The sequence below is a fragment of the Skermanella sp. TT6 genome, from assembly GCF_016653635.2.
Classification (GTDB): domain Bacteria; phylum Pseudomonadota; class Alphaproteobacteria; order Azospirillales; family Azospirillaceae; genus Skermanella; species Skermanella cutis.
The window spans coordinates 3523426-3579677 of the sequence record NZ_CP067420.1 but is presented as its reverse complement, the minus strand read 5'-3'; the positions used below and the strand labels follow the sequence as shown (position 1 = coordinate 3579677).

53 protein-coding genes and 1 tRNA gene (2 of these 54 only partly in view) are annotated in these 56252 nt (G+C 68.7%); 27 read left to right on the top strand and 27 right to left on the bottom strand.

Annotated features, from left to right (window positions below):
* On the bottom strand, positions 1–763 hold the beginning of the coding sequence (locus IGS68_RS16860; RefSeq protein WP_201071500.1) for an AMP-binding protein. Its footprint begins 950 nt before the window's first position; the window shows 763 of its 1713 coding nt (coding positions 1–763); the start codon lies at positions 761–763; its stop codon lies beyond the left edge, outside the window.
* Between the two features lie 206 nt (positions 764–969).
* Positions 970–1092, bottom strand: a complete 123-nt coding sequence (locus IGS68_RS36005; protein WP_256445682.1) for a hypothetical protein — start codon at positions 1090–1092, stop codon at positions 970–972.
* A 36-nt stretch (positions 1093–1128) separates the two neighbouring features.
* Here IGS68_RS36005 and IGS68_RS36000 point away from each other — a divergent pair, with 36 nt between their 5' ends.
* The gene (locus IGS68_RS36000) at positions 1129–1260 is read left to right on the top strand and encodes a hypothetical protein (protein ID WP_256445681.1); all 132 of its coding nucleotides are present in this window, start codon (positions 1129–1131) and stop codon (positions 1258–1260) included.
* 120 nt (positions 1261–1380) lie between these two features.
* On the opposite strand, the gene IGS68_RS16855 is transcribed toward IGS68_RS36000, so the two are convergent.
* Positions 1381–1743 carry an RpnC/YadD family protein gene (locus tag IGS68_RS16855; RefSeq protein WP_201071491.1) on the bottom strand — a complete coding sequence of 121 codons (363 nt, stop codon included), beginning with the start codon at positions 1741–1743 and terminating at the stop codon, positions 1381–1383.
* A 152-nt stretch (positions 1744–1895) separates the two neighbouring features.
* The gene (locus IGS68_RS16850) at positions 1896–2885 is read right to left on the bottom strand and encodes an Rpn family recombination-promoting nuclease/putative transposase (RefSeq protein ID WP_201071488.1); all 990 of its coding nucleotides are present in this window, start codon (positions 2883–2885) and stop codon (positions 1896–1898) included.
* Positions 2886–3732: 847 nt separating this feature from the next.
* Between IGS68_RS16850 and recO the strand changes: the two genes are divergently transcribed.
* From recO to IGS68_RS16820, 6 genes are all read left to right on the top strand, one after another.
* Positions 3733–4482, top strand: coding sequence for a DNA repair protein RecO (gene recO / locus IGS68_RS16845; protein ID WP_201071485.1), 750 nt, complete (start codon positions 3733–3735; stop codon positions 4480–4482).
* A gap of 3 nt (positions 4483–4485) precedes the next feature.
* Complete coding sequence (parC, locus tag IGS68_RS16840; protein WP_201071482.1) at positions 4486–6702, top strand: DNA topoisomerase IV subunit A; 2217 nt, start codon at positions 4486–4488, stop codon at positions 6700–6702.
* 111 nt (positions 6703–6813) lie between these two features.
* Positions 6814–7692, top strand: coding sequence for a PRC-barrel domain-containing protein (locus IGS68_RS16835; protein WP_201071479.1), 879 nt, complete (start codon positions 6814–6816; stop codon positions 7690–7692).
* Positions 7693–7719: 27 nt separating this feature from the next.
* Entirely contained in the window at positions 7720–8280 is a 561-nt protein-coding gene (locus tag IGS68_RS16830) for a PRC-barrel domain-containing protein (RefSeq protein ID WP_201071476.1), read from the top strand.
* A 68-nt stretch (positions 8281–8348) separates the two neighbouring features.
* Entirely contained in the window at positions 8349–9455 is a 1107-nt protein-coding gene (locus tag IGS68_RS16825) for an ABC transporter substrate-binding protein (protein WP_201071474.1), read from the top strand.
* Positions 9456–9562: 107 nt separating this feature from the next.
* Positions 9563–10528 (top strand): SDR family oxidoreductase, encoded by a 966-nt coding sequence (locus IGS68_RS16820; RefSeq protein ID WP_201071472.1) that lies wholly within the window; start codon positions 9563–9565, stop codon positions 10526–10528.
* Positions 10529–10536: 8 nt separating this feature from the next.
* Here the strand turns inward: IGS68_RS16820 and IGS68_RS16815 are convergent, their stop codons facing one another.
* On the bottom strand, positions 10537–11694 hold the full coding sequence (locus IGS68_RS16815; RefSeq protein ID WP_201071470.1) for a glycosyltransferase family 4 protein: 1158 nt from the start codon (positions 11692–11694) through the stop codon (positions 10537–10539).
* Positions 11691–12872 (bottom strand): glycosyltransferase, encoded by a 1182-nt coding sequence (locus IGS68_RS16810; protein ID WP_201071468.1) that lies wholly within the window; start codon positions 12870–12872, stop codon positions 11691–11693. The genes IGS68_RS16815 and IGS68_RS16810 overlap by 4 nt, the downstream gene beginning before the upstream one ends.
* A 303-nt stretch (positions 12873–13175) precedes the next feature.
* Between IGS68_RS16810 and galE the strand changes: the two genes are divergently transcribed.
* The 3 genes from galE to IGS68_RS16795 are packed head-to-tail and all read left to right on the top strand — an operon-like array spanning position 13176 to position 15823.
* Entirely contained in the window at positions 13176–14189 is a 1014-nt protein-coding gene (galE, locus tag IGS68_RS16805) for a UDP-glucose 4-epimerase GalE (protein ID WP_201071466.1), read from the top strand.
* 1 nt (position 14190) lies between these two features.
* Positions 14191–14775 carry a methyltransferase domain-containing protein gene (locus IGS68_RS16800; RefSeq protein ID WP_201071464.1) on the top strand — a complete coding sequence of 195 codons (585 nt, stop codon included), beginning with the start codon at positions 14191–14193 and terminating at the stop codon, positions 14773–14775.
* Positions 14776–14782: 7 nt separating this feature from the next.
* Positions 14783–15823 carry a GNAT family N-acetyltransferase gene (locus tag IGS68_RS16795; RefSeq protein ID WP_201071461.1) on the top strand — a complete coding sequence of 347 codons (1041 nt, stop codon included), beginning with the start codon at positions 14783–14785 and terminating at the stop codon, positions 15821–15823.
* Between the two features lie 16 nt (positions 15824–15839).
* Here the strand turns inward: IGS68_RS16795 and IGS68_RS16790 are convergent.
* Both IGS68_RS16790 and IGS68_RS16785 read right to left on the bottom strand, forming a co-directional pair.
* Positions 15840–15914 (bottom strand) — tRNA-OTHER (locus IGS68_RS16790).
* A 13-nt stretch (positions 15915–15927) separates the two neighbouring features.
* Positions 15928–16284, bottom strand: a complete 357-nt coding sequence (locus IGS68_RS16785) for a hypothetical protein (protein WP_201071453.1) — start codon at positions 16282–16284, stop codon at positions 15928–15930.
* Between the two features lie 164 nt (positions 16285–16448).
* On the opposite strand from IGS68_RS16785, the gene IGS68_RS16780 reads away from it, so the two are divergent.
* Together IGS68_RS16780 and IGS68_RS16775 are read left to right on the top strand one after the other, a co-directional pair.
* A complete protein-coding gene (locus tag IGS68_RS16780) occupies positions 16449–17531 on the top strand; it encodes a glycosyltransferase family 4 protein (RefSeq protein ID WP_201071451.1) in 1083 nt (360 codons plus the stop codon).
* Between the two features lie 46 nt (positions 17532–17577).
* Positions 17578–18387, top strand: a complete 810-nt coding sequence (locus tag IGS68_RS16775) for an HpcH/HpaI aldolase family protein (RefSeq protein WP_201071449.1) — start codon at positions 17578–17580, stop codon at positions 18385–18387.
* An 87-nt stretch (positions 18388–18474) separates the two neighbouring features.
* Here the strand turns inward: IGS68_RS16775 and IGS68_RS16770 are convergent, their stop codons facing one another.
* From IGS68_RS16770 to IGS68_RS16760, 3 genes are all read right to left on the bottom strand, one after another.
* On the bottom strand, positions 18475–19272 hold the full coding sequence (locus IGS68_RS16770) for a hypothetical protein (RefSeq protein WP_201071446.1): 798 nt from the start codon (positions 19270–19272) through the stop codon (positions 18475–18477).
* Between the two features lie 101 nt (positions 19273–19373).
* The gene (locus IGS68_RS16765) at positions 19374–19811 is read right to left on the bottom strand and encodes a phage holin family protein (protein WP_201071443.1); all 438 of its coding nucleotides are present in this window, start codon (positions 19809–19811) and stop codon (positions 19374–19376) included.
* Positions 19808–20788, bottom strand: coding sequence for a hypothetical protein (locus tag IGS68_RS16760; RefSeq protein WP_201071440.1), 981 nt, complete (start codon positions 20786–20788; stop codon positions 19808–19810). Before IGS68_RS16760 ends, IGS68_RS16765 begins: the two co-directional genes overlap by 4 nt.
* An 801-nt stretch (positions 20789–21589) precedes the next feature.
* Between IGS68_RS16760 and IGS68_RS16755 the strand changes: the two genes are divergently transcribed.
* The 4 genes from IGS68_RS16755 to IGS68_RS16740 all read left to right on the top strand — a co-directional run bounded on the left by IGS68_RS16755 (position 21590) and on the right by IGS68_RS16740 (position 25341).
* On the top strand, positions 21590–22243 hold the full coding sequence (locus IGS68_RS16755; protein WP_201071438.1) for a hypothetical protein: 654 nt from the start codon (positions 21590–21592) through the stop codon (positions 22241–22243).
* Complete coding sequence (locus IGS68_RS16750; protein ID WP_247880928.1) at positions 22224–23087, top strand: response regulator transcription factor; 864 nt, start codon at positions 22224–22226, stop codon at positions 23085–23087. The genes IGS68_RS16755 and IGS68_RS16750 overlap by 20 nt, the downstream gene beginning before the upstream one ends.
* A 37-nt stretch (positions 23088–23124) precedes the next feature.
* Positions 23125–24720 carry a sensor histidine kinase gene (locus IGS68_RS16745; protein ID WP_201071434.1) on the top strand — a complete coding sequence of 532 codons (1596 nt, stop codon included), beginning with the start codon at positions 23125–23127 and terminating at the stop codon, positions 24718–24720.
* 129 nt (positions 24721–24849) lie between these two features.
* Positions 24850–25341 carry a hypothetical protein gene (locus IGS68_RS16740; protein ID WP_201071432.1) on the top strand — a complete coding sequence of 164 codons (492 nt, stop codon included), beginning with the start codon at positions 24850–24852 and terminating at the stop codon, positions 25339–25341.
* Between the two features lie 17 nt (positions 25342–25358).
* Here the strand turns inward: IGS68_RS16740 and IGS68_RS16735 are convergent, their stop codons facing one another.
* On the bottom strand, positions 25359–26252 hold the full coding sequence (locus IGS68_RS16735) for a DMT family transporter (protein WP_201071430.1): 894 nt from the start codon (positions 26250–26252) through the stop codon (positions 25359–25361).
* Positions 26253–26366: 114 nt separating this feature from the next.
* Positions 26367–28508, bottom strand: a complete 2142-nt coding sequence (amt, locus tag IGS68_RS16730; protein WP_201071428.1) for an ammonium transporter — start codon at positions 28506–28508, stop codon at positions 26367–26369.
* A 347-nt stretch (positions 28509–28855) separates the two neighbouring features.
* Between amt and IGS68_RS16725 the strand changes: the two genes are divergently transcribed.
* A complete protein-coding gene (locus IGS68_RS16725; protein WP_247880927.1) occupies positions 28856–29287 on the top strand; it encodes a thermonuclease family protein in 432 nt (143 codons plus the stop codon).
* Between the two features lie 85 nt (positions 29288–29372).
* Positions 29373–30155 (top strand): response regulator, encoded by a 783-nt coding sequence (locus IGS68_RS16720; RefSeq protein WP_201071421.1) that lies wholly within the window; start codon positions 29373–29375, stop codon positions 30153–30155.
* A gap of 80 nt (positions 30156–30235) precedes the next feature.
* Here IGS68_RS16720 and IGS68_RS16715 read toward each other — a convergent pair whose 3' ends face one another.
* From IGS68_RS16715 to IGS68_RS16705, 3 genes are all read right to left on the bottom strand, one after another.
* A complete protein-coding gene (locus IGS68_RS16715) occupies positions 30236–30493 on the bottom strand; it encodes a GlsB/YeaQ/YmgE family stress response membrane protein (RefSeq protein WP_201071418.1) in 258 nt (85 codons plus the stop codon).
* A 91-nt stretch (positions 30494–30584) separates the two neighbouring features.
* Positions 30585–30749: a DUF2256 domain-containing protein gene (locus IGS68_RS16710; protein ID WP_201071416.1), complete on the bottom strand. Its 165-nt coding sequence runs from the start codon at positions 30747–30749 to the stop codon at positions 30585–30587.
* A 32-nt stretch (positions 30750–30781) separates the two neighbouring features.
* On the bottom strand, positions 30782–32182 hold the full coding sequence (locus IGS68_RS16705; RefSeq protein WP_201071414.1) for an amidase: 1401 nt from the start codon (positions 32180–32182) through the stop codon (positions 30782–30784).
* A gap of 164 nt (positions 32183–32346) precedes the next feature.
* Here IGS68_RS16705 and fabI point away from each other — a divergent pair, with 164 nt between their 5' ends.
* Complete coding sequence (fabI, locus tag IGS68_RS16700; protein WP_201071412.1) at positions 32347–33117, top strand: enoyl-ACP reductase FabI; 771 nt, start codon at positions 32347–32349, stop codon at positions 33115–33117.
* Between the two features lie 57 nt (positions 33118–33174).
* Positions 33175–33816, top strand: a complete 642-nt coding sequence (locus IGS68_RS16695) for an HD domain-containing protein (protein WP_201071410.1) — start codon at positions 33175–33177, stop codon at positions 33814–33816.
* A 184-nt stretch (positions 33817–34000) separates the two neighbouring features.
* On the opposite strand, the gene IGS68_RS16690 is transcribed toward IGS68_RS16695, so the two are convergent.
* The 6 genes from IGS68_RS16690 to IGS68_RS16665 all read right to left on the bottom strand — a co-directional run bounded on the left by IGS68_RS16690 (position 34001) and on the right by IGS68_RS16665 (position 42005).
* Positions 34001–34825 (bottom strand): N-formylglutamate amidohydrolase, encoded by an 825-nt coding sequence (locus IGS68_RS16690; RefSeq protein ID WP_201071407.1) that lies wholly within the window; start codon positions 34823–34825, stop codon positions 34001–34003.
* A gap of 196 nt (positions 34826–35021) precedes the next feature.
* Positions 35022–35369 (bottom strand): ArsR/SmtB family transcription factor, encoded by a 348-nt coding sequence (locus IGS68_RS16685; protein WP_201071404.1) that lies wholly within the window; start codon positions 35367–35369, stop codon positions 35022–35024.
* Between the two features lie 78 nt (positions 35370–35447).
* The gene (locus IGS68_RS16680) at positions 35448–36590 is read right to left on the bottom strand and encodes a succinylglutamate desuccinylase/aspartoacylase family protein (RefSeq protein WP_201071402.1); all 1143 of its coding nucleotides are present in this window, start codon (positions 36588–36590) and stop codon (positions 35448–35450) included.
* 89 nt (positions 36591–36679) lie between these two features.
* Positions 36680–40243 carry a response regulator gene (locus IGS68_RS16675; RefSeq protein WP_201071400.1) on the bottom strand — a complete coding sequence of 1188 codons (3564 nt, stop codon included), beginning with the start codon at positions 40241–40243 and terminating at the stop codon, positions 36680–36682.
* A 22-nt stretch (positions 40244–40265) separates the two neighbouring features.
* Complete coding sequence (locus IGS68_RS16670) at positions 40266–41333, bottom strand: sugar ABC transporter substrate-binding protein (RefSeq protein WP_201071397.1); 1068 nt, start codon at positions 41331–41333, stop codon at positions 40266–40268.
* A 180-nt stretch (positions 41334–41513) separates the two neighbouring features.
* Positions 41514–42005, bottom strand: coding sequence for a response regulator (locus IGS68_RS16665; protein WP_201071392.1), 492 nt, complete (start codon positions 42003–42005; stop codon positions 41514–41516).
* Positions 42006–42179: 174 nt separating this feature from the next.
* Between IGS68_RS16665 and IGS68_RS16660 the strand changes: the two genes are divergently transcribed.
* The 4 genes from IGS68_RS16660 to IGS68_RS16645 all read left to right on the top strand — a co-directional run bounded on the left by IGS68_RS16660 (position 42180) and on the right by IGS68_RS16645 (position 46558).
* On the top strand, positions 42180–43460 hold the full coding sequence (locus IGS68_RS16660) for a hypothetical protein (protein WP_201071389.1): 1281 nt from the start codon (positions 42180–42182) through the stop codon (positions 43458–43460).
* Positions 43461–43561: 101 nt separating this feature from the next.
* Entirely contained in the window at positions 43562–44773 is a 1212-nt protein-coding gene (locus IGS68_RS16655) for a glycosyltransferase family 4 protein (protein WP_201071386.1), read from the top strand.
* A 1-nt stretch (position 44774) separates the two neighbouring features.
* Positions 44775–45728: a GumC domain-containing protein gene (locus tag IGS68_RS16650; RefSeq protein WP_201071383.1), complete on the top strand. Its 954-nt coding sequence runs from the start codon at positions 44775–44777 to the stop codon at positions 45726–45728.
* Positions 45725–46558 carry a glycosyltransferase family 2 protein gene (locus IGS68_RS16645; protein WP_201071380.1) on the top strand — a complete coding sequence of 278 codons (834 nt, stop codon included), beginning with the start codon at positions 45725–45727 and terminating at the stop codon, positions 46556–46558. Before IGS68_RS16650 ends, IGS68_RS16645 begins: the two co-directional genes overlap by 4 nt.
* A gap of 8 nt (positions 46559–46566) precedes the next feature.
* Here IGS68_RS16645 and IGS68_RS16640 read toward each other — a convergent pair whose 3' ends face one another.
* From IGS68_RS16640 to aguB, 4 genes are all read right to left on the bottom strand, one after another.
* Entirely contained in the window at positions 46567–47043 is a 477-nt protein-coding gene (locus IGS68_RS16640; protein ID WP_201071377.1) for a helix-turn-helix domain-containing protein, read from the bottom strand.
* 208 nt (positions 47044–47251) lie between these two features.
* Positions 47252–48046 carry a glycosyltransferase family 2 protein gene (locus IGS68_RS16635; protein ID WP_201071374.1) on the bottom strand — a complete coding sequence of 265 codons (795 nt, stop codon included), beginning with the start codon at positions 48044–48046 and terminating at the stop codon, positions 47252–47254.
* The gene (locus IGS68_RS16630; protein ID WP_201071371.1) at positions 48043–50967 is read right to left on the bottom strand and encodes an SLBB domain-containing protein; all 2925 of its coding nucleotides are present in this window, start codon (positions 50965–50967) and stop codon (positions 48043–48045) included. Before IGS68_RS16630 ends, IGS68_RS16635 begins: the two co-directional genes overlap by 4 nt.
* A gap of 344 nt (positions 50968–51311) precedes the next feature.
* Positions 51312–52193 carry an N-carbamoylputrescine amidase gene (gene aguB / locus IGS68_RS16625; protein ID WP_201071369.1) on the bottom strand — a complete coding sequence of 294 codons (882 nt, stop codon included), beginning with the start codon at positions 52191–52193 and terminating at the stop codon, positions 51312–51314.
* A 575-nt stretch (positions 52194–52768) separates the two neighbouring features.
* On the opposite strand from aguB, the gene IGS68_RS16620 reads away from it, so the two are divergent.
* A complete protein-coding gene (locus tag IGS68_RS16620) occupies positions 52769–53278 on the top strand; it encodes a MarR family winged helix-turn-helix transcriptional regulator (RefSeq protein ID WP_201071365.1) in 510 nt (169 codons plus the stop codon).
* A gap of 34 nt (positions 53279–53312) precedes the next feature.
* Here the strand turns inward: IGS68_RS16620 and IGS68_RS16615 are convergent, their stop codons facing one another.
* Complete coding sequence (locus tag IGS68_RS16615) at positions 53313–54611, bottom strand: pentapeptide repeat-containing protein (protein ID WP_201071363.1); 1299 nt, start codon at positions 54609–54611, stop codon at positions 53313–53315.
* Positions 54612–54896: 285 nt separating this feature from the next.
* Here IGS68_RS16615 and phoU point away from each other — a divergent pair, with 285 nt between their 5' ends.
* Together phoU and IGS68_RS16605 are read left to right on the top strand one after the other, a co-directional pair.
* The gene (phoU, locus tag IGS68_RS16610) at positions 54897–55619 is read left to right on the top strand and encodes a phosphate signaling complex protein PhoU (RefSeq protein WP_201071361.1); all 723 of its coding nucleotides are present in this window, start codon (positions 54897–54899) and stop codon (positions 55617–55619) included.
* A gap of 180 nt (positions 55620–55799) precedes the next feature.
* Positions 55800–56252, top strand: the 5' portion of a protein-coding gene (locus IGS68_RS16605) for an urease accessory protein UreD (protein ID WP_201071359.1). Its footprint extends 444 nt past the window's final position; the window shows 453 of its 897 coding nt (coding positions 1–453); it begins with the start codon at positions 55800–55802; its stop codon lies beyond the right edge, outside the window.

Here is a 56252-nt window from a genome sequence, read left to right as displayed (position 1 = left end):
TGCACAGCCGGTCCCGCTCGGTCAGGCGCATCGCCTCGCCGATGAAGAAGCCGTTGTTCAGAATGTTGTGGTGGGTCAGCGTGGCGCCCTTGGGATTACCCGTGGTGCCGCTGGTGAACTGGATGTTGATCGCCTCGTCGAACTGGAGCGCGTCGCGCAGCCGCTCCAGCTCCGCGAAATGCTCGTCCCGGGCACCCGCGGCGATGTCGGCGAAGTTGAGCATGCCGGCGCTCATCTCGTCCCCCAGCCGGATCACCGTCCGCAGGGCCGGCAGCTTGTGCGAGTCCAGGTGCCCGGGCGCGCAGCGGTCGAGCTCGGGGGCGACCTGCCGCAGCATGCCGAGATAGTCGCTGCTCTTGAAGGAAGCCGCCAGGATCAGCGCCTTGCAGCCGACCTTGTTCAGCGCGTATTCCAGCTCGTGGGTGCGGTAGGCCGGGTTGATGTTGACCAGCACCAGCCCGGCCTTGGCCGTGGCGAACTGGGTCAGCACCCATTCGGAATTGTTCTGCGACCAGATTCCGATGCGGTCGCCCGGCTTCAGTCCCAGCGCGATCAGGCCGGCGGCCAGCCGGTCGGTCTCCGCCCTGAACTGCGCGTAGGTCATCCGGACGCCCTGATGCCGGACAACCAGGGCGTCGGCCTCCGGCGATAGGGCCGCCATGCGGTCCAGGTGGACGCCGATGGTGTCGCCGATCAGCGGCGTAGGCGACGCGCCGTGGACATAGCTGCGGGTCAGCAGGGGTGTCTGGGTGGGTTCGGCCATCGTTTCCTCCGCGCGGCACCGTTGGCCACGGTGCCTTCTTCGTCTTGGTCCTTCTCCCGCGCACTTGGCGCGCGGGCGGATGACTACAACGATCAAGGAGGAGGATGAAACGGCGCAAACGAAGGCGCCGGGATTCGAACAACGTTTGATCTGGTGGCGAAAGTCAAACGCCGAGATGAAAGGACACGGTCCTCACACCCTGTAAATCAGATGACGTGGATGACCGCTTGGCTCGCGGCGCCGACCGTGGCGGCAAGGAAAACAATACGGGCTACGAAGCGTTCTGCCGGCGACCAACGCGCCCAGTCCTTGGAAAAGCTGTTCCACATGACAGCACCATCTTGGAGGTTTCACGAGCTTGGCTGATGACCTCCACCCTGAACGATCCCGGTTATTATCCGGTTAACATCATGGTTAACGGCAGCCCTCGAGTTTTGTTCCGTGACGATGTCACAGATGCCCGGCATTTGGTTGTTCCAAGGCCGGAAAAAGCATGATCGCCAGGGCCGTTCGGCGAGGACCTCGCGGGATGCGCCGCCCCGGTATGCGAACCCGGCCCGCGTGACTCACCGCAGAAGATGAAGCGGGGGATCGTCCGTTCCGGCCGGAGAACCGAATCACTCGCCGGGGCGGAGGAGGTCGGGGAAAACGTCGCCCGGCGCCTGGGCGTCCATCAGGCGGTCCATGTAGGCGTCGTGCTGATCCGGCGTCGCGGCGTCGATCAACCGTTCCACATCAGCCGGCAATGCGCCGAAGCGGCGGGTGAACTGGCGCTTGAGCATGGCGGCCCTGCCCCTGGCCTCGCCCTGGGCGACGCCCCTGGCCTCGCCCCTGACTTCCCCCTCGGCGACGCCCTTGGCGATGAGTTCCTGTTCCCACTTCTTGATGCGTTCCGCTAGCATGCCCTGAACCTCCTCGATATCCATCGGCACCGTCGCGGCCGGCGCGGCGCCGACCAGGCCCGCGACCGAGTGCGCCACCACATCGCCGAACGCCGGCCATGGCGTGGCCCGGATGGACGGCGAACGGTTCCGGTTCCGGCCTTGGACATTTAATTCCGGTCGTTGGGCCACGGCCCAACGCACCGCCGAAGATGAAGCGGGGGATCGTCCGTTCCGGCCGGAGAACCGAATCACTCGCCGGGGCGGAGGAGGTCGGGGAAAACGTCGCCCGGCGCCTGGGCGTCCATCAGGCGGTCCATGTAGGCGTCGTGCTGATCCGGCGTCGCGGCGTCGATCAACCGTTCCACATCAGCCGGCAATGCGCCGAAGCGGCGGGTGAACTGGCGCTTGCGCATGGCGGCCCTGCCCCTGGCCTCGCCCCTGACTTCCCCCTCGGCGACGCCCTTGGCGATGAGTTCCTGTTCCCACTTCTTGATGCGTTCCGCCAGCATGCCCTGAACCTCCTCGATATCCATCGGCACCGTCGCGGCCGGCGCGGCGCCGACCAGGCCCGCGACCGAGTGCGCCACCACATCGCCGAACGCCAGCCGCAGCGTCGCATGGCCCGGATGCTCGGCGAACCAGGCCACCGCCTGGGCGACCAGGCCGGGCAGGTCCTCGGGCCGGTCGCAGATCTCGATCCGGAACAGCAGCGCCACCAGGCTGTCGTGCCGGGCCAGGTCCTCGGCGCGCAGCCGCTTCTCGTCGATCAGATGATAGCGGACCTGCGGCTGCCAAGGCCAGAGCGGCGAGTCCTCGGGCAGCGCCACCAGGTCGGTCGTGTCGGCGGGGCTGTTCCAGCGGGCCTCGCCGGCGTAGAGCACGATCGGCAGCAGGGGCGGCAGCCGGCCGCCCGGGGCGAGGGCGCGGACGTCGATGATCTGTTGCCAGAGCAGGCCGGAATAGACCTGCACCCGCACCGGCATGAACCGCTCCGGGGTCGCCTGAAACTCCAGCATCAGGTAGATGTGGACCATCTCGCCGGCCAGCGTCGGCACGCGCCAGATCACGTCGCCCTCGCGCCGCTGGCCGCGGGCGGCGTGGAACTTGGCGTTGACCCGTTCGAGCCGGGTGAAGTCCAGCAGGGCGGCGATCCCGGCGGGCAGGAAGCCGCGCACGAGCTGCTCGATCATCACCGGGTCGGAGAACAGGCGGTGGTACAGGGAGTCGGAGGCTTGCATCGTCGCGGGCGCCGGTCAGGTGATAATCACGCGAACAGCAGCACACTCCCGCAACCATCGGCAAGGGCCGGACGGCCGCCGCGACCTTCTGACCCGACGCGATCCATCAGAAGGGGTCTGACCGCCTCGGGTCCGGCCACGCGACCGCGACCCTGATGATTTCAGCCAGGAAGTGGTCGATACGGGCTTGGTTGCGCGCGTCGGTCAGGGCCAGCCCGCGAAGCGCAGGCGCTCCTCGCCTACGCGGAACAGTGGCAGGCCGCTGGTCGAGGACAGCACCTCGCCGTCAAAACGGACATCCTCAGGCTTGGAACCGACCGATGACAGGCCGGCAAGTTTAGGAGCAGGGTCAACCTTGACGGGTGATTGTCAAACTCAGGTCAGGTTTTCGTTTAGCGATTAAACCCACGAGAATTCAAGCGGTTACGCTACACTCAGCAACGGCCGAGCATAAAATTGGGCAAAGTGTCGTCGCCGGACTGAAATTCCTACTGTCGCCCGATTCATATTGACATTATGCGATAGAATAGGACAATTATCCGAATCAGCTCACTGCCAGCAAAAGGCAAGCCGTCATGACCGCTCCCGCTCCCCGTCCAGCCGTCCGGCAGGATTTTTCCAGCGAGGAGATCGCCGCCGGTGCGTCGGCGGCGGAGGCCGTGCGGCGGGCGGGGTACTCGCCCCTCGGCGTCAGGCAGCGCGGCCATTTCCTGCATGACCTTTCGGCGGTTCCCGGCAGTGACCCCGCCCCCGCAGTGACCGATGATGACCTTTCCGCGATCCCCGGCAGTGACCCCATCCGGCGCCCCCCATGGCGTCTACTCCCCCAGGCTGCTAGAACATCCCCATGGAATGGACCGACGAGGCGATCGTGCTGTCCGCCCGGCCGCACGGCGAGGCGGCCGTGGTGGCGACCCTGCTGACCCGCACCCACGGCCGGCATTCCGGCCTGGTGCAGGGCGGCCGTTCGTCCAAGCAGCGGGGCAACCTGCAAGCCGGCAACCGGGTCAGCGCGCGCTGGCGCGCCCGGCTGGCCGACCATCTCGGGACCTTCACGATCGAGCCGATCCACAACAATGCCGCCGGCATGCTGGACGACCCGCTGCGCCTCGCGGCGCTGGTGTCGGCCTGCACGGTGACCGAAGTGGTCCTGCCCGACCGGGAGCCGCACGAGCCGGTCTTCCACGGGCTGGCGGCCCTGCTGGAGGCGTTCGAGACGCCGCTGTGGGCGCCGGCCTATGTCCGGTGGGAACTGGGGCTGTTGCAGGAGCTGGGCTTCGGCCTCGACCTCGCGTCCTGCGCCGCCACCGGAAGCAACGACGCGCTGGCCTATGTCAGTCCACGCACCGGCCGGGCGGTGTCCCTGTCCGCCGGCGAGCCCTACCGCGACAGGCTGCTGCCCCTGCCGGGCTTCCTGGCCGGACAGCCCGGCTGGAGCGAGGCGGACGTGCTTGCCGGCCTCGAACTGACGGGGCATTTCCTCGAACGCGACGCGCTCGCCCATGCGTCCGCCCAGGCGGTCGCGGCCCTGCCTGCCGCCCGTACCCGTTTCATAGAACGCTATCGCAAAATGGCTACCCTTCCTGGTAGTAGATAAGACATGACCGACCCTGCACTCGATATCCACGACAAGCCGCTCTCCGAGGCGCTCGGCGAGCGGTACCTCTCCTACGCGCTGTCCACCATCATGGCGCGCTCGCTGCCCGACGTGCGCGACGGGCTGAAGCCGGTCCACCGCCGGCTGCTCTATGCCATGAGCCAGCTCAAGCTGGACCCGGACACCCCACCGAAGAAATGCGCCCGCGTCGTCGGCGACGTGATCGGCAAGTTCCACCCGCACGGCGACACCGCGGTCTACGACGCGCTGGTCCGGCTGGCGCAGGACTTCGCGGTCCGCTACCCCCTGATCGACGGGCAGGGCAACTTCGGCAATATCGACGGCGACAACGCCGCCGCCATGCGGTACACCGAGGCCCGCCTGACAGACGTGGCCCGCGCCCTGCTCGAAGGGATCGACGAGGACACCGTCGATTTCCGCGGCACCTACGACGGCGAGGGCGAGGAGCCGATCGTGCTTCCCGCCGCCTTCCCGAACCTGCTGGCCAACGGCTCGCAAGGCATCGCGGTCGGCATGGCGACCTCGATCCCGCCGCACAACGCGGAAGAGCTGTGCGACGCCCTGAGCCACCTGATCAAGAAGCCCGACGCCACGGTCGAGGACCTGGTCCGGTTCATTCCCGGCCCCGATTTCCCGACCGGCGGCGTCCTGGTCGAGTCGCAGGCCGCCATCGCCGAGGCCTACCGCACCGGGCGCGGCAGCTTCCGGGTGCGCGCCAAATGGGAGGTCGAGAAGCTGGGGCAGGGCACCTGGCAGATCGTCGTCACCGAGATCCCCTATCAGGTCCAGAAGAGCCGGCTGATCGAGAAGATCGCCGAGCTGCTGGCGGCGCGGAAGCTGTTCCTGCTCGACGACGTGCGCGACGAATCGGCGGAGGACATCCGCCTCGTCCTGGTGCCGAAGAACCGCAACGTCGATCCCGACGTGCTGATGGAATCGCTGTTCAAGACCACCGACCTGGAAACCCGGTTCGGCCTGAACATGAACGTGCTGGACAAGGACAACGTCCCGCGCGTCATGAACCTGCGCGAGGTCCTGCAAGCCTTCCTGGCGCACCGGATCGAGGTGCTGGAGCGGCGCTCGCGCCACCGGCTGGGCAAGATCGACCACCGGCTGGAAGTGCTGGGCGGCTACCTGATCGCCTACCTGAACCTGGACGAGGTGATCCGGATCATCCGCGAGGAGGACGAGCCCAAGCGCTCGCTGATCAAGGCCTTCTCGCTGACGGAGGTGCAGGCCGAGGCGATCCTGAACATGCGTCTGCGCTCGCTCCGCAAGCTGGAGGAGTTCGAGATCCGCAAGGAGCACGACAGCCTGTCGGCGGAGCGCGCCGACCTGCTCGACCTGCTGGAGAACGAGCCCCGGCGCTGGAAGGCGATCGCCAGGCAGGTCGCGGAGACCCGCAAGCGGTTCGGCAAGGCGACCAAGCTGGGCGCCCGCCGGACGGTGGTGGCCGACGCCCCGTCCGCCGTGATCATCCCGCTGGAGGCGATGGTCGAGCGCGAGCCCGTCACCGTCTTCTGCTCCGAGAAGGGCTGGATCCGCACGGTCAAGGGCCATCAGGCCGATACGTCCGACATCAAGTACAAGGACGGCGACCGGGAGCGCTTCGTGCTCCGGGTGGAGACCACGGACAAGCTGATCGTGCTGGGGACCAACGGCCGGTTCTATACGCTCGGGGTGGACAAGCTGCCGCGCGGCCGGGGATTCGGCGAGCCGCTGAGGCTGATGATCGATCTTGCCAACGACGCCGATCTGGTCACCCTGTTCAAGCACCGGCCGGGGCGCCGGCTGCTGGTCGCGGCCTCCAACGGCCGGGGCTTCCAGGTGGAGGAGGACGAGGTGATCGCCCAGACCCGCGGCGGCAAGCAGGTCATGACGCTCGGCGACGGCGTCGAGGCCAGGTTCTGCATCCCGGCGGAGGGCGACTCGGTCGCGGCGATCGGCAACAACCGCAAGCTCCTGGTATTCCCGCTGGAAGAGGTGCCGGTGATGGCGCGGGGCCGCGGCGTCATGATCCAGAAATACACCGACGGCAGCCTCGCCGACCTGACGACCTTCAAATTCTCGGAGGGGCTGTCGTGGAAGAGCGGGGAGCGCACCCGGCTGGAGGCCGACATGACCCCCTGGAAGGGCAACCGGGGCACGTCCGGGCGCCTGCCGCCCAACGGGTTCCCGAAGAACAACCGCTTCACCTGATCCCGATAAAGCTGTCCCGCCGAGGAACACTCCGACCGTCGTTTCGTTCTTCGTCGCACGAAGCCCCGGCATCACGGATGCCGGGGCATGTGACGACTGTCGGAGAGTGGGATGCGCAGAAGCCTGATGATGACGACCGCCGCGCTGGCCGCCTGGTCCTGGGTCCCGGGCGCCGGTGCGCAGCAGCCGGCACCCGTGACGGCGCCCCCGGGGCCGGAGATCAACGTCCAGCAGCCCCCGGCCTCGGTCGATGTCCAGCAGCCGGCCCCGGAGGTGACGGTCGAACAGCGGCCGCCGGAGATCATCATCGAGCAGCAGGCGCCGCAGATCATCGTCCGGCAGGCGCCGCCCCGGATCATCGTGCGCCAGCCGCCGCCCGAGATCACGGTCCGACAGTTCCAGCCCCAGGTGATCGTCCGGCAGCGCGAGCCCGAGGTGATCATCGAGCAGGCGGATCCCGAGATCCAGGTCGAGCAGCCGGAGCCCCGGGTGACCGTGCAGCAGGCGCAACCCCGGATCGACGTTCAGCAGGCCCAGCCGCAGGTGGTCATCGAGCAGCCAGAGCCGCGGGTCGATGTCCAGCCGGTCGTGCCGGCTCCCGCGCCGGCCGTTCCGCCCGCCCCGGCACCCATGGCCGAGGCGCCCGCCCCGATACCCGAGCCGGCGCCCGAGGCGGCGCCGGCCGACGGTCCCGTGGCGGGCGTGGCCCCGGAACGGATGATCGGCCGCCCCGTGGTCAATGCCCAGGGCGAACCGCTCGGCCAGATCCGGGACCTCCTGCTCGGGCCGGCCGGAACCGTGGAGACAGCCATCGTCGACGTGGGCGGCTATCTCGGCGCGCCGAAGGAGGTCGCGGTGCCGTGGGGGCAGGTGAACGCCGAACCGCAGGAGGGGCCGGTCACCCTGCCGATGGACCGGCAGCAGCTCGAAGCAGCACCCGACCACGACTATGCCGAGGGCGCCAACGCCGTCGTCGGCCCCGCCCGCTGACCCGCGCCGCAAACAGGAGCAAACCCCATGAAGAGACACCTTCTCCTGGCGCCGGCCCTGGCGCTCTGCCTGGCCGCTCCGGCCCTCGCCGCCGCCCTTGCCCAGGACCAGCCGGCCCCGGCGCCGCGGCAGGAGCCGGCGGGAGCCGTCGTCCAGGGCCAGGGCACGGTCGAGGTCCGGCCGGCCGACCCGCAGATCCGGATCGAATCGGCACCCGCGGAGGTGCAGGTCGAGACGACGGGCGAGCCGCAGATCCGCGTCGTCGAGGTGCCGACCATCGCCGGCCGCATGCCCGAGGATGTGGTCGGCTGGAACGTCCGCAACAGCGCTGGCGAGGACATCGGCGAGGTGCGCGATTTCGTGACCGAGCCGGACAGCCCGGCGATAACCAGCCTGGTCATGTCACGGTCCCGCCTGCTCGGGCTGGGCGAGCGGCTGGTCACGCTGCCGTGGGACAGCGTCCGGGTCGATCCGCAGGGGAACGCGCTGGTCACGACCCTGGGCCAGGAGGAACTGGATAACGCGCCGGAGTTCGAGTACGGCGCCGAAGCCAGCACGATCATCGGTCCGGAGCGGAACGACCAGTGACGGCCGGCAATCCCAAGAGAAGCGTAAATCCAAGAGAAGCGTGGAAGTACGGGTAGGAGCCATCAGAGATGTACAGGACATCCGTTTCCCTCGCGGCGCTGGCGATGCTCGCCTCGACCGCGGGCGCCGCGCAGGCGGAGATCCAGGTCGGCGTCGTGACTGCCGTGACGGGTTCCATGGCATCGTTCGGCGAGCAGATGCGCAGCGGCGTCGAGGCCGCCGCGAAGGAGATCAACGCCAAGGGCGGGATCAACGGAGAGGAGATCGGCGTCAAGGTCTATGACGACGCCTGCGACCCCAAGCAGGGCGTCTCCGCCGCCAACCAGATCGTCAACGACGGCATCCGGTTCGTCATCGGCCACATGTGCACGGGACCGTCGGTGCCGGCCTCCGACGTCTATTCGGAGGAGGGGATCGTCATGATCTCGCCGACCGCGACCGCGCCGGTGCTGACCGAGCGCGGCCTGGACAACGTCTTCCGGGTGGCGGGGCGCGACGACCAGCAGGGGCAGGTGGCCGCCGACCACATCGCGGCGCAGATCCAGAACCCCAAGGTCGCGATCATCCACGACAAGCAGGCCTACGGCAGCGGGCTGGCCGACGCCACGGCCAAGCGGCTCGCCGAGAAGGGCATCCAGCCGGTCATGACCGGCTCGGTCAATCCGGGCGAGAGCGATTTTTCCGCCCTGGTCACCAAGATGAAGTCGGAAGGCGTGAACACGGTCTATTTCGGCGGCTACCACGCGGAAGCCGGCCAGATCGTCCGCCAGATGGGCAACGCCGGCATGGACGCCGTGCTGGTCGCGGGCGACGGCCTGTCCAACCCGGACTTCTGGGCCATCACCGGGGAGAGCGGGGCCGGGACCCTGTTCACCTTCAGCCCGGACCCGACCGCCAATCCGACCGCCGCCCCCGTGATCGAGCAACTCCGCGCGGACGGCATCGACCCGGCCTTCTTCACGCTCTACAGCTACGCGGCCCTGCAGGTGCTGGCCCAGGGCATCGAGGCGGCCGGCGAACCGGAGCCGGATGCCGTCGCCGACGCGCTCCGCGAGGGGACCTTCGACACGGTGATCGGTCCGCTGGACTTCGACGACAAGGGCGACCTGACCGAGCCGGCCTACGTCATGTATTCCTGGCAGGACGGGAAGTACGGCCAAGTGTCGGCGCGATAAAGCTGTCGCCCGGGGGAGGGTGCGCGTCCCGCGCACCTCGGGCGGCGGGACGCCGCCCCTCCTCCGCTGTTGTCATGGGAATCCTATCCAAGACAGAAAGGCATCCCATGCGCAGCCTGCGAAATTCCACGGTCGTCATCACCGGCGCTTCGAGCGGCATCGGCCGGGCGACAGCCGTCGCCTTCGCCCGGCAGGGCGCCAACCTGGCCCTTGCCGCCCGCCGCGACGAGGCGCTGGACGAGGTTGCCGCCGAATGCCGGAGCCACGGCGCCGACGTGATCGCCATTCCGTCCGACGTGACCGAACTGGACGACATGCGCCTTCTGGCGGAGGAGGCGGCCGAGCGGTTCGGCGAGATCGACGTCTGGATCAACAATGCCGGCATCGGCCTGGTCGGGCCGTTCGCCGACGTGCCCATGGCCTCCCACCGGCAGGTGATCGAGACCAACCTGTTCGGCAGCATGAACGGCACCCATGCCGTGCTGCCCTATTTCCTGGAGCAGGGCCACGGCACGCTGATCACCAACATCTCGTTCGGCGCCTGGATCGCGCCGCCCTTCGCCGCCGCCTACGCCGCGAGCAAGTTCGGCCTGGAAGGCTTCACCCAGAGCCTGCGGCTGGAACTGGAGGAGTGGCCCGACATCCATGTCTGCAACGTGTTCCCCGCAGTGATCGACACGCCGGGGTACCAGCACGGCGGCAATTACATGGGCAAGGAGCTGAAGCCCGGATCGCCGCTGGTCCCGCCCGAGCGGGTGGCCGACGCGATGGTCGGGCTGGCGCTGCGCCCCCGGCGCGGCGTCAGCGTCGGCGCGCTGGCGCCGCTGACCAAGCTGGCCCACACCCTGGCGCCGGCCCTGACGGAGGAGGTGATGGCGCGCGGCCTGAGGCGTTATTTCCGGCGGGCGGCGCCGTCGCCCTATACCCACGGCTCGCTGTTCAGGCCGGTGCCCCAGGGGACCGGCGCCTCCGGCGGCTACCGGCAACAGACGAGCGGATCGCAATCCCTGATGCTCGCAGGGCTCGCCGCGGCCGGGGTGATCGCCGCCGGGGTGTTCGCCGCGCGCCGCTGAAACGGGTCTCACCAGAGCAGGCCGTAGACCTCGGCCATGCGGTCCATGCGGCGGCGGAAGCCGAATTCGGACTCGATCCGCCGCCGGGCCGCCCGGGCGAGCCGGCGCCGCGTTTCCGGGTCGCCGGCCAGGCGGCGCAGGCCGCCGGCCAGGGCTTCGGCCGACCCGGCGTCGACCGTCAGCATGTCGGTGCCGTCGCGGGCGAAGCTGTCGATGCCGCCGCACCGGGTCGCCAGCACCGGCACCTCCATCGCCATCGCTTCCAGAACCACGTTGGGCAAGCCCTCGCGGAGGCTGGACAGGCAGAACAGGTCGAAGCACTCGAACAGCCCGACCGTGTCGGCCCGGAAGCCCAGCAGCCGGATGCGGTCGCCATGCCCCGTCGCGGCGGCCTGGGCCTCAAGCGCCGCCTTCTCCTCGCCCTCGCCGGCGATCCACAGTTCCAGGTCCAGGCCCTCGCCGATCAGTTGCGCGACCGCCCGGATCAGCAGGTCGAACCCCTTCTCGGGGGACAGCCGCCCGACGGCGCCGACCAGCAGGCGGCCGGGGGGCAGGTGGCCGCGCTCCGAAGCCAGGACGGCGGGGCCGGTCCGGCGGAAATCCTCCGTGTCGATGGCGTTCTCGATCAGGTGCAGCCGGTCCTCCGGAACGCCGCCGGCGCGGCAGCGCTCGTACAGGTCGGACGACACGACGATCACCTGGTCATGGCGCGGCAGCGTCCAGCGATCGATCGCGTAATAGAGCGGCGTCTTGGAGGTATGCTTGACCCAGCCGTGGACCGTCGTCACCAGCTTGAAGCCGAGCAGCGGCTTCAGCAGCACGCCGAACAGGTTCGTCTTGTAGTCGTGGCCGTGCCAGATCCTGACATCGTTCTCCCGGCAGACCGCCGCCAGGCGACGCAGGCTCGCCGGGCTGAAGGCGGAGGCATCGTCCACCTCGATCAGCGGGCAGTCCTTGGCGGACGCCCGCCTTCGCAGCACCTCGAATCCCGGATCGCCCGGCGGGCGCAGATAGCAGGCCAGTTCGCGGTAGCCGGTGCCGCGCATGTAGCGGGGCGAATTGAAGATGGTCTTTTCCGGCCCGCCGCCGGTTCCGGTTACGATCCGGGTATGCAGCACCGTGACGGCATCGACGGCGCCGCCGCCGGGAGGGACGATGACGTTCATGACGATGCCGTGATCCAGCGTTCGAACTGCGCCGCCTTGGCGTCCCAGCCTTCCCCGGAGAGGCGGGCGCGGGCCCGCGCCTGGGCCTCCGGCAGGGAGCGGCGCGCCCGATGCAGGCACAGGGAGGCGAAGCGGGTTGGGTCGGCGGTCAGGTCCAGGGCGTCGGCCCAGGCCCGGTTGGCGGGGAGGGGAGTCGCCACCACCGGCAGGCCGGTCGCCAGATACTCCTTCAGCTTCAGGGGCTGCATGGCCCGGGTGACGGGCAGGTCGGCATAGGGCATCACCAGGACGTCGGCATCCTCCGCGAGGTCCGGCAGGCGGTCATAGGGGACGGGGCCGAGCCAGGTGACGGCGGGGCTCCGGGCCAGCCGCTCGTCCACGTCGTCGTGCCGGCCGACCATCCTCAGGTCGCAGGTCTCGGCCAGGGTCAGGCAGATGTCGGCATCCAGCCTGCGGTCGGCATGGCCCCAGTAGAGCGCGATGGGGCGCCGCCCCGGTCCGCACAGGGGGCGGCGGCGCACGCCGCTCCAGTGATCCAGGTCGATGCCGTGGGTCAGGAGCCGCGCGTCGAAGCCCAACCCCGACAGGCGCCGGCGCAGCACCTCGGAAACGCAGATCACGCCGGAGGCATGGTTCAGCAGGTCGCGTTCCAGGGTCCGCAGGGTCCCGCCGTCCAGCCCCGGCCACTCGGCGAAGTCGTCCACGCAATAGTAGATCCAGTTCAGGCCGGGAAAGTCGGCGGCCAGATCCGCGGTTATCGGCACCGTCGTGATCACCGCCGCCGGGGCGGGGTCACGTTCCAGCACGGGGGCCAGCGCCCGCCGCAGCAACCTGCGGTTCAGCGCGCGCTCGGCCCGGTTCTTGAAGCCCGGCCAGTGGACGGGGGAGTGGATCCGGGGAGCGGGGTCTTCCGAAGCCTCCGGCTTGGCGGCGCCGGCCGTCCGGAACCATGAGGCTGCCTTCTCCACCGCGCGCGCCAGGTCGGCGCGGGTCAGGCCGGGGCGGCGGGTGCCGATCGTGTTGACCCAGTCCACCTCGAAGCGCGGCAGGAGATGCCGGACGAGATGCTGGGTACTGCTGGGGTGACGGCCCCAATCGTCGCTGAAGACGACCAGGCGCGACCGGGACGGGCTGGGCCGCGATGGCTTCGAAACGGTCGGAGATGTTTCCCGATGCATGGCTGCACCTTGGTGATCCCCTGGTGGGGCATGAAGAACGCTGAAATCCGGAAATGCTGATCCCGGACTGCGGGAAGTACGTACCCGAACCAGGATGCATAGCAAGCCTATCTATTAGGATTTAGCCCCAAAGTATCAGGCGGCCGTGCCAGTGCCGGCGCATTGGGATAAGCCCTTGGTCCGATGCAGAGTGAATGAATTTTTCCGGTATTCCTTCGCGTTCTTCAGGTGTCGAGGCTCAGGCGCGATAATGACGAATGAGCACTTGATTGTGTCAAATCCATTACTCTCTAGGAAAGCCTGATGGACGAAACTCCGGTTGTTCTGGTCACCGGCGGCGCCGGCTATATCGGATCCCATGCCGTGCTGGCCCTGCAGGATGCCGGTTTCCCGGTCGTCGTCTTCGACAATCTCTCGACCGGCATCCGGTCGGCCGTCCCGGACGGCGTCCCGCTGATCGAAGGCGACATCGCCGACACCGAGCATGTGGCGGAAGTGATCCGCGGCTTCCAGGTCGGCGCGATCATGCATTTCGCCGGCAGCATCGTGGTCTCGGAGTCGGTCGAGAAGCCGCTGAAGTATTACCGCAACAACACCCAGAACAGCCTGGGCCTGATCGAGACCTGCGTGCGCCTGGGCGTGAAGCACTTCATCTTCTCCTCGACCGCCGCCGTCTACGGCGAGCCCGAGGCCTATCCGATCGACGAGGAGTCGCCGACCCGGCCGATCAATCCCTACGGCCAGTCCAAGCTGATGACCGAGCATATGCTGCGCGATGCCTCGGCGGCCCACGGGCTGAACACCGGCATCCTCCGCTATTTCAACGTGGCGGGCGCGGACCCGGCCGGCCGGGCGGGCCAGAACACCCCGGCCGCGACGCACCTGATCAAGGTGGCGGTCCAGGCGGCGCTGGGGCTGCGCCCCGCGATATCCGTGTTCGGAACGGACTACGACACGCCCGACGGCACCTGCATCCGCGACTACATCCATGTCTCGGACCTGGCCGACGCCCATGTGCTGGCGCTGCGCCATCTGGTCGGAAAGGGCGGCAACCTGCTGGTCAACTGCGCCTACGGCAGGGGCTTCTCGGTGCGCGAGGTGCTGAAGGCGGTGGAGAAGGTCATTGGCCGCCCGCTGCCGGTCGACGACGCGCCGCGCCGTGCCGGCGATCCGCCGGCCCTGGTCGCCAAGGCCGACCGGATCCACGGGCTGCTGGGCTGGAAGCCCGCCCATGGCAGCCTGGAGGAAATGGTGGAGACGGCCCTGGCCTGGGAGCGCCGCTCCGCCGAAGAGTCCAAGGCGCGCCGGGCCTCCTGACATGTCGATCCAGGACTTCGCGTTCGGAGCCCGCGCCGGGCGGATCGATCCCTATGACGAGGAAGACCGCGCGGAGCGCCGCGTGCGCGAGGTCCTGCGCCTGACGCAGGACCTGCGCGAACTCTTCCCCGGCTCCAGCGGCATCCTGGACATCGCGGTCGGCAACGCCGAGGCGGTGCCCTGGTATCGCACCCTGTTCCGCGGCGTCCGCCTCGTGTGCCTGGAACCGGATCGCCCGTCGCCCGCGATCGCGCGGTTCGGCGGACTGGCCTACTACCGTCGCTTCGACGGAATCAGGGTGCCCTACGGCGCCGACAGCTTCGACGTCGTCACCGGTTTCGGCGCCCTGACCGAGTCGTCCCCCGAGGTCCGGCCGCTCCTGCTGGGCGAGCTGCTGAGGGTGCTGAAGCCGGGAGGACTGCTCGTCCTGTTCGAGCCGACCGGCGGGGAGAGCCCGTTGGGCAGCCGCGATGCGCGCCGCGCGGTCGGGGACGCGGGTTTCTGGAACGTGGCGATCCGGTACGGCGGGGCCATTCCGTTCCTGCCTTTCGGGCCGGAGTACCATGTGGTCGGGTGCAAGCTCTGACCGTCCGGTGATACATCGCGATCCGGCCAGCCTCGGCGGCGTCCTGCCCGACGTTCCGGACGGCGACTTCTACGATACCGGCACGTGGTACAGGGTCTTCGCCGAAACCTGCCTGGATCCCGGAGACCGCCTGTCGGTGGAAGCCACCCCGGAGGGGCTGGTCCTGCCGCTGCGCGAGCGGCTGGACGCGCTGGGGCCGTTCCGGGGAGTGCAGCTGTCCTGGCTCGGCAATTACTACACCTGCCGTTTCGGCCCGCTCCAGTCCGGGACCGCCGATGCCGCCGCGGCCTTCGAGACCTGGGGGCGGCAGGTCCGGCGCCGCGAGCCGCGCCCCGCGCGGCTGGTGTTCTCGGCCCTGGACGGAGGGACCGCCACGCTGGACCCGCTGCGGCGGGGGCTGCGGCGCGCCGGGTACCTGGTCGAGACGGTCGAGGATTTCGGCAACTGGTACAGCCCGGTCGCTGGCGGCTTCGAGGAATACTGGAACGGGCGCGGCACCCGTCTGCGCAACACCGTCGAGCGCAAGGAACGGGCGTTGCGGCGCGACCACCGGGTGGACCTGGAGGTCTTCCGGTCGCCGGCCGACGCGGAGCGGGCGACCGAACTGTACGAGCATGTCCACGCCTTGTCGTGGAAGGAGCCGGAGCCTTATCCGCTCTTCATTCCGAGCCTGATCCGCGCCGGGCTGGAGGCGGGCGCCGTCCGGGTCGGCGTGCTGACGGTGGATGGCGAACCGGTAGCCGCCCAGCTCTGGATCGTCTGGCGGGGCCGCGCCACCATCTTCAAGCTGTCCTATGCCGAGAACCGCCGTAAGCTCTCCGCAGGCTCGATCCTGACGCGCCACATGGTGCGCGAGGCTTTCCGGTCCGGCGACGTCGCGGAGATCGATTTCGGCTGCGGCGACGATGCCTACAAGAAGGAGTGGCTGCCCCTGCGCCGCCAGCGCTGGACGCTCACCGCGTACGATCCGACGACGGCCTGCGGCGCCGCCCATACGCTCCGGCGCTATCTGCCGCGCCTGATCCGCCGACGGCTGCTGGGGCGGTGATGCAGTCCGGCGAAGGTGGTGGAGGAGCCAGGATTTGAACCTGAAACTGCTGTCCCGGAGGACAGGGCTTTCCCGATTAAGCTACTCCCCCGATATCCGGGCCGTCAGGCGGCGTAGAGCGCCTCGCCGTAGGTCTTGGCGAACAGGGACTGAAGCTCCTGGAAAAGCTGTTCCACCTCTTCGTCCCAGGACTGGCCGACGCCGTCGGTCCGCCGGACATTGTAGAGGTCCAGGGCGGTGACCAGCAGCCGGGCGTCGTCGCGGGACAGGTCGAACTTCTTCGTCCGCATCGCCTGTTCCAGCGCCCCGATCAGGGCATCGTAGCGCGCGGTGGTGCGCCGCTCCTCGATCGTGGAGACACGGAAGCCGGCGGCATCCGTCCGGTGACCAATTCGGGCCGCCGCATCGAGCGTCCGGATAACCTGTTCGAGCTTCTTGCGGCTTGTCCGCGGGTGGAACATCGTGCCTCCTGACTTGCCGCGACCCTAGCCAAAGAAGAGATGCCGTGACAATCGCCGATCGGGCCACACCCCCACAGTTCCACCCAAGTGTTCCCGAGGTGGTAACCCGTGATCCGCCGCATTTGTTTCATGTCTTTTCTTCCTTCGAGGTCGGCGGGCAGCAGATGCGTTTCGCCAAGATCGCGAACCGCCTGGAACGGCGCTACCGGCATACCATCGTGTCGGTGGACGGGAACACCGATTGCCTCGACCGGCTGGACCCCGGCCTGGACGTGACGGTGCTTCCGGTGGACGTGGAGAAGGGCAGGGCCTTAAGCCTGCGCAACCTGGCGCGTTTCCGGCGGGTGCTGCGCGACCGGCGGCCCGACCTGCTGCTGACCTATGCGTGGGGGGCGGTCGAGTGGGGGCTGGCGAACCGCCTTCCCGCCCGCTGCCCCCATCTGCATTTCGAGGACGGCTTCGGGCCGGACGAGGCGATCGGCCGGCATTTCCGCCGGCGCATCTGGTTCCGCCGGGTGGCGCTGGCCGGTCCCACGGAAGTGATCGTGCCGAGCCGGCTGCTGGAGCGGATCGCGCTGGAGAGCTGGCGGATTCCGCGTCGGCGGGTCCGCTTCATCCCGAACGGGATCGACTGTGCGCGGTTCGCCGCCGCTCCCGACGGGACGGCGCTGCCGCCGCGCCGTCCCGGCGAGCTTCTGGTCGGGTCGGTCGGGACGCTCCGCCGCGAGAAGAATTTCGGCCGGCTGCTGCGCGCCTTCGCGGCGCTGCCGCCGGACCCGCCGGCCCGGCTGGTCCTGATCGGCGACGGCCCCGACCGCCCGGCGCTTGAAGCCGCCGCCCGTGACCTCGGCATCGGGGATCGGGTGGATTTCAGGGGCAACATGATGAACCCGGAGCGGGCGCTGGGATTGCTGGACGTCTTCGCGATCTCGTCCGACACCGAGCAGATGCCGCTGAGCCTGCTGGAAGCCATGGCGGCGGCGCGGCCCGTGGTCTCGACCGACGTCGGCGACGTGAGGGCCATGGTCACCGAAGAAAACCGGCCGCTCGTCGTGGAACGGGACGATAAGGCGGCACTGACCGCGGCGCTCCGCCGCCTGCTGACCGACGCCACGCTCCGCCGCAGGCTGGGCAACGCCAACCGTGCCCGCGTGGTCCGGGAGTACGGCGAAGAAGCGATGCTGGAGACGTACGACCGGCTCTTCGAGGCGTTCAGTCGTCCGGCGCCGCCGCAACGTCCGGCTTGACGCCGGGGCCTCACCCCTTAAGCTCCACCCTGCAAGGGGAGGAAACATGAAAGAGAACAGACTTCGCTCGATCTGGCGCGACGGCGGCAGCGCCCTGAACTGCTGGCTGTCGATCCCGGACGGGTACGCGGCCGAGACGATGGCGCACCAGGGCTGGGACAGCCTGACCGTCGACATGCAGCACGGCGTGATCGATTACGGCGCTTCGGTCGCCATGATGACCGCGATCTCGACCACCGCCGCGGCGCCGCTGGTGCGCGTGCCCTGGCTGGACGAGGCTTACATCATGAAGGCCCTCGATGCCGGTGCCGCCGGCATCATCTGTCCCATGGTGAACAGCAGGGCGGAGGCGGAGCGCTTGGTCGGCGCCTGCCGCTATCCGCCCCAGGGCTACAGGAGCTTCGGGCCGAACCGGGCGATGCTGACCTCGGGCGGCGATTATCCCGAGCATGCCAACGCCGACATCGTCGTCTTCGCGATGATCGAGACGAAGGAGGCGCTGGATAACCTGGACGACATCCTCGGCACGCCGGGGCTGGACGCGATCTATGTCGGCCCGGCGGACCTGTGCTACGCGCTGACCGGCAGGTTCGGCTTCGACCATACGGAGCCGCCGATGTACGACGCGATCGTGGATATCCGCGAGCGGGCCGCGGCGCGCGGCGTGATGCCGGGAATCCACTGCGGCTCCGCGGCCTATGCCCGGCGCATGATCGAGCTGGGCTACCGGTTCGTGACCGGCGGCTCCGACGTCCATCTCATGGCGGCCGGCGCGCGTGCGGCGGTGCTGGAAGCGACCGGGCACGGGACATCCCCGGAGGCGCCGTCGGAGCGGCAGGCGGTCGGACTCTACTGAGCCGGGCTCCGGATGGAAAATGGGCGCCGCCGACCGGCCGGTCGGCGGCGCCCTTCTCCGTCGGCGAGGTCTGTCCGGCGGGACGCGTCAGGCGTTGCCGGTCTTCTCCTCGGCGCGCTTCTGCATCTGCTCCGCGGTCAGGCCCTGCTTCTCGGCCTCCTCCTGGCCGGCGTCGCGGGCGGCTTCGACGCCCGCTTCGGCGGCGGTGCGGACCACGTTGGTGGCGCGGTCGACCGCCTCGCTGCCGAACTCGCGGGCCCGGCTGTAGAACTCGTCGCTGTACTCGCCCAGCAGCTCGTTCTCATAGCGGCTGGCGGGAATGCTGGCTCCCAGCACCGCGCCGACGGCGATGCCCATGATGCCGGCCATCAGCGGGTGCTCGTCGACCAGCCCGACGACGCTTCCGTAGCCCTGGCGGGCACGCTGCGAGGCCCGGTCGCCGTACTGGCGGGCGCGCTCGCGATAGTCGCCCTGGCGCCCCGTGCCGCCGTAGGCGTCGCCGCCGGAATAGCCGGACCCGGAGAAGCCCTGGCCCTGACCGCCGGTGCGGCTCTGGACGCGGTCCCGCATGGACTGGGCGGTGTTGCCGGCCTGGTCGCGCCACTCGGACGCGCGGTTCGTCGCCTGGTCGCGGAACTCCGAAGCCCGGTGAAGGGCCTGGTCGCGCAGTTCCTCCGCCCGGTGCAGGGCGGTGTTGCCGTACTGGCGCGCGCGCCGACGGGCGTCGCGGATGCGGCTGTCGACGCCGGGATGGCTGGTGTTGCTCCAGACCAGCCAGCCCACGCCGAGGCCGATCAGCGCCAGCGGCACCGGATTGCCGAGGATCGAGCGGTCGTCGTCGTCGTGGGAGTAGTTGCCGTGGCTTTCGTAATAGGTTCTGTTCATGGTGTTCCGCCTGATGGTCTGCGGGCTGCGGCTCTGCCCCGGAATGGGACAGGCGCGCCCTGGTGGATTGTTCGGCCGGGCCGTTCCGGCCCGTGGGGCGGTCAGCGCCCCATCTGCGCCTTCGCCCAGTCCTTGTCGTCCTGCAGGGTCGAGATGGTCCGGTTCGGCTGTAGGTTCTTGGCCGCCAGCTTGCTCTTGCCCATCGACACCAGGATGATGCCGATCACCGTCACGACGCCGCCGACGATCAATGCGGCCAGCCAGGGCTCCATCAACGTCGCCAGGTAGTAGGTCAGGGCGAGCAGCAGGAAGATCACGCCCGCGAAGGCGACCATGCCGCCGGCGGCCAGCGAGACCGCTCCGGTCGTCGCCTGGTTCACCTTCTCGGACATCTCGACCTTGGCGAGCTCGACCTCCTTGCGCACCAGGGTGGTCGTCTCGTGGGCGAGCTCGGTCAGCAAGCCCGTCAGCGGCCGGTCGCCACCAGTCCGCTGCGGATCATCGTATCCGCGGAAGCTGTCGTCCGGCCTGCCGGTCATGGCCTGGTCCCCCTCGGCGGAGTGGTCCCCTTGCTCTCGGTGTCGGGCTTCACGGTCGAAGCGGTGCTTCCGGAAGAAGGAACCGCCGTGCCGCCCAGGCCGCCGGTCGACCGCTCCTCGTGCGCCGACGTCCCGACGACGCCGGTGTTACGCTGCATGGCGCCGATGCCGCCGGCATTGCCGATCCCCGCGCCGAGGCCGGAGCCGCCGGCTCCCGTTCCCGAAACGCCGGCCGTCCCGGCGGGAGAGCCGGTCGTCGCCGCACCGGCGGAACCGGCCATGGTTCCCGAAGCGGTTCCGGCGGAGGTGCCGCCGATGCCCGACGACGAGGTGCCGGTCCCCGTCGAGTAGCCGCGGCTGCCGGTCTCGCGCCGGGCGAATTCGCCGGCGCTTCCGCCGTACCCGCCGGTCTGCCGGCCATAGCTGCCCCCACCATAGCTTCCGCCGTAGCCGCCCTGGCCCATGCCGCCCTGGCCCATGCCGCCGCGGTACCGCGCGCCGCGGCTGCCGGAGGTGCGCAGGAAGCGGGCGATGGCGAAGCCGACCACGACCGCGCCGCCGAGGAACAGCTCCGGCTGGCGGCGCGCGAAATGCTCGGCCTGGCCGATCAGGTCGTCCAGGTCGCGGTCGCGCAGGCTGTCGGCGAACTGCTCGATACGCTGTGCGGCCGTATCGGTATAGCGCGCGACCATGTCCTCGTTCCGCTCGCTGAGCTGGTCGGCGGCCTGGTGGAGAGCCTGCGCAACGCTGCCGATGCTGTCGGCGACGCGATGCTGCTGATGCTCGAAGGCCGAACGGGCGCGGGTGCGGGCGGCGCCGGCGAGCCGGTTGCCCTCTTCCCCGACCTGCTGCTTGGCCTGTTCGACCGTGTTGGATGCGGTCTCGCGGGCCGATCCGGTGGTGGAGGCGCCCAACCCCGACCCGGTGGAACTGCCCGGGGAACCGCCCAGGGACCCATTCGTGTCGCGCGTAGCCATATTCAGGACCTCCTCATGACGCTGTTCTTCGTTGCGCTCATTCACGCATTCTGACCAAAGATCTCCCAAGGAACAGCGAGCGACGGATATGAGTTCCAAAGGGGTGCCGGATGGCAGGGCCGCCTTGCCCGGCTTGGAGCCTTCCTCTCGAAGGGGCTAGGTCTGCGCCGGATGCGTAAACCTTTGGCGTTCCCCAAGGCTTGACCGGTCGTGTCACTATCGACAGTATAGGCCCGTCAGGCGGTTGCTTGTTGTGGCGCGGTGCATACTCCCGCCCCAGGAATGCAGCCGCCGGACCAACCCGGCGCGCGATGTCGCCGGCAGGGAACGCGGTCGGATATCCCGATGGCAAAGCCTCCGCGGCATGGCCGACGGACTGGAACGTGCTTTTGCCCATCCGACTGGGAGGCGGCGGGATCGACCGAAGTCGGCCCCGCCGCCTGATCACCGGCGCTGCGCCGCCTTTGCCTGTCGTTTTCCCCAGCGCAATGGTGGTAAGGGTGCCGAATTGGGAAAAATCTTAAGCTTCTATTCACCAGTTTGCCCTTCATTAGTCATACGATGTATACAGCGTGGATGGTGAAGCCAACGCCGAACGTAACGCTGTATAACTTTGGGCGACAAAATGCAGATACGCACAACCTGTACCTCGACAAAGGCATTTGTCGTGCCGGTGTGCTGCATGCCTTGGACTGGACAAGCGGGGGAACCTCCGCTCGGGGGCATTCATTGCGTATTTTAGCGGCTATTGTCTCGATGTCGGCTATTATGCTGACGGGTTGCGTGGAACAGGGGAAAACCGTGCCGCTCATGATCGTCCGTGCGGAGCCGCCCCCCGCCAGCACGGAGGTCTCCCAAGCTCCCGTGCCGAGGGCCAAGCCGAAGCCGCCGGCTCCGACCGCCGCCACTGCCGGCGTTCCCGCCGGCCGCAAGCCGGTGCCGGATGCCGCCGCGTCGTTCCGGCCCCCCTCTTTCGCCCCGGAACCGGACGTCTCCCCCGAACGTCGCGACGCCTCCGAAGGTTCCGAGGCGAACGGCGGCTCCGTCGTGATGGTGCCGCCCGCGGCTCCCTTGCCCGAGCCGTTGCCGGCCCCCGCGGAGGCGCTGCCATCCCCGGCCACTCCCGCTCCCCCGGAGCCTTTGGCCGCCGCGCCGCCATCCGACCATCCCGGCCCCAAGGCCCTGGTCGGCCTGGACGAACAGGCCACCGTCCGGCTTCTCGGAGAGCCGTCCTGGACCGAGGATGTCCCGCCCGCGAAATACTGGCAATACGCCACTCCCTCCTGCGTCTTGCGCGTCTTCTTCTTCATGGAGATGACAACGCAGAACTTCCGTGCCCTTTCCTATGAACTGACGAGTAGCGACGATGCCCCCAATGTCCATGAACGGTGCTTCGCACAACTCCTCGCCCAGGCTTCAGGCCGTCAGACGGCCCATGGCAACCGCATCAACTAACCCGGCCGCCGGCGCCGTGCCGTCCAAGGTCGCCTTGGTCGATGACGACGATCTCTTCCGGGAATCGTTGGGCATGAACCTGGCCGACGAGGGATACGAGGTCATTCCCTTCGACCGCGGTGCCCCGGCGCTCGACTATTTCCTGCGCGGCGGCAACGCCGACGTGGTCCTGCTCGACTGGCGCATGCCCAAGATGGACGGCATCGACGTGCTGCGCCAGCTCCGGGCCAGCGGCATCGAGGTGCCGGTGATCTTCCTGACCGTGCTGTCGGACCAGATCTACGAGGAGGCAGCGCTGGCCGGCGGCGCCGTGGATTTCGTGGAGAAATCGCGCTCCCTGCCGATCCTGCTGAAGCGCATGCAGCTCATCCTGGGCGGGCGCAAGACCGGCCCGGACGAGGGCGATCCCGGCGCGGCGCCGGGCGCGCAGGCCGGCGCCGCGCCCGCGGGCGGCGGCAACCCCAACCTGTTCAACCGCGGCGAGCTGGAACTTCGGCTGGACGGCAGCCGGGCCTTCTGGAAGGGCACGCGGGTCGACCTGACCCTGACCGAGTTCAACATCGTGCGGCTGATGGCGACCCGGCCGGGCGAGGACATCTCCTACCGCGAGATCTACGACCTGGTGCATGGCAAGGGGTTCGTCGCCGGCTACGGTCCGGCGGGATACCGGGCCAACGTCCGCGCCTTCATCAAGCGCATCCGCCAGAAGTTCAGGATGGTGGACGGCGATTTCGACCTGATCGACAACTATCCCGGCTTCGGCTACCGCTGGAGCGACGATCCGGTCGGCGGCGGGATGGACGGCGACGACGACCTGCGGGGGCATGCGGGAGGCTTGAGTTGACGGGGCGCCGGCGGACGGAGCCGGGAGCGGAGTCCTGATGGCGCAGCCGCGGGCAAAGACCGGCGGCCGTTGGCTCCTGCGCTCGCTCGCCAGCCGGCTGGTGCTTGTTTCGGTCGTCTTCATCGCCGTGCCCATCCTGATCTACCAGCAGTTCCGGGCGGCGGACGAGGACAAGCAGACGCTGCTCCTCCAGAGCGCCCAGCAGCAGGGCCAGCTGATCGCCCGTGCGCTGGAGCCGCTGCTCGCCAGGGCGGACGCCAGCCTCCTGACGCGGCTCGGCGAGGAGCTTGCCCGGTTCGCCGACGAGAACACTCGGCTGAAGCTCCTGCTCCGGCCGAGAGGCGTTCCGGGAGCCCAGGGTTTCTACTATGTCGGCGCGGCGCCCCAGGCCCCCAACGCGAACCTGGACATCGAGCGCCAGCGCCTGCTGGAGCAGGGCATCCTGGCCCGCCTCGCGGATACCTGCAGCGGCAACCAGCCGCTGGCGATCCGGCTCCAGACCGCATCGGGCGCGCTGGAGGTCCTGACCTCGATCACCCCGATCAACAGCCCGTTCGGCTGCTGGGCCGTGGTGACGTCCCATTCGACGCCGACCTATCTCGGCTCCTCGATCGGCCAGCCCTACTGGCAGACGCCGGAAGTCCAGGCCGCGGCGCTGATCTACCTCGCCATGGCGGCGCTGGTGCTCCTCCTGTTCCTGGGAGTCTGGAGCAACCTGCGGCGGTTCGGACTGCTGGCCCGCCAGATCGGGAACCACGACGGCAACGGCCGGTCCTCGTTCGCCGAGCAGAACACCGTGCCCGAGCTGCGCAGCGTCGCCGAAGACTTCGACCGGCTGGTCGACACCCTGCGCAGTTCGGCCGACAACCTGCGCCGCGCCGCCGAGGACAACGCCCACGCGTTCAAGACCCCGATCGCGGTGATCCGGCAATCGCTGGAGCCCCTGAAGCGGATCATCCCCGGCAGCGACGGACGGGGACCCAGGGCCATCGACATGATCGACCGCTCGCTGGACCGGCTCGACGGCCTGGTGTCCTTCGCCCGGCGCATGGACGAGGCCGCGGCCGACTTGCTGGAGCCGCCGCGCCGCAAGGTGGACCTGTCCGAACTGCTGGAGGACATGCTGAGCGGCTATGCCGGGCTGCTCGCGGAACGGCACCTGCACCTGAGGCTGCTGATCACGCCGCACGTCGTCGTGCGGGCCGGCGAGGACCTGCTGGAAACCGTCGTCGAGAACATCGTTGAGAATGCCATCAGCTTCTCCCCGATCGACGGCAGCATCCAGGTGCGCCTGGCGCGGTCCGGCACCATGGCGGTCCTGACGGTCGAGGACGAGGGGCCGGGCGTCGATCCGGGCAATATCGAGCGCATCTTCGAGCGGTATTTCTCGCAGCGCGACGCGACCGACGCGGCGGAGCACCGGGCCCTGGACGCGACGGGCACCGACGGCGGCAGGACGGTCGTGCCCTTCGACCAGCCGGTGCAGCCGGCGGGTACGGGCGACTCCCTCCATTTCGGTATCGGCCTGTGGATCGTCCGGCGGAACATCGAGGCGATCGGCGGCCGGGTCACGGCGAGGAACCGGGACGCCGGAGGGCTGTTGATCCGGGTCGACCTTCCGATGGCGCTCTAGCGTTGCGCCGGACGGCCTAGGACGGAGGTATGCCCCTGCACGCCCGCCATATCACAGTTTTGCCACATGACCGCGACGGGGATACCCCTATATCGTGTCGGCGAATGTATACCGAACGGATGGACTGTCATGTCACAGCCTGATAGCGATGCGACTGGAGTTCAGAAGCCCGCGGTATATCAGTACAGCTTCACGCGCGGCTCGGAGCAGGCGGCGGAGCGGGGGGCGGAGACGGCCGACACGGCCGAGCTCGGGCATTCCCTCGAATTGCTGCGCAGCACGAGCCTGCACCTGTCCCTGTTCAAGATCGTCCTGACCGACATCGACCCCGAGCAGGGGAAGATGGCGATGCAGCGGGCCTTCGGCAATCGCGGCATGTTCGCGTCGCTGGCCGCCGGGGGATTCGCGCTGCTGCTGATCGGGACGGACGTCGACAGCCGGATCACCAACGCGATGACGGTACAGGCGATCTACGCGTCCCTCGCCGACCTGGGGCTGCGCTCGCGCCTGGAGATCGCCGCCATCCACAGCCCGGCGCCCGAGATCGGCGATCCGGACGACATCCTGCTGCATCTGGCCAACCTGCCCGCCGTCCAGCATCCCTTCGGCCGCGCCGCCTGAAGGAGCCTGCCGGCTGGTCACCGCCGGCGGTTGACCAGTGCCACGCCGCCGACGGCGACCGCCATCCCGGCCAGGGCCGGCATGCCCAGCCGCTCGTCGAACATCAGGTAGGCGATGACCGCCGTCGCCGGGGGCACGAGGTAGAACAGGCTGGCGACCTGCGCCGCGGCGCCGCGGCGGATCAGGATATAGAGCAGGAACACCGCCCCGACCGAGAGCACCAGCCCCAGCCAGGCGAGGGCGAACAGGAACTCGCCGGTCCAGCGGACCTCCATCGTCTCGAAGCGCATCGCCAGGACCAGGAGGACGGCGCTCGTGGCGGCGTACTGGAGGGCGGTCCCGCTCCTCAGGTCCATCCCGCCGCAGAATCGCTTCTGGTACAGGGTCCCCACGGAGATCCCGACCAGGGCCGCGACGCACAGCGCCACGCCGGACAGGTAGCCGGCCTGCAGCGACAGGTTCTCCCAGACGACCAGCAAGACGCCGCACAGCCCGAGCGCCAGGCCGAGCCACTGCCTGGCGCTGACGGTCTCGCCCAGCATGCGGCCGGATGCGGCCGCCGTGAGCAGGGGCTGGAGGCCGACGATCAGGGCGGCCACGCCGGCCGGCAGGCCGTTGGCGATGCCGGTGAAGACGCCGCCGAGATAGACGCCGTGGACCAGCAGGCCGGCAACGACGATATGCAGCGCGTCGCTCCAGCGGCGCGGCCAGGGAGCGCGCGTGACCAGCGCGACCGCGGCCAGCACGGCCGCCACGAGGGAGAGGCGGATCAGCAGGAAGGTCAGCGGCTCGGCATAGGGCAGGCCGAACTTGGCGCCGATGAAGCCGGTGCTCCACAGCAGGACGAACACCGCCGGGATCAGCCGCATCCACGCCGGGCGCCCGCTCGGGGCAAGGGAGACTTGTGCCATTGCGCATACCTGTCGCGCACCGGGGCGGGACGCCCGGCGCAGGCGGCAGGGCTAGCGCCCTAAGGCGGCTTTGGCAATGGCGGTATGCCGGCCGCCCGGCGGGCGGGCGCTGGTTCAGGCGACGTGGCGACCCCGTCGGACGACCCGCCACAGCGGCAGCCGGACCGTGACGTGGGTGCCCGCATGCTCCTCGCTGCGCAGGACCATGGTGCCGCCGTGCAGGCGCACCAGGGACCGGGTCAGCGGCAGTCCCAGGCCGGTCCCCGACATCTCCTGCTGGAACTTGCCGTCGACCTGCCCGAACGGCTCCATGACGCGGGCAAGGTCCTTCCGGGCGATGCCGATCCCGGTGTCGCTGACGGTGATCGCCACGCGGCCGTCGGGCTCGCATTCCAGCTTCAGGTCCACGGAACCGCCGCGCGGCGTGAACTTGACGGCGTTGGACAGCAAGTTGAGCAGCACTTGGCGCAGCACCCGCTCGTCGCCCCGCACGATCGGCAGGTTCGGCGGGATATGGGTATTGAACTTAAGGCGTTTGTCGTGGACCGGCTTCTGGATGAAGCGGCCGGCCGCCAGGGCGATCACGGCCAGGTCGATCTCCTGCTCGTTCAGATCGTATTTTCGCGCCTCGATCTTCGACAGGTCGAGCAGGTCGTTGATCAGGTTCAGCAGATGGGTCCCGCTGGCGTGGATGTCGGTGATGTACTCTCGGTACCGCTCGTTGCCCAGCGGGCCGAAGACTTCCTGGTTGATCATCTCGGAAAAGCCGATGACGGCGTTCAGCGGCGTGCGCAACTCGTGGCTCATGCTGGCCAGGAACTGCGATTTCGCCTTGTTGGCCTTTTCCGCCGCCTCCTTCGCGACGCGCATGTCCTGCACCGCCTTCTCGCGCCGTCTGGTCTCCACGCGGACACGCTCGAGCACGCGGTTGTACAGCGTGGCGATCTGCCCGGCCTCGGTCTCCGCGTCCACCTGGACCGGGCGGGAGAAGTCGCCGTCGCGCCTCTGCCGGTCCATCTCCACCAGCAGCCGCAGCAGGGCGGTGTTCGCCCCGTGCTCGGCGACGTTGAGGCCGATCCGCTCGTCCTCCTGCGAGACCCGAAGCGGATAGAAGCGGTTGATCAGCGACAGCAGCGCGAGGCCGCCGCCGAAGGAGAAGGCGCCGATCGCGCCGACGCCCCCGAGCTGGATGAGGAACTGCTCCCAGCGGGTATGGCCGTTGTTCCAAAGGTCCGGCCGTCCGACCAGGGCCACCGCCAGGGTTCCCCAGATCCCGCACATCAGGTGGACCGGCACCGCCGACACGGCGTCGTCGACGCGGACCTCCTCGAGCACGCGCATGCCGACGAACAGGATGACCCCGGAGACCGCGCCGATCACCAGGGCGCCTCCGGGGCCGACCACGTGGCAGGGGGCCGTGATGCCCACCAGCCCGGCCAGCACGCCGTTCATGATGATCTCCACCTTCGGCTTGCGGTGGAAGCCCCAGGTGATCAGCAGGGCCGCGAGGCCGCCCGCCACGGGCGCCAGGACGGTGTTGATCAGGATGCGGGGGATTTCGGGGCTCAGCCGGAGCGTGCTTCCGGCATTGAACCCGAACCAGCCGACCCACAGCAGGAAGACGCCGAGCACCGCGACCGGCAGGTTGTGACCCTCGATCTCCTTGTGGCCGGAGCCGGGCTCGGGGCCGAAGCGCCCTGACCGCGGTCCGATCACCAGGATCGCCGCCAGCGCGATCCAGCCGCCGACGCTGTGGACGACGGTCGATCCGGCGAAGTCGATGAAGCCCAGGGAAGCGAGCCAGCCGGTGGCCCGGCCTGTCTCCAGGCCCGCCCAGCTCCAGTGGCCGACCACGGGATAGATCAGGGTGGACAGGATCGCGGCGCACAGGAAGTAGCCCGCGAACCGCATGCGCTCCGCCACCGCTCCCGAGACGATCGTCGTGGCCGTGCCGCAGAACATCATCTGGAAGAAGAAGAAGGCGCCCGACCAGGGCGTTTCGCCGCCGTCGAACAGGAAACCGCTGGTGCCGATCAGGCCGGCCCAGCTCGCCCCGAACATCAGCGCGAAGCCGATCAGCCAGAAGCTGAAGGCGGCGATCAGGAAATCGACCAGGTTCTTGATGACGACGTTGATGCTGTTCTTGGCGCGGACGAGACCCCCTTCGAGGCAGGCGAACCCGGCCTGCATCAGGAAGACGAGGATGGCGGCGACGCTGAGCCACAGCACGTCCATGTATTGACCCGCCGGATCCATGGTCAGCAGGTCTGTCCGCGGCTTCGGGAATGCATTCTGTCGAGGTATCCTGGATGCTTGGATGAACGTCCGCCGGAGCCCGCCCCGGCGGGCGTGAACCCTGGCCCGGTCCGGTTTCCGACAGATCATGGAAGCTTACCCCAATTATGATTTCATGCGCTGTAAAATATTGCCGCACCTGCGAAGAAATTCCGCATCCCGGTCAGGAAGTCAGCGTTAATGCAGTATTAACCAGTTCTTGGATAGTGTCCGTCATGTTTCGCATGCCTGCGCCATCGATTGCATTATTGCTTGCCATTCTTGCCGCAACTTGGGGTTCTGCGGCCGCGGCGCCGCCGCAGTCCGAAATGTCCGGAAGCGGCAGCGCCATGGAAGGGGACGTGCTCACGCTCAACGGCACCATGGTGCGCCTGCGCGGGATCGATGCTCCGGACGCCGGGCAGATCTGCCGATCCCTGCGGGGGGCCGAGTACGACTGCTTCGCCGCGGCGCGCGACCAGCTGCAATCCATGCTGGACCTGGGGCCGGTGACCTGCAGGCTCAGCGAGTTGGACCGTTCGCAGCAGCGCGTGGGCGTCTGCCGGGTCCTCGGCAAGGACCTGGCGGCGGCCATGCTCGTGCGCGGCTGGGCTTTCGCCTACAGCCATCTCAGTCACGACTACCACGGGCTCGAGGCGCGGGCGCAGGCGCGCCGCGCCGGCATGTGGGCCGGACGCGTGGAGGCGCCCTGGCTCTGGCGGACCCGGAAGCTCAATGAAAAGGGTGTCTCGGAACGTTAATCAAACTTAACTTGATGACAGGGCCTGCTTCGGTGCCTAATGTGGCCCCGGCTTACCGGTGAAAGGACCGAGGGAAGCAAGGCCAATGCGTGTCTATGCACGGGAATTGAACGAGCATCTGCCGAGCCTCCGACGCTACGCGCGCGCCCTTACCGGGTCGGTCGAGCGGGGCGACGACCTGGTGACGCGCTGCGTCGAGATTGCCGTCATGGCGCCGACCCGTTTCGGCGTGCCGCTGGCTTCCGCGGGCGGGCTCTACGCTCTCCTTCACGCCCTGTTCGACCAGGACGGGGAGGGCCGGCCGGACAGGTCGCAGCATCCGATCGAACGGGCGCTGGCGCGCCGGCCGGAGATCGAGCGCCGGCTTTACCTGCTGGTCGCGCTGGAGGGTCTTGCCGTGGCGGAGGCCGCCAAGCTGGTCGACCTGACCATCACGGAGGCGACGGAAACGCTGACCGCGATCCGGGAGTTCCTGCGGCTGGCGATGACCGCAAGGGTCCTGGTGGTCGAGGACAATGCCCTCGCCGCGGTGGATCTCAGCGAAATGATCAGCGGCATGGGCCATGTCGTCTGCGGGATGGCCGCGACGGAGCCGGAGGCCCTGGCGCTGGCCAACGCGGAAAGCCCGACCCTGGCCGTGCTGGACATCCGCCTGGCGCGCGGGGGAAGCGGCATATCGGTGGCGCGCATGCTGCGGGACAGGTTCGCCGTCCCGGTGATCTTCGTGACCGCTTATGCCGGCGACCTGCGCCTTCTCGACGAGGAGGGCCTGGGGCCGGTCATCCGCAAGCCCTATACGACCACCGCGGTACAGGATGCCATCTCGCAGGCGGTGTTCGCGCCTCTGCCCGAGATGCTGCTGCACTGATCCCGGGTATCATGACGCGAAAGGACCGCCCCGGCCGTGGCCGGAGCGGTCCGATGTCCCCCGTCGGTCGGACGCGTGCGTCAGACCGCTCGCGAGCGGCCCGCGATCATGCGGTAAACCGCCAGGATGATGATGGCGCCGACCACGGCGCCGATGAAGCCCGCCCCTTCGCCGGCCCGGTACCAGCCGACGGCCTGGCCCAGATAGGTCGCGACGAAGGCGCCGGCGATGCCGAGCAGGATCGTGATGATGAAGCCGCCGGGGTCGCGGCCCGGCATCAGGAACTTGGCGACGATGCCGGCCAGCAGGCCGATGATGATTGTACCGATGATGCCCATGATGTCGATCCCTCTGGATTTGCCCCTTTGATGACCCTGTAACGCCTGAACCGGTCGCGGAGTTCAAATCGAAGGCGCATGCCTGCCCCGGCTATGGCGGGGTAACATCGTCGGGAGCCCGGGGCGGGCGGCGACTGCGGCACGCGTCGGAACAGTATTTCACCTCCTCCCAGACGGCGGCCCATTTCCGCCGCCAGGCGAACGGCCGGCCGCAGGCGGCACAAGGCTTCGTCGGCAGGTCCCCCTTGCGCCGCATGGGGCCGGTCCGCCGGACGGCGGGCATGGGTGTCAGGACCGCTCGGGCGGGAGCGCTATGGGATGCCGCATCTCGTAGGCGCGCGCGGCCCGCAGGACCAGGTCGTCCCGGTGCATCGGCCCGACGATCTGCAGGCCGACCGGCAGGCCGGCCGCGGTCAGGCCGCAGGGGATCGAGGCGGCGGGCTGCTGGGTCAGGTTGAACGGATAGCTGAACGGGGTCCAGTCGATCCAGCCGGTCTCGTCCGGACGGTTCGGCTCGTTCTGCCCGGCCTCGAATGCCGGGATCGGCATCGCCGGGGTCAGCAGGATGTCGTGGCGCCGGTGGAAGAGGCTCATCTGCATGCCCAGGCGGGCGCGCGCCAGGACGGCCTGCTGGTAGTCGAGCAGCGAAAGCGACGCGCCCGCGTTCTCGAACCCGCGGAGGTGCGGGTCCATCAGCGCCTTCTGCTCCTCGGTGAAGCCGGCCATGACGGTGGCGGCGCCGGCCGACCAATGGGCGAAGAAGACGTCGGTGGCGCCCGGCAGGTCGAGGACCACCTCCTCGACCTCGGCGCCGAGGTCGGTGAACTCCCCGGCCGCTCGCCGGACGAGGGCGGCGACCTCCGGATCCACCGGCGCGCCGTTCAGGGTGGGCGCGAAGGCGACCCTCAGTCCGGCCACGCCGTCGTCCAGCCCGGCCATGTAATCCTTGTCGGCGGGGGGCAGGGCGTACCAGTCGCGCGGGTCGGGGCATGCCAGGACCCGCAGCATCAGCGCGGCGTCCGGCACGGTGCGGGTCATCGGGCCGACATGGGACACCGTTCCGAAGGGGCTCGCCGGGTATGCCGGGACGCGGCCGAAGCTCGGCTTCAGTCCGAAGATGCCGGTGAACGACGCGGGAATGCGGATCGATCCGCCGCCGTCGGTGCCGACATGCAGCGCTCCCATGCCGGTCGCCGCCGCCACCGCGGCGCCTCCGCTCGACCCGCCGGGCGTCATGGCCGGATTCCAGGGGTTGCGGGTTATGCCGGTCAGCGGGCTGTCGGTCACCCCCTTGTGCCCCAGTTCGGGCGTCGTCGTCTTGCCCAGCAGGATCGCGCCCTGCTCGCGCAGCCTGGCGGTAGCCGGAGCATCCTCCTCCCACGGCTGGTCGGGGCTGATCGCCCTGCTGCCCCGAAGCGTCGGCCACCCCTTCGTCAGCAGCAGGTCCTTGATGGTCGCCGGAACGCCGTCCACCAGCCCGAGCGGCTTGCCTTTCAGCCAGCGTTCCTCGCTGGCGCGGGCCGACTCCATCGCCGCGTCGCCGTCCACCAGGGTGAAGGCATTGAATCGGGCATCGGCCGCGGCGATGCGGTCGAGGCAGGCCTGCGTGACTTCGACGGGCGAAATCCTGCGGCTTCGATAAAGAGCCAGAAGCTCGGTGGCGGAGAGCAGGGCCGGATCATTCTTCATAAGGGAGTATGCCGAGATTTGTTCGGGACGAGGGGTGCGTCATTTAGTCTAGTTCGCGGATGCTGATGTCACCAAGCCGTAATCGTTCCGTGCATTGAAGCATTAACGAAGCTCCCTTATGCTGCGTTGCACAAACAAACCTGCGGTTTGATCGAGGAGTTTCGATGTCGCTCATTTCCCTGGAAGGCAAGCGCGGCCTGGTGGTCGGCATTGCCAATGACAGCAGCATCGCGTACGGCTGCGCCAAGGCCTTCCGGGCGCTCGGCGCCGAACTGGCCGTGACGTATCTCAACGCCAAGGCCGAACGGCACGTCAAGCCGCTGGCCGACGAGCTGGAGGCTTCGCTGTTCCTGCCGCTCGACGTCCGGGTGGAAGGCGAGCTGGAGGCCGTCTTCGCCGCGATCCAGGAGAAGTGGGGCAAGCTCGACTTCGTCCTCCACTCCATCGCCTTCGCCCCGAAGGAAGACCTGCACGCCCGCGTCGTCGATGCCTCCCGCGAGGGTTTCCTGCTCGCCATGGACGTCTCCTGCCACTCCTTCGTGCGCATGGCCAAGCTGGCGGAACCGCTGATGGTCGACGGGGGCTGCCTGCAGACGGTCTCCTTCTACGGCGGGGAGAAGGTGGTCGAGCACTATAACCTGATGGGTCCGGTCAAGGCCGCCCTGGAGAGCGTGACCCGGTACATGGCGGCCGAGTTGGGGACCAAGGGCATCCGCGTCCATGCCCTGTCGCCGGGGCCGCTGGCCACCCGCGCCGCATCCGGCATCGACCGCTTCGACGAGCTGATGGCCCGGGTGACGGAACGCGCTCCGACGCACCACCTGGTCACGATCGAGGATGTCGGCGCCTACGCGGCCTTCCTGGCGAGCGACGCCGCCAAGTCGCTGACCGGATCGGTCGCCTTCATCGACGGCGGCTACAACATCGTCGGGTGACGGCCGGGCGGCCGATGGTAATCTCCCCTCGCCCCGACCCGGGGAGAGGGGAGAACCATGGCCGCTGAACCGCGCCTCGCGCGAATTCTCGATTTCCTGCTGCTGACCGACCGTTTCAAGACGATCGAGCGGCGGGGCTACATAGCCGACGGCTCGCGGCGCGAGACGGATGCCGAGCATACCTGGCACATGGGGCTGTTCGCCCTGCTGCTCCACAAGGAACTCGGATTCGAGGTCGACCTGGGGCACGTCCTGACGCTGGTCCTGGTGCACGACCTGGTCGAGATCCATGCCGGCGACACCTATGCCTATGACGAGGCGGGCTGCGTCGGGCAGGCCGAGCGGGAGATCGCGGCGGCGGAACGCCTGTTCGCCGAACTGCCACCCGACCTGGGAGCCAGCCTGCATGCCTGGTGGCGCGAGTTCGAAGCCGGCGAAACCCCCGAGGCCCGTTTCGCCAAGGCGATCGACCGGCTCCAGGGTTTCGCGCAGAACTACAATTCGGGCGGACTGGCGTGGCGCGAGAACGGCATCGCGCGGGAGCGGACCTATCAGCGCACGGAGCTGCCGATGGCGGTCGATCCGGCGCTGAGAAGCATCGTGGAGGAACTGTACCGGCGGGCCGACCGGGAAGGATTGTGGCCGGGCGATGATCCTTCGACGGACCGGAAGGGCGGGTTCGGCCCCGGCGGGGCCTGAAGCGGTACCCGACCGAGTCGCCGCCATGCGCTCCGGTTCGATGCAGGGCGGAGGTGATTCGGTCCGTAGATCGTAGGTTGCGCCCATGGCGCAACGCCTCTGATCGGCTGCCCCGGGGCGGACCGACCTGATCGGGCACTGTTGCAAGCCGCGCGGCGGGCCGCCTCTCCGGCCCCGGCGGCCTTCAATAATACGCGACGCGCTGCCGGCGGCCCTGGGCATGTTCCCAGGACCACTCCACCAGGGCCGATACGAAACGCTCCAGCACCGGCCGGACCGATGAGGCCAGGTCGCCGCGGTAGCGGAACGGGGGCGTTTCATCCATGTAGGTGCCCTGGCTTATCTCGAGCTGTACGACATGGATGTTGTCCTCCGGCCTGCCGTAATGGCGGGCGATGTAGCCGCCGGCCGCGCGCGGGTCGAAGAGGGACGTGAAATCGTCCGAGCAGGCCAGGACGTTGGACAGGCGCCTGGAGAGATGGGGGCTGGCGCTGGTGTCGTCGGCCGTGACCATGTTGAAGTCGCTCCGGCCGGGAGCGGGAGCATCGCCAGCCGCCTTGGCGGAATGCGCATCGAGCAGGATCGCGATCCCGAAGCGATCCTTCAGGGCGGCCAGTTCCGCCTGAAGCTGGCGATGGTAGGGGTGCCAGTAGGTCATGATCCGCCGCCTGACTTCCACCGCGTCGGGCTGGCACCCGTCCAGGTAGACGGGAAGGTCGTCCGCCGTGCTGGTCGGGCACAGTTCGGTGAAGCCGCGGCCACCGGAAAGTCCGCTCCGCGACGGGTCGCGGTTGAGATCGATGACGTAGCGCGACTGGGTCGCTGCGAGGAAGCCTGCGCCGAGAGCCGGGGCGAAATTGTAGAGACGATCGAGGTGCCAATCCGTATCCGGCACCCGTTGCGCCCAGTCGGTCATGCCGACGGCGATCTCCCGGGGAAGGTCGGTGCCCACATGGGGCAGGCTGATCAGCACCGGGGTTTCCCCGGGCTGGAAGCGGTAACTCTCCATCGGTTCCTCACATCCCCGCGATCCCCGGGACGGGGCGGGGCGGCCAGAAGAAGACGCGCCAGGGTCGGCAGCGGCGATCCAGGTCCGCTGGACGACTATGACCAAAGCACTATCGATGAAGATCGTTCGGGGGTCAAACGATATGTAGCTTTTGTGAAGCGGTTGCAGTCCCTTCCGGGACTTCATGCCGCAGCGTTCAGGCCTCCAGATCCGGCTCGCTTTCGGCGACGTGATCGACCATGTCGGACAACACCCGGCGGATATGCTCGTCGGTGATCAGGTAGAACACGCGGTTGCCGCGCCGTTCCGCCTGGATCAGTCGGCCGGCCCGCAGCAGGCGGAGATGGTGGCTGACCAGCGACGCCGACAGCCCGAGTTGGTTCGCCATGTCGCCGACCGACGCGGGGGTCTCCAGGCAGGCGAGGATGATCCGCAGCCGGCTCGGATCGCTCATCAGGCGGAACATGTCCGCCAATTCCGTGGTCTGGTCCTCCGAAAGACGCAGGTGGGCGGGAAGATCCTTGGCGGAGGTATGCTTCAGCATGGATTGGGTCCGATCCGGCGGTTCAATACATTAAGATCAGGCTTCCGCCACCCGGTATCAAGGCCGGCGTCGCGGGCATCAGTCGACCAGGAGAGACCAGGTCCGGTCGCTCAAGGGCAAGGTCCCGGCGACGGCGGCCACCGTTTCGCCTGCCGCCGCCATCTTCATCTGCGTCCGCGACCACAACAGGCCGGCGGTGCGGCTGACCAGGGGAGTGCGCGCCGCCCGCGGATCTTCCGCCGTCGGATCGACGATCTCCGCGACCACCTCGCCCTTCCTGACCAGGTCGCCGATCTCCCGCCGGAAGGCGACGATCCCCGGCAGAGGCGCGATCAGCCGGTCGACGCCCGACAGCGGCGTCGCCGCGCAGCGTGCCGGCGGGACCGGGCCGGGAGCGCCGGCGACCAGGCCGCGGCGCTGCAGGAAGCGGAGGATGTTGTCCGCATCCGAAGCGGCGGTCCCATCCTGGACGTCGGACTTCCCGCGCAGCTCCACCGTCGCGGACAGGCAGGCGGACGGTACCGGGAACCGCTCGCCGAAGCGGAGCCGCAGCTTCCACCAGGGCATGGAGCAGGCCTCGTCGAACGGGTCGCCGCCGCTGTCGCCGGCCAGCATCACCGCCCGGCACCCCAGCTGGGCCGCGAGGTCGGCGGCCCCCGGCCAGAGATCGTCGGACACATACATGTGCATCAGCGATTCGAGGTCGCAGTGCAGGTCCAGGACGATGTCGGCGTCGATCGCCAGGGTCAGCAGGGTCCGGCGCAGCGCCTGGACATCGCTTCCGGAGCGGGTCTCCCCGAGCGCTTCGAGCAGCGCCGCCCGGATGGCGGCCACGTTGCCCGCGGCATCGCCGCCGAGCCTGCCTTCGAGACGCGGCGCAACGGTCTCGACCAGGTCGGCGAAACCGCGGTTGAAGTTCTGTCCATGCTCCAGGGAGCTGCGGCCGTGGAGACGGCCGGCCAGGTACTGGTCCAGCCCGATCGGGTTCGCGACCGGGACGACGATGACCTCGCCGCGGATGGCGCCGCTCCGGTCGGCCTCGTCGAGGCGCGCGATCAGGTGGTGCGCGACCAGCATCCCGGGGATTTCGTCGGCGTGCAGTCCCGCCTGGACATAGGCCTTGGGCCGCGCGCCGGGCGTGCCGTACCGATGCACGGTGACGTGTCTTGCCGTTCCGAGATGCTGCGCGGGCAGCGGGAGGGCGACGGTGCTCTTGGCCATGGATCATCCGATACCGGGTTCTTCTATCCCGCCAATCTAAGCGGTGCCGGACACCCGGGCACAAGCAGGATTTTCGGACAACGGGCCGATCAGGGCAGGGTGGGCCCGGCTTCCGTCGGCAGCGGTGCGAGAAAGGACCAGAGGGCTTGGCGGGATGTCTCGAACAGCGTCTCGACGTCCCCAAGCATCGCCCGGACCTTCGCATTGCCGGCGCCGTCGCCTCCGGCATCCTCGACCGCCCGCCTCAGGTCCGACGCGACCGCTGCGAGCCGGGCCAGTCCCAGGTTGGAGGCGGCTCCCTTGAGCTGGTGGGCGTGGCGGTCGAGCGCCTCGGGGTCGCCGCTCTCCGCCGCTTCGCGAAGCGCCCGGAGGGTAGCGGCATGGCAGTCGAAGAACTGGCCGGCGAGCCCGCGGTATTCATCCTCCCCGATCACGGCGACCAGTTCCCGGATCCCGTCCTCGTCCAGCAGGCCGGGCGGCGGTTCGGCGCCGTCGGCCCCCGGGGCGGAGCGGTCGCCGGCATGGGACGTGGCGAAGCCGATCGATCCCCATTTCTCGATCATGCCCACCAGGATCTGCTGGTGGACCGGCTTCGCGATGTAGTCGTCCATACCGGCGGCCAGACAGCGTTCGCAGTCCGACGGAAGCGCGTTCGCCGTCATGGCGATGATCGGGATCCGCCTCTTCTCGCCGGGCAGGGCGCGGATCGCGGCGGTCGCCTCGAAGCCGTCCATCTCGGGCATCTGCACGTCCATCAGGACGATGTCGTAAGCCTTCGACCGTACCATCTCCACCGCCTCGGCGCCGTTGTTCGCGATATCGACCGCGTGGCCCATCTTGCGGAGCCGCCGTGCCGCGACCTGCTGGTTGATCAGGTTGTCCTCCGCCAGCAGGATGGCGAGGAGCCGGTTCGGCGCTCCGGGCGCCGCCGCCGGGCCGTCCGCCGGCGGTTCTCCGGCCACGGCCGCGGGGTCCGCCGGCGCGGGGTGGGCCGCCCGGGACATCTGGTCGAACAGGTAGTGGCAGCGGATGGGCTTCATCACGGTCGCCGCGGCTCCCGCCGCCTGGGCGAGGACGCGCAGCTCCTCCGACCCGTCGCTCGACGCCAGGATCGCCACCACCCCCGCCGTGAGGGGATCGGCCTTCATCGCGCGGACCAGATCGACGCCCGTCATCCCGGGCATCATCTGATCGATGATCGCCATGTCGTAGGGGCGGCCGGACAGGCTCGCCCCGGCCAGCATGGCCAGCGCCTCGGCGCCGGAGGCCGCGGTGTCGGCGACCATGCCCCAGGATTCGAGCTGGCGCTGAAGCAGGTCGCGGTTTATCGCGAGGTCGTCCACCACGAGGGTCCGCTTGCCGGTCATCTCCATGCAGCCCCGTCCCGGGACCCGGCCGACGCCGTCGGCGACGGGGGTGAGCGGGATCTCGATGATGAAGACGCTGCCCTTCCGGTGCTCGCTGCGCACGTCGATCGTCCCGCCCAGCAGGTCGATCAGCCGCTTCGAGATGGCGAGGCCGAGGCCGGTGCCGCCGAATCGCCGGGTCGCGGAGGAGTCCACCTGGGTGAACATGGTGAAGAGACGGGGCAGGGCTTCCGCCGGAATGCCGATGCCGGTATCGGTGACCTCGAAGCGGACGATGACCCGCCCGTCCGCCTCTCCGACCTTGCTGGCGACCAGGGATACCCAGCCGGTCTCCGTGAACTTGACGGCGTTGCCGGCGAGGTTGAGCAGGATCTGCCGGATCCGTCCGGGATCGCTGCGGAACATGCCCTGGAGCTCCGCCGGGACCAGATAGGCCAGTTCGATCCGCTTGCTGCCGGCGCGGGGCGCCAGGATCGCCAGCACGCTCTCCACGAGCTGGAGGAGATCGAAGTCGATCTCGTCGAGGGTGAGGCGGTTGGCCTCCATCTTGGAGAAGTCGAGGATGTCGTTGATGATCGTCAGCAGCGCCTCTCCCGATTCCTGGATGATCTCCGCGTAACGGCGCTGCTCCTCCTCCAGCTTGGTGTCGAGCAGCAGGCCGGTCATGCCGATCACGCCGTTCATGGGCGTCCTGATCTCGTGGCTCATGGTGGCCAGGAACTCCGACTTGGTGCGGTTGGCGATCTCCGCCTCCTCCTTCGCCTTGCGCAGGTCGGCCTCGTTGCGCTTGCGTTCGGTGATGTCGCGCAGTTCGGTGACGCAGGCATCGACGCCGCGGAACGGGATCGGGCGCGAGCGCAGCTCGACCGGGTAGCAGGAACCGTCCCGCCGCAGGCCCGAGGCGTCGCAAGGCTCGGCCGAGCCGGTCAGGACCGGCACCGAGACGCGCGCCCGGTCCGTCGGATCGATCAGGTTGAGGACGCTGCGACCGATCAGGTCGTCGTAGGAGAAGCCGGTGGAGGCGCACAGGGCCTGGTTCGCTTCCAGGATGACGCCCCGCTGGTGGATCGCGATGCCGGTGAAGGACGCCTCGTGGAGGGCCCGGAACCGCTTCTCGCTTTCCCGCAGCGCCGCCTCCGACTGGCGGCGCGCCTCGTGTCCGTCCATGAAGGCGTTGAACCAGCGCGTCAGGTCGGCGACCTCGCCGCTGCCGAGCACGGGCAGCCGCTCGCCCGGACCCCAGCCGTCATGTCCGGAGCCGTCCTGGCCTGAGCCGTCCTGAAGGGCCTGGAAGCGGGAGGTGATCCGGCGGATCGGTGCCACGACGCTGCGCGAATAGGACATCGCCGCCAGCAGCGCGACCGCCAGGCATACGGCCATCACCCCCGCGGTGACCCGGCTGATGGTGCCGACATGCCGGTTGAGCGATTCGAGGTCGACGACCTGGGCGATAAGCCAGCCGGTACGGTCGGAGCGCAGGTAGGTCACGACGACCGGGCGGCCGGCGATCGGGTGGGTGAAGCTTCCGGCCTGCCCGGAGAAACCCTCGGCGAAGGACGCGTTGAGCCGTTCGCCGATCAGGTCGCGGTCGGGATGGTAGATGATCCGCCGGGCTGCGTCGGCCAGCAGCATGTGCGACGTGGCTTCGGTCTCGCTGTCGCGGAAATGCCGGTAGAGCAGGTCCACGCTGTAGTTCACCACCAGGAGCGCCACCGGCCGGTCGCGCAGGGTGGCCCGGTCGAAGCTTCGCATCACCTTGGCCGCGGTGATCACCTTGCGGTGGCTCGAACTGGCGTTGACGTTGTCCTCGATCCCCGCCCAGTGGACGGTGCTGGAACTGGCCAGCGCCTCGTCGTAGAGGCGCTCCCGGACGTCCTTGCGGATGTGCCCGACGTCGAGCGTGTCGCCCACGTGGTAATGGGTCCCGTCCGTGGTGAAGATGTCGATCGAGACCAGCCCCCTGATGTTCAGGTAGCTGTTCAGGATGTAGCCGATACGGGCCTGGGTCGCGAGATTGGTGAAGCTGTCCCGGGCGGTGCCGTCCTGCTTGAGCGCATCGGTGATGGCATCGACGCCCGATATGTTCGCGATCAGGCTCTCGACCTGGTCCATCTGGACATGCAGGTGGTCGCGCTGGCTGCGGACCTGCTCGGCCGCGTGCCGGCTCGCCTCGGTCGCCAGGATCGAGCGGGAGACCTCGATCGCGGTCAGCCCGATCGCCAGGATCGGCAGGAAGCTGAGGAACATCAGGTAGGCGATGAACCTCAGCGTGATGTTCAACCTCAAGCGGGACAGCCACATCGCGGCGTCACGGCCTCTCCGGCCGGCCGGTGACGACCCGCACCTCGACCATCGTCTCCAGCGGAACCTCCTCCCGGGACAGCATCCGGTTGGCGTAGACGACGCCCAGGTAGCCCTGCCGGCCCGCCTGCTGGTCGATGGTCGCGGCCAGCGTGCCGGCCTTGACCGCCTCGACCGCGTCGTTCAGGGCATCGTATCCGGCGATCCTGACGTCCCGCCGCCCGGCCTCCTGGACGTACCGGGCGGCGCCGAGCGCCATCATGTCGTTGGCGCAGAACAGCAGCGAGATGCCGGGCTCGCGCTCGAACATCGACTTGGCGACGTCGTACGCCACGTCGATCTTCCAGTCCGCGCTCTCCTGGGCGACCACGGTGATCGACGGGACGGCCGCGAAGGCCCGCAACGCGCCGGCCTTGCGCGCCTCGGCGTTGGCGGCGCTGCGGATGCCCTCGATGATCGCGGCCTTCGTCGGCCCGGTGACGCCCTCGGCCAGGACCATCCCGGCGAGGTAGGCGCCGTGGTCGTTGTCGACGCTGATGAAGGGCACCGGGGCCAGGCCGACCTTCCGGGAGAACTCGGCGTCCAGGCGGTTGTCTATGTTGACCACCGCGAGGCCCGCCGCCTGCGCCCGCTTGAGCACCGGGATCAGCTTCACGCTGTCGCCCGGCGCGATGACGATCGCGTCGACCTTCTGCCGGATCAGGTCCTCGACGATGGCGACCTGCTGCTCGATGGAGGTTTCCTGTGCGGCGGTCTTGACCAGCAGCTCGATGCCGAGTTCCGACTCGGCCACGCGCGCTCCCCGCTCCATCTCGATGAAGAAAGGGTTTGTCAGGGTCTTCATGACAAGGCCGATCCGGCGTCGTTCCGGCACCGGATCGGCCGGCTTGGCGGCGGTTTCCTTACGGTCGGCGATGGAGCCCTTGTCCGCAGGCTTGGGGTCGTCGCAGGCGGCGAGCCAGAGGGTCGCGAAGGCGGCGGCGAGGATGCCGCCCACGGCCCTCGCGGCCGTCCTCAGCAGCGGACGCGGCTCCCCGTACGGCGCCTTGGCGGCGGTAGTCCCTGCGATGCCCATGGTTGCCTCTCCATCCGGGTCGGGCGCGGGCCTGCGGCGCGCCGAGTTGAACCTGCCGGCCCGCCCTTGTCAGGATCAACCTGCCGGGCCGCCCCTGCGAGACTGAACGCACCGCGTTCAGCGATCATGCCGCCCTCGCGCGGAAAAGGTACAATGGGACCGTAACTAAACCAATCCGGATCATGCCGGAAGATCGAGGCTTGCGGGCTGGGCGGGTTCGCCCCGCGCCGGCTCGGGCTCCCGCCGGCCGAGCGTGGCCGAGATCTGCAGCAGGCGGTCCCGGAGCAGCGCCGGCCGGATCGGTTTGGTAAGGAAGGCCGAGACGCCCGCGGCTCGGGCGAGTTCGACGAGCTTGGCCTGCGCGTGGGCGGTCAGGAAAATGACCGGGATCTGGGAAGGGGGAGCCTGCGGCGGGACGACGCCGGCCGGCCGGGTGCCCGCGCGGAGATGCCGCAGGAACTCGATCCCGTTGACGGGGGACATCTGGATGTCGCTGATGATGATGTCCACGTCGGTGGCCGCCAGCATTTCCAGCGCCACGCCGGCGCCGTTCGCCTCGGCGATGGTGCGAACGCCGAGGTTCCGCAGGATCGACAGGATCAGGTTCCGCGTGAAAGCATCGTCCTCGACGACCAGTAGGCTGATTTCGTCGAGTCTCAGTCCGGCGGTCATGGGCGTTCACTTCGCGATGGGGTGACCCCCGACGTACCCCATGCGGAGTAACGCCTGCAGGTTTCCATAGCTTTACTTTAGAATGCAATCCGTTTCCACGGTTGAGTTGGGTGTCCCGTCGCGGATGGGGCATGGTGCCGCTGGTCGGCGCTCCCGGTTGCGGAGCTTCGGGGATTGCACGCACTGTCCGGCATGGATGACGGCATGCGGCGGGATGGCATGGGAGCGGGCGGCAGCATGCCGGGCAGGGGACCGGGAGACGTGATGCGGGCGGGCGGACTGGCCGTGGCGCTGGCCGCCTACGGCCTGTTCGGAGCCCCGGCGCCGCCCGGGATCGGCTTGGCCGAGGTGGCCGTGGCCGGGGGACTGGCCTGCGCCCTGGGGGTGATCCGCCCCATCTGCGTGGGGAGCGGCCTGATGCTGATCGCGCCGTCGGCCCGCCTGCACGAGGTCGTAGGTACGGCGGCCTTCCTTTACCTTCTCTGGGTTCCCCTGCTGGGGGCCGCGTTCGCCGGGGCGGCGCCCGGGGATATCGTCCGCGACATCGTGCCGCTGGGCTTCCTGTTCCTGCCGGTGCTGCTCGCTCCGGCGGGCCCGCTCGCAGGCCGCCTGCTGCCCATCGGCCTGGCGGGGGTCGGCCTGCTGTTCGCCCTTCGCTGGTGGTGGCCGGCCGTCGATATCGGGTCGGTCGGGCGGACAGTCATGGCGGAGGGCGATCTCTATCTGCTGAACAGCCCGGCCGTGCTCTTCACGGCGGTCTGGCTCCCGCTGGAAGGGGCGGCGAGGCTGTTCCGCCCACCGGGCCGGGGATCGGCGGTCCTCGCCGTCGCGGGGGCGGCCCTGTCGGTCGCGGCGGGGGCCGTCGCCGCGGCCGCGCTGGCGGGTGCCGTCCATCGCGCGGCGGTGCTGATCGCGGCGGCCACGGTGGCTTGCCGCATCCTCGTCCTGGGGCGGCGGGTCCCGCTGGTCCTGGCGGCCGCCGCCCTGGCCGCCGGCGGAGTCGCAGCCATGCTGCACGACACGATCCTCGGGACGGCCGCGCAGATCGCCTGGAAGACCGAGACCTACGGACTGAACGAGCGGGCCTCCGAGGCGGCGATCGTCGCCGGGCATATCGGCTCCTCCTTCGCCTCCCTGGTGTTCGGCGCCGGCTGGGGAGCCCTGGTGCGCAACCCTGCGGTCGGGGAGATGTGGGTTTCCTACACCCACTCCTTCGCGACCTACATGCTGCTGAAGACCGGCATCGCCGGCGCTCTCGCCGTCCTGGCCTATCTCCTCTCGCTCCTGCCGCCGCTGGTCGCGCTCATGCGGCGGGAACCCACGCTGGCGTTCGGCCTGCTGCCGTCCCTGGCGATCGGCCTGTTCGCCCATACCAGCTTCAAGTATCTCTGCTTCGGCCTGATCCTGTCGATCGTCACGACCCGGACCGCGCACTATCGCGACACCAGGGCTTAATCTTCTTGCCTGCCCGATGCCGGAATGCTTCTGTGTGCGTGTATCGGAGCGGGTTTGGATCGCATCGGATGTACAGGCCGTCCATCCTTTTCATAAACCGTGTGTTTCCGCCGGATCGCGGAGCAACCGGCCGTTGCCTGCGCGACCTCGCCGGGCGGATCGCCGCGCGCGGCTGGCGGGTCTCGGTCCTGGCGTGCGGAGCCGCCGATGCGCCCTCGGACGCTCCCGAGGGGGTCTCCGTCATCCGGGCGGGAGACCCGGTCGGCGGCTCCGGCTCGATCGGCTCCGGCTACCTGTCGGCCTTGCATCGCCTGCACCGCGCGGCGTCGCGGATACCCCGGCACGACCTGATCGTCACCATGACGGACCCGCCCATGCTCGCGGTGCTCGGACCTCTGCTCGGCCGGCGCTGGGGGTGCGGCGTGATCCACTGGTCGCACGACCTCTATCCGGACCTGTTCCCCGTCGTCGGCGTCCGCTTGGCGTGGCCGGTCGCGTCGCTGCTGCGCCGGACCGCCGCGGCGGCGCTGCGCAGATGCGACGCGGTGGTCGCGATCGGTTCCTGCATGGCGGACCGGCTTTCCGGCCGGGGCGTCCCGGCGCAAAGGATCGTCACGATTCCGAACTGGCCCGACCCGGTGATCCGTCCGATTCAGCGGGACGGCAATCCGGTCCGGGCCGCGCTGGGCCTGGAGGGGCGCTTCACGGTCGCCTATTCGGGGAACTTCGGGCTTGCCCATCCGCTGGACGCCGTGCTCGAGGCCGCTTCCGCCCTTGCCGTGACCGCGCCCGACATCGCGGTGCTGCTGATCGGGGAGGGGCGGGGGCTGCCGCGGGTGAGGCGCGTCCTCGACCGGCACGCTCCGCCGAACCTGCGGCTTCTGCCCCTGCAGCCGTCCGCGACCCTGGCGGCCAGCCTGGGGGCCGCCGACCTGCATCTCGCCGTCATGGACAGGCGCGCGGAGGGCCTGCTGGTTCCCAGCAAGGTGTCCGGCGCCCTGGCCGCCGGCAGGCCCTGCATCCTGCTCGGCCCCCCGGGCAGCGCGGCGGCGCGGATGCTGGCGGAGAACCGGTGCGGCGCCGTCCTGGACCCCGACGATGCGGAAGGGCTGGCAGCGGCGATCCTGTCCCATGCCCGGGATCCCGCCTTCCACGCGGCGGCTTGCGAACGGGCGGGGGCGACCGCCGCGTCGTGGTCGGCCGACCATGCCGCCGATGCTTTCCTGAAGGTGGCGGGCTCGGCCGTCCGCACCGTCTCCGGGGGCGAGGCGGCGCGACCGCCGGCATCCCGCTGCATGACCGTCGGCGGCTGACATGTCCCTCGACACGGACCTGATCGGCCCCCTGGGGGAAGTGCAGAGACTGCTGCGGAACGGCGTGACGATCGCGCTCGCCGGCCGCCGCCTCGTTCTCGGCGTCACCGCGCTTTCGGTGGTTTTCGCCGTGCTGGCGCTGCGCCAGATCGAGCCGGTCTTCACCGCCACCCTGGTGGTCGGGCCGACCGCCGCGGGAGGGTTGCTCGGCCGCGCCGCTCCGCTGCCGGCGATCCCGCCCGGCAGCGAGACCGCGACGATCCCGGGGGCGGGCGAGACGATGTCGAACTACGAACGCTTCCTCTACGAACTCACGTCCTTTCCGGTCGCCGAGGAGCTTGCTGCCGCGCCGGAGGTGATGCACCGGGCGTTCGAGCGCATGTGGGATGCCGACGCGGGAACCTGGGTACCCGACGATTCGCCCGTGGCGCGCCTGCGCCGCTTCTTCAATGAACTGGTCGGCCGGATCCCCTGGACCGAGCCCGACGGCAGGACCCTGGTGCGATACCTCCAGAAGGAGGTGCGGATCCAGCAGGTCGGCACCACGCCGCTCCGCCGGATCTCCTACCGGCATGCCGATCCCGAGTTCGCCCGCCTTCTGCTGAACCGGCTCTATGCCACGACCGAGCGGCAGCTCCGCTCCATGGCCGTCCGGGACAATGGCAGGATGATCGGCGAGATCTCCCGCAAGATCGCGGTCACGCAGGAAGTCGGGCATGTCGGGGCGCTCCGGTCCCTGCTGATCGCCCATGAACGGTTCGCCATGATGATGGACGTCGACCTCCCCCTGGCCGCGAACCTGGTCCAGCCGGCCATGGCCGAGGCCGTGCCGGACACGCCCGATCCGGTCGTCGTCGTGGCGATCGCCGCCGCGGCCGGGTTCGTGGCCGGCCTTTGCCTCGTCTTCATCCGCAGCGCCGATCTCTCCGGGTTCCTGAAGGCCGCGGAACGGTGATACCGGTATCCGTCATCGTCATGACGCGCGACGAGGAGGCGAACATCCGCGCGTGCCTCCAGGCGCTCCGCCGCTTCGACGAGGTCTTCGTCGTCGATTCGGACAGCGGCGACGGGACGGCGGCGCTGGCGGAGGAGATGGGAGCGCGGGTCGTGCCGTTCCGGTGGGATGGCCGCTATCCCAAGAAGAAGCAGTGGTGCCTGCAGACGCTTCCTTTCCGGCATGATTGGGTGCTCTTCGTCGATGCCGACGAACGGGTCTCAGCGGGGCTGGCCCAAGAGATCGCAAGCCTGATGAAAACCGGACCACGGGCGGCCGGCTACTTCATCGCCGGACAGCCGGTCTTCGCGGGGAAACCCCTGAGGTTCGGCGCCTGGAACCGCAAGCTGGCCCTGCTGGACCGGAACAGGGCGGCCTTCCCGCCCTTTCCCGACCTCGACGTGGATCGCATGTGGGAAGTCGAGGGCCACTACCAGCCCTGCCTGGACGGGCCGGCGGGGAGCCTGCGCGGCCGGATGACCCACCACGATGCGAAACCGCTGCACGCATGGTTCGACAGGCACAACCGCTATTCTGACTGGGAAGCGGCGCTGATCGCGGACGGTCGCCTCCGCATCCTGGCGGAGCGCGAAGAAGGGGCGCGTCGCCTGCTCAAGCGGGTTTTCCACCGGCTGCCGGCACGCGCTCCGTCGGTCTTCCTGCACAGCTACGTGCTCTGCCTGGGCTTCCTCGACGGGGTGGACGGCTGGGACTATGCCGTCGCCCGGGCCTTCTACTACTGGCAGGTCGCGGTCAAGGCACGGGTCCGGCGCGGCGGACCCGTGCTATAGCCGGAGCCTCAGGAACCCGCCGTGTCGCTATCCTTTGTTTCGCCCCCGAGCGCCTTGATCAATTCGAAGGCACGACGGCGGACGGTCGGATCGCTGATGCGATAGTAGGCCCGGACCAGCTCGAGCGTTTCGCGCTTCGCCATCGACTCGAATTCGTCGGTTTCGGTCGGTTCATGGATGACGTCGGCGCCCTCGGGCAGCGGCTGTCCGGAGGGCATGTCCTCGAAGAAGAAGCCCACGGGAACGTCGAGCACCAGTGCCAGATGGTACAAACGGCTCGCGCTGATACGGTTGGCGCCGCGCTCATACTTCTGTAACTGCTGGAACGTAATGCCGACGGCCTCTCCGAGCTTCTCCTGGCTAAGGCCCAGCAAGGTTCGGCGCAGTCGGAGTCTCGCCCCGACATGAATGTCGATTGGATGGGGCCCTTCACCGCGACGCGATATCGTGTTCGCAGTTGCGGGTTGGGACTTTTTCGATTTCATCTTCTACCCCTGAGTACTTGCCCGGCGATTAAGGTGTAGCGCACAAATTTAGATTTCAAAAGGACTTATATGGCTCAAATGTCAAGACCTTTCGCGTGCATGATGTCGAGTACGGTGCAACCTGTCGAGCGTACCCTCATCTGGTTAGGGAAATGGAATAAGCGTAGTACAGGTTACACTCATACTACACGTGTGAGTGGTGTCTTGGCTACTCGTACATCCGGCGGCATCGATAAATTTCGTAAAACACCGGAAATCGGCGGCGGGTGAACATGGCCAAGGATTGCACCACCATTATTAAAAAGCAGGAAATGGCTGAAAGACGCAGATAGCGGCGCCGGATGCGGGCCTGCTCGCGCCGTCCGACCGCGTGCATCACATGGGAAATACCGCCGGCTGCAAAAAGCACAATCGACTCGTGCAGCCGGACGACTCGGGGATTTCCCGCCAGCGCCTCGATCGTGAACGCATAATCCGCCCCAACCGTGAACGACAGGTCGTAGCTGAGGCCGGCGACCGCCAGGCGCCGGTAGATCATCGCCTGGTGGTGGGTGAACATGCCGTACCAGAGGGTCCGGTGCGATCGGGCGGGCTTCAGCAGCAGCGTCCCCCCGAGGGTGCGTTCCAGGGCGTCGCAGTACAGGAAATCGGGTGAGGAATGGCGCCGTATCTCGGCCGCGAGGCGTTCCAGGCTGTCGGGCGACGCCAGCTCGTCGCCGGCGTTGAGGAACAGCAGGTAGTCCCCGGTCGCGGCGGCCATGCCGATGTTCATGGCGTCGTAGAGGCCCCGGTCCGGTCCGGACCGCCACCACGCGATCTCGGGAGCGCTGCGTACGATCTCGTCGCGGGTACCGTCCTCCGATCCGCCGTCGACGACGATCCAGGCGAAATCCCGGCAGGACTGGCGGCGCAGGCTCGCCCGCGTCCGGCCCAGCCCCTCGCGGTCGTTGAGCACCACGGTGACGATGCTGAAGAGCGGGCGGGCCGATGCGTCGCTTCTCATCGGTCGGTCAGCACGAACACGGCCGCCGCGGCGACGGCCAGCTGGCTGAGCAGGCCGCCGACATTCTGCGTGAACCGGAAGAAATGGAACGGCTCCGGGTCCCGGGGCACGATGATGGTCGAGCCGGGCACCAGGGCCGTCCGCTCGTGGTTCCAGAAGCTGATCTTGAGCGGTTGGGCGCTGCCGTCCGGCTTCAGCACGAACGCGCGCGACGCATCGGCATACTGGGTCATGCCGCCGGCTTCGCCGATATAGTCGTCCGCCTCCTTCGCGGGGGAGAACTGCAGGCTGGCGGGGGCGAGCACCTCCCCCGTGACGGTGACGGTCAGCGGGCGCTTCGGGAAGAAGATGCGGTCCCCCGGTTCGAGCACGATGTCCAGTTCCGGGCGGAGCGCCAGTCTTGCCGGGTCCGCTTCCACCGTGATCCGCCCGATGGGCTGGGCCTCGCGGAACTCGCTCGACAGGGTGCGCGCCTGCTCGATCTGCGCGGCCGGGGGCGGGTCCGGCCGCGCCAGGACGACCGAGATGTCGCGGTCGATGTTGCGGGCGATGGCCGCGAAGGACTCGGCCTGCTGGCGACGCACGCTCTCCCGCGCGAAGACCGCTCCGGCCGGATATGCCTGGTCCGTCAGCCCGCCGGCCCGCTTCAGCAGCGACGACAGCCGCTCGCCGCGGATCACGTCGAAGCTGCCGGGGCGCTTGACCTCGCCTTCTATGGTGACGGCATAGGGTTCCCGGTCGCTGAACAGGGGGTTGACCCGGACCGAGTCCCCGGGACCGACGACCGCCGCCAGCCCGTTGGCCGCGTCCAGGGATACCACCCGCCTCGCGCTGGTCACGGACCCGGCATCTCCCGGCGGCTCCCGGGCGGTGATCTCCACGCTGTTGCGGTCCGCCAGGTCGTTCAGTCCGCCCGCCGCCGACAGCAGCAGGTCCAGGCCGACGCTTCCGTCGACCGGGTAGGCGCCCGGTTCCCGGACGGCGCCGTGGACATCCACGGAACGGTCGGACAGCAGGGCCAGCAGGGCAGGGGCCGCCGACTCGCCGGGACCTCCGGAAGTTCCGGTCCTGGGTGTCATCGCCGACCGGATCTCCGCGAAGGAGAACAGCCTCACCGTGTCGCCGTCGGCGAGCGGGCGGTCCGACAGGCCCTGGACGATCTCATGCGGCGAAAAGGCGATCAGGCGCCCGGTCAGCCGCCGCCGGTCGTACCGCTCGATCACGCCGAACAGCGGGTAAAGCCCGTTGGGCACCTGACTGCCGTCGCCGAGCAGCGCGCGCAGCGACGGCGCCTGGGACAGCAGCCGCGTGCCCGGGAATCTCGCATGGCCGGCCAGCTCGATCCGGGGCGACACCGAGTCGACGATGTCGCCGCCTTCGGCGCCCGCCGCGACGGAGGCGCTTCCCCCGCCCGACGCCGGGTCCGACACCACGCCGAGCCTTCTCGGGCCGCCGCCCGCCGCGCGCGACAGGGTGGCCAGATCCGACCGGTCGGCCGCCGGGTACAATCCGGGCTGGAGGACGCCTCGAACCAGCACCGCGTGTTCCATCGCGAAGGCGAGCAGGTCGGGGTGTTCGTCGAAGACCCGGGGGCACGGCATCGTGGACGGGGTCAGGTCCTTCGCGGCCCGGGCCAGCGGCCCGCGGGCGAGCACGCCTTCCGGGTCGCCCGAAAGCCGGCGTGCCAGCACCTCGAGGCCCGCGCACTCCGCCGGATCCCGGCTTCGGCCGGCCCGGCGCAACAGGTCGAGGACCGGCCGGGAGGACAGGAAGCCGATGTCCCGCGATCCCAGCACGACGAGGATATCGTCGCCGCCGAGGAGCCGGTCGGACCTTCCGTCCAGGACAGCCTGGAGATCGACCGGGGACAGCACCCTCGCGAGGCTGCGCGGATCGGTGGTCTCCAGCGCCGCGAAGGGCAGGTACGGGTCGGCGAGCAGGTCGGCGGAGCCGATCAGGGATGCCAGGGTCTCCGCCTCGGCCAGGGCGCGTGGTCCCGGCCGGCGCACATGGCCCGCGATGGTCACCGTGCCCCGGCGATGGTCGCGGGCCGGGCTGACGATCAGCAGGTCGCCGGCCGTAACGGGCCGGTCATCGGGTTCCCCCGGGCCGCGCGTCGCCTCGTCCGGCGTCTCGATGCCGTCGCTGCCCAGGGCGAATCGGACGATGCGGGCCGGCGCCGGCTGGATCGGACCACCCGCCAGGGCGAGGGCGCCGGCCATGGACATCGGCGCGCCGTCCGTCTGCTCGGCCGGCGCCAGTTCGTAGATCCCCGGGCGCTTGACCTCGCCGGCGACCGCGATGGTGGGGCCGATCGGCGGAACCACGATGCGGTCGCCGTCCCGCAAGGCGGGGTCGGAACCGTCGAGACCCTGGAGCAGGCCGTAGAAATCGATGGTCCGGGAGTTCCCGCCGCGGATCAGCCGGATCGTCCGCAGGCTTCCGAGGCGGTCCACGCCGCCCGCCGCCAAAAGGGCGTCGAGCAACGTTCCGGAACCGGATACTTCGTGCCGCCCGGGAGAAACGACGGCCCCCGTGACCAGGATGCCCATCCGGCGCATGCCTTCCAGGGACAGGAACGCCTCGTGACCGGCCATGCTGAGCGTCACTTCGGCTTCGAGCTGGCGGCGAAGGTCGGCGATCGTGCGGCCGGCCGCCCGCAGGGGCCGCAGATGGTCGAGGATCACGTCTCCGTTCGAATCCACCGCGTAGCGGCGGCTCGACGGGTAGATCGCCCCATGGATGGTGATCCTCAATTCGTCGCCCGGGCCGAGCAGGTAGTCGTTCTGCGCGGTGCCGAAGGAGGGAGGGACCTTTCCGGGCCTCGGGGTGAAGAGGTCATGGCCGTACAGCTTCAGCGGAGCTCCGGCACGGCGGCTGAAAGCGGCCTCGATCGGGCTGGCGGGGGCGGCAGACTCCACGGGCAGGCGCCCGCCGACGGGATTCCGGTCGGCCCCGATCGCAGATCCGACAAGGCACAGCAAGGCCATCGCCGACGGTATCAACCGGGCGGTAATCCTGCACACGGCAGCAAGCATAATCTGTTGTTCGTCTACGAGGGTGCATCCGATGCGGAGCTGCAACCGGATGCAATGTGCAGACTATCGCATGCCCGCCACGGATAGGCAACCGGTGACGGGTGCCTACCGCCGGTTATGCCGACCGGACCCGCCCAGGCGCCGCGGGGGGAGGGGCCCTGGCCATGGCTGCGGCATTTCCGCCCGGCAGCCGGCCGCGGCCATTCCGGACCAGGCCCGCGAACCGGTCAGCGCCGGATCCGCCGGTGCCCGTCCAGGGTGAGGATCGGATCGTAAAGCTCGGGACGGCGGTCACGGAACAGGCCCCAGGAGGCGCGCGCCGCCTGCAGCCGGTCGAGATCGAAGGTGGCCGTCAGCACCGCTTCCTGGTCGCGCGGCGCTTCGACCACTTTCTCGCCCTGGGGACCGGCGATGAAGGACGACCCATAGAAGGTGATGCTCGACGACTCGGCCTGCTCGATTCCGATGCGGTTGCTGGCGACCAGGGGCATCAGGTTCGCGCCGGCATGTCCCTGCATCACCCTCTGCCAGTGATCGCGGCTGTCGATGCCCGCGTCCTGGGGCTCGGAGCCGATCGCGGTCGGATAGAAAAGGACTTCCGCCCCCATCAGCGCCATGCAGCGCGCCGATTCGGGGAACCATTGGTCCCAGCAGATCGCCGCTCCGATCGCCGCGTAGCGGGTCTTGAACACCTGGAAGCCGGTATCTCCCGGATTGAAATAGTATTTTTCCTGGTACCCCGGCCCGTCGGGGATGTGGGACTTGCGGTAGGTCCCGAGGATCCGGCCGTCGGCGTCGATCATGGCCAGGGAATTGTAGTGGGCATTGTTCGCCCGTTCGAAGAAGCTGACGGGAAGCACCACGTTCAATTCCGCGGCCAATGCGCTCATACGCCGCAGGACGGGATGGTCGTCGACCGGCGCGGCCAGCGCGAACAGTTCCTGTTTCTGATCCTGGCAGAAATAAGGAGTTTCGAACAATTCCTGAAGCAGAATGATCTGCGCGCCCTCGCGCGCGGCATGGCGCACAAGCCGTTCCGCGGTCGCCACATTGGCTTCCCTGTCCCAGGTGCAGCTGGTCTGGGTCGCGGCAAGTGTCACGTTTCTCATCATTCTCCTCACGAAACGATCGGGCCCGCCTGTCAATCGGGCCGCGTGGAAGGCCGGCTGGAAAGCCCGTCAACAGATGGGGGCAGGCAGCCGCGGATGGTAGGGGGCGCGCAGGTCGAGGGCACCGACCGCGCGCGGCATGATCCCGGGGCCGTGCCGGGGAGGATTCCAGGATTTCCAGGCAGGCCATTCCCCGAGCTTCGAAATCTCAGCTAATTTTCTCCAATTAAGAGAGAGTTTACGGACTGGCGATACGGTCCCGCCTGTCATGGCAATACATGAGAAGCCACCACATCATATAAGAACGAAGTAGTCTATTGGTTCGATATCTAATTTATCAGCCCGCAGGTCGCGGCCGACGGAGTAGTAGATTGCAAGGGGAAAAAATATTATCGCTCCAGCTAATCCTTCTCTAAAAACGATTGGCCACGATGCATAGTGGTGCCATCATGCAAGACGGATCAGTAAGCGGTTATTATCGGACGAAAAAATTTGAAGTGTATCCGCCGCGCCATAGATAAGAACTATGGATGCAAAGACAGTTGAGACGCCATAGGCTACGAGAGAATCTTTACATGCCCGAAAGTATCGCGAATTTTGGTCGAAAGATCCAATATGCGTCCGAAAGGCCGGCCGGGCAGACGAACCCGCAGAGCGACAACAGCGTCGGCTATGTGGTAAGGGATGTTCACCGCGCCTTCTCCCGTTCATTGCAGGCCAAGATCGCTGCCCACGGCGTAAGCATGGGACAATGGTTCTTTCTTCGCGCCTTATGGGATGAGGACGGGCTTACACAGCGCGAACTCAGCCAGCGCGTAGGCATGATGGAGCCGACTACTGTCACTGCTCTCAACAGCATGGAGCGGCGCGGCCTCGTCGAGCGCGTCCGCAACCCCCACGACCGCCGCAAAGTGAACATCTATCTCACCCCCAAGGGGCGCGGGCTTCGCGACGTCCTGCTGCCCTGCGCGGCGGATGTCAGCGAACAGGCGACCCGCGGCATCGATCCCGCCGATCTCGCCCTGGCGATCAACGTCCTGCACCGCATGATGGTCAATCTCAGCGAGAACGGCGACGCGATCTGACCTCGGCGCGACCTGAGCCGCTTCTCCGGACGGATCAGTCCTCGTCGTCGGGCGAGTGTGCCGGCATCGCGGCGCCGTCGAGGCGCGCTCCTTCCAGGTTGACGTCCTTGAGATTGGCGTCGATCAGGATCGCGTCGGTCAGATCGGCGAAGCTGAGGTCGGCTCCGGAGAGATTGGCGCCCCGCAGATTGGTCCGGCGCAGGCTGGCACCGATGAGCTTGGCCTCGCTGAGGTTGGCGGGCCACATCCGGCCGGTCGCCTTGCCGGTGGGGCCCTTTATGTCCACCGAACCCAGTTCCGCGCCGTCCAGCCGCGCCCCGCTGAGATCGCTGCCGCGGAAATTGGTGCCGTCCAGCGTCGCATTCGACAGGTTGCACTCCCTGAGGTCCGCGAGCGAAAGGTCCGACATGACCAGGAGCGCCTCGGAGACGTTGGCGCCGACCAGCTTGATGCCTTTCAGGTTGGCGCCGGAGAGATTGACGCCGCTCAGGTCGATATGGGCCAGATCCTCGGACTGGAGATCGGCGCGCTGCCCGGTGGCGCCGTTGCTGTTGATCCAGTTGTAGTGCCCTTCGAGGCTGCGCTGGATCCTCAGCGAGAAATTCTCGGCCGTGCGGGCGATGTTGGCGCCGGTGCAGTCCGCGCCGGACAGATCCACCCCCTCCAGCTTGGCGCCCAGCAGGTCGGCGTTCTTGAGGACCGCCCCGGCCAGGATGGCACCGGCGAGGTTGCAGTCGCGCAGAACGGCTCCCGACAGGTTGGCGCCGCTCAGGTTGACGCCCTTCAGGTCGGCCCTGGAAAGGTTGGCGTTCTTGACGTTCGCGCCGCTGAGATTGACGCCGGTCATGATCGCGCCCTGGCAGTCCGCTCCGGACAGGCTGACCTCGGACATGTCGGCGCCCGACAGGTTCGCCCGGGACAGCAGGGCATCGTCGAAGTTCGCCCCGGTGAGGTCGGACTTGAGCACCTGGGCGCCCGAAGAGCGCCCGTCGAGCAGGGCGCCGCCCCGCAGGTCGGCTTCCCGGAGGATCGCCCCCTTCAGGCGGGCGCCCCGCATGTGGGCGCCCCTCATGTCGGCCCGATAGAAGTTGCAGCCCGACATGTCGGCCTTCGTCAGGTGCGCCGCGAACATGTCCGAGTAGCTCAGGTTGGCCTTGTTCATGTCGCAGCCCGACATGTTGGCGCCCGACAGCTTCGCCGATTGCAGGTTTGAGCCCGCCAGATGCATCCCCTGGAGATCGATCATCGCCAGATTGGCCCGCACGCCCCCGGCCCGTTTGCTCAGCCAACGCTCATGCTTGTCGAGGATGGCGACCAACTCGTGTGGGGTCATGAAGTGGTCCGTTCGAAATGGGGAATGCGGGATATGTCGCGGTTGGTCGGCGGGATGGAGGCTGAACGGCGCTTCCCGGAGTGGAATACCGTCCGGCACTCTGCCGGAAAGCGGTTAAGATCCAGTTGCCGAGCGCGCGCCCGGCCCGCGGCGCGGGGGCGACAGGCGCACAAGCGGGTTGACGATCCCCCCTGAATCGATGAACACCTCCGGACGGTCGGCCGTTATCGTGCCGAGGGTCCCCGGTCGGGGCCTGCCATGACCCTGGATGCAAGGAAGCGGAACATGCCGTCAGGACACACCGTGGTCGCGTTCGATAACGAACTGACCACGCTGCACAGGAAGATCGCCGAGATGGGCGGCCTTGCCGAGGAGCAGTTGATGCGTGCCATGGAGGCCCTGGTCTCCCGCGACGAGAACCTCGCGAGCAGCATCATCGGCCGCGATGCCGAGATCGACAGGGGCGAAGCGGAAGTGGAGGCCCTCGCGGTGCGGGTCCTGGCCCTGCGCCAGCCGATGGCGAAGGACCTGCGGCAGGTCATCACCGCGCTCAAGGTGAGCACGAACCTGGAGCGGATCGGCGACTTCGCGAGCAACTGCGCCAAGCGGGTCATGGCGCTGTCGCAGGTGCCGCCGGCCGGCCCGATGAAGTCCCTGAACCGCATGGGCGTCACCACGGCCGGCATGGTCCACGACGTCGTGAAGGCCTACGTGGACGAGGACTATGACCTCGCGATGGCAGTCCGCGACCGCGACGCCGAGGTCGACGCCGTCTACACCAGCCTGTTCCGGGAACTGCTGACCTACATGATGGAGTCGCCCCAGCAGATCACCGCCTGCACGCACCTGATGTTCATCGCCAAGAACCTGGAGCGGGTCGGCGACCATGCGACCAACGTCGCCGAAACGGTCTGCTTCCTGGTCAAGGGGCGCCTGCCCGGCGAGGAGCGGCTGAAGGAGGACCTGAGCAGCTTCACGGTGGTCAACCCTCCCGACGCTCGGGAATGATCCCGGGGCGGAATGCCGGCGCCGCCGCGGCGGCGGGGAAAGGGCAGGATGTCGCCTTCCGATATCGCCGCGGGGCGCCGGATGCCCTTTCGCACTGCGGCGGCGCGCGTTATGATGCCGCATCATTGGGTTGGCGGGACGACGCTGCATGAAATCTGCCGATAGTGCCCGCTCTTGACGATGGCGCCGGATATCCCTCTCTCCTCCGCCGACGCCCTCTCATCCCGAACCGCGCAGCCCCGCCTGAAGATCCATGGCGAGGCCCGGGTCCGTTTCGAGCACCGGGCCGGGGCCACGCGCCTCGCCGCCCTGTTTCATCATGACCCCCTGCGGGTGCTGTTCCCGAACCCGCGGGTCGGCGACCTGCCGGTCGCCACGCTGGTCACGACCTCCGGCGGGCTGGTCGGCGGCGACCGGCTGGACGTTTCGGTCGAGGTCGGGCCCGGCGCCTCGGCGCTGGTCACGACCCAGGCGGCCGAGAAGATCTATCGCTCCACCGGCGCCGACGTCCATGTCTCGACCGGCGTGACCGTCGGCCCCGAGGGATGGCTGGAATGGCTGCCGCAGGAGGCGATCCTGTTCGACGGCGCCCGGCTGCGCCGCGCCACGACCGTCCACCTGGAGGCCTCCTCC

What these genes read in the sequence shown, in the direction of transcription:
- IGS68_RS16680 (WP_201071402.1), bottom strand. Translation starts at nt 36,590, where the DNA reads ATGGCCAAGAGCACCGTCGCCCTCCCGCTGCCCGCGCAGCATCTCGGA.
- IGS68_RS16615 (WP_201071363.1), bottom strand. Translation starts at nt 54,611, where the DNA reads ATGACCCCACACGAGTTGGTCGCCATCCTCGACAAGCATGAGCGTTGG.
- IGS68_RS16830 (WP_201071476.1), top strand. Translation starts at nt 7,720, where the DNA reads ATGAAGAGACACCTTCTCCTGGCGCCGGCCCTGGCGCTCTGCCTGGCC.
- IGS68_RS16715 (WP_201071418.1), bottom strand. Translation starts at nt 30,493, where the DNA reads ATGGGCATCATCGGTACAATCATCATCGGCCTGCTGGCCGGCATCGTC.
- IGS68_RS16745 (WP_201071434.1), top strand. Translation starts at nt 23,125, where the DNA reads ATGGCGCAGCCGCGGGCAAAGACCGGCGGCCGTTGGCTCCTGCGCTCG.
- parC (WP_201071482.1), top strand. Translation starts at nt 4,486, where the DNA reads ATGACCGACCCTGCACTCGATATCCACGACAAGCCGCTCTCCGAGGCG.
- recO (WP_201071485.1), top strand. Translation starts at nt 3,733, where the DNA reads ATGGAATGGACCGACGAGGCGATCGTGCTGTCCGCCCGGCCGCACGGC.
- IGS68_RS16695 (WP_201071410.1), top strand. Translation starts at nt 33,175, where the DNA reads ATGGCCGCTGAACCGCGCCTCGCGCGAATTCTCGATTTCCTGCTGCTG.
- IGS68_RS16740 (WP_201071432.1), top strand. Translation starts at nt 24,850, where the DNA reads ATGTCACAGCCTGATAGCGATGCGACTGGAGTTCAGAAGCCCGCGGTA.
- IGS68_RS16710 (WP_201071416.1), bottom strand. Translation starts at nt 30,749, where the DNA reads ATGCGGCGCAAGGGGGACCTGCCGACGAAGCCTTGTGCCGCCTGCGGC.
- IGS68_RS16850 (WP_201071488.1), bottom strand. Translation starts at nt 2,885, where the DNA reads ATGCAAGCCTCCGACTCCCTGTACCACCGCCTGTTCTCCGACCCGGTG.
- IGS68_RS16750 (WP_247880928.1), top strand. Translation starts at nt 22,224, where the DNA reads ATGGCAACCGCATCAACTAACCCGGCCGCCGGCGCCGTGCCGTCCAAG.
- galE (WP_201071466.1), top strand. Translation starts at nt 13,176, where the DNA reads ATGGACGAAACTCCGGTTGTTCTGGTCACCGGCGGCGCCGGCTATATC.
- IGS68_RS16650 (WP_201071383.1), top strand. Translation starts at nt 44,775, where the DNA reads ATGTCCCTCGACACGGACCTGATCGGCCCCCTGGGGGAAGTGCAGAGA.
- IGS68_RS36005 (WP_256445682.1), bottom strand. Translation starts at nt 1,092, where the DNA reads ATGTGGAACAGCTTTTCCAAGGACTGGGCGCGTTGGTCGCCGGCAGAA.
- phoU (WP_201071361.1), top strand. Translation starts at nt 54,897, where the DNA reads ATGCCGTCAGGACACACCGTGGTCGCGTTCGATAACGAACTGACCACG.
- IGS68_RS16765 (WP_201071443.1), bottom strand. Translation starts at nt 19,811, where the DNA reads ATGACCGGCAGGCCGGACGACAGCTTCCGCGGATACGATGATCCGCAG.
- IGS68_RS16725 (WP_247880927.1), top strand. Translation starts at nt 28,856, where the DNA reads ATGTCCGGAAGCGGCAGCGCCATGGAAGGGGACGTGCTCACGCTCAAC.
- IGS68_RS16620 (WP_201071365.1), top strand. Translation starts at nt 52,769, where the DNA reads ATGCCCGAAAGTATCGCGAATTTTGGTCGAAAGATCCAATATGCGTCC.
- IGS68_RS16815 (WP_201071470.1), bottom strand. Translation starts at nt 11,694, where the DNA reads ATGAACGTCATCGTCCCTCCCGGCGGCGGCGCCGTCGATGCCGTCACG.
- fabI (WP_201071412.1), top strand. Translation starts at nt 32,347, where the DNA reads ATGTCGCTCATTTCCCTGGAAGGCAAGCGCGGCCTGGTGGTCGGCATT.
- aguB (WP_201071369.1), bottom strand. Translation starts at nt 52,193, where the DNA reads ATGAGAAACGTGACACTTGCCGCGACCCAGACCAGCTGCACCTGGGAC.
- IGS68_RS16760 (WP_201071440.1), bottom strand. Translation starts at nt 20,788, where the DNA reads ATGGCTACGCGCGACACGAATGGGTCCCTGGGCGGTTCCCCGGGCAGT.
- IGS68_RS16800 (WP_201071464.1), top strand. Translation starts at nt 14,191, where the DNA reads ATGTCGATCCAGGACTTCGCGTTCGGAGCCCGCGCCGGGCGGATCGAT.
- IGS68_RS16640 (WP_201071377.1), bottom strand. Translation starts at nt 47,043, where the DNA reads ATGAAATCGAAAAAGTCCCAACCCGCAACTGCGAACACGATATCGCGT.
- IGS68_RS16685 (WP_201071404.1), bottom strand. Translation starts at nt 35,369, where the DNA reads ATGCTGAAGCATACCTCCGCCAAGGATCTTCCCGCCCACCTGCGTCTT.
- IGS68_RS16835 (WP_201071479.1), top strand. Translation starts at nt 6,814, where the DNA reads ATGCGCAGAAGCCTGATGATGACGACCGCCGCGCTGGCCGCCTGGTCC.
- IGS68_RS16820 (WP_201071472.1), top strand. Translation starts at nt 9,563, where the DNA reads ATGCGCAGCCTGCGAAATTCCACGGTCGTCATCACCGGCGCTTCGAGC.
- IGS68_RS16785 (WP_201071453.1), bottom strand. Translation starts at nt 16,284, where the DNA reads ATGTTCCACCCGCGGACAAGCCGCAAGAAGCTCGAACAGGTTATCCGG.
- IGS68_RS16635 (WP_201071374.1), bottom strand. Translation starts at nt 48,046, where the DNA reads ATGAGAAGCGACGCATCGGCCCGCCCGCTCTTCAGCATCGTCACCGTG.
- IGS68_RS16825 (WP_201071474.1), top strand. Translation starts at nt 8,349, where the DNA reads ATGTACAGGACATCCGTTTCCCTCGCGGCGCTGGCGATGCTCGCCTCG.
- IGS68_RS36000 (WP_256445681.1), top strand. Translation starts at nt 1,129, where the DNA reads ATGACCTCCACCCTGAACGATCCCGGTTATTATCCGGTTAACATCATG.
- IGS68_RS16720 (WP_201071421.1), top strand. Translation starts at nt 29,373, where the DNA reads ATGCGTGTCTATGCACGGGAATTGAACGAGCATCTGCCGAGCCTCCGA.
- IGS68_RS16780 (WP_201071451.1), top strand. Translation starts at nt 16,449, where the DNA reads ATGCGTTTCGCCAAGATCGCGAACCGCCTGGAACGGCGCTACCGGCAT.
- IGS68_RS16770 (WP_201071446.1), bottom strand. Translation starts at nt 19,272, where the DNA reads ATGAACAGAACCTATTACGAAAGCCACGGCAACTACTCCCACGACGAC.
- IGS68_RS16735 (WP_201071430.1), bottom strand. Translation starts at nt 26,252, where the DNA reads ATGGCACAAGTCTCCCTTGCCCCGAGCGGGCGCCCGGCGTGGATGCGG.
- IGS68_RS16775 (WP_201071449.1), top strand. Translation starts at nt 17,578, where the DNA reads ATGAAAGAGAACAGACTTCGCTCGATCTGGCGCGACGGCGGCAGCGCC.
- IGS68_RS16690 (WP_201071407.1), bottom strand. Translation starts at nt 34,825, where the DNA reads ATGGAGAGTTACCGCTTCCAGCCCGGGGAAACCCCGGTGCTGATCAGC.
- IGS68_RS16810 (WP_201071468.1), bottom strand. Translation starts at nt 12,872, where the DNA reads ATGCATCGGGAAACATCTCCGACCGTTTCGAAGCCATCGCGGCCCAGC.
- IGS68_RS16705 (WP_201071414.1), bottom strand. Translation starts at nt 32,182, where the DNA reads ATGAAGAATGATCCGGCCCTGCTCTCCGCCACCGAGCTTCTGGCTCTT.
- IGS68_RS16665 (WP_201071392.1), bottom strand. Translation starts at nt 42,005, where the DNA reads ATGACCGCCGGACTGAGACTCGACGAAATCAGCCTACTGGTCGTCGAG.
- IGS68_RS16670 (WP_201071397.1), bottom strand. Translation starts at nt 41,333, where the DNA reads ATGGGCATCGCAGGGACTACCGCCGCCAAGGCGCCGTACGGGGAGCCG.
- amt (WP_201071428.1), bottom strand. Translation starts at nt 28,508, where the DNA reads ATGGATCCGGCGGGTCAATACATGGACGTGCTGTGGCTCAGCGTCGCC.